This window comes from Streptomyces sp. CC0208 (assembly GCF_003443735.1).
GTDB classification, from domain to species: Bacteria; Actinomycetota; Actinomycetes; order Streptomycetales; family Streptomycetaceae; genus Streptomyces; species Streptomyces sviceus.
Map to the genome: position 1 here is coordinate 9244200 of NZ_CP031969.1, position 57671 is coordinate 9301870.

Annotated in this window: 36 protein-coding genes and 7 pseudogenes (2 of these 43 cut by a window edge); 28 read left to right on the forward strand and 15 right to left on the reverse strand. The window is 67.6% G+C overall.

Annotated elements, in window-relative coordinates; all coding sequences use genetic code 11:
- A pseudogene (locus tag D1369_RS42445) lies at nt 1-430 on the forward strand (IS3 family transposase) (it extends 814 nt beyond the left edge of the window).
- A 27-nt stretch (nt 431-457) separates the two neighbouring features.
- Here the strand turns inward: D1369_RS42445 and D1369_RS42450 are convergent.
- Nucleotides 458-568: pseudogene (locus tag D1369_RS42450) on the reverse strand (IS5/IS1182 family transposase); the annotation flags it as partial.
- Nucleotides 569-1208: 640 nt separating this feature from the next.
- Here D1369_RS42450 and D1369_RS42455 point away from each other — a divergent pair.
- The gene (locus D1369_RS42455) at nt 1209-2954 is read left to right on the forward strand and encodes a helix-turn-helix domain-containing protein (protein ID WP_237558086.1); all 1746 of its coding nucleotides are present in this window, start codon (nt 1209-1211) and stop codon (nt 2952-2954) included.
- Nucleotides 2955-2975: 21 nt separating this feature from the next.
- Here D1369_RS42455 and D1369_RS42460 read toward each other — a convergent pair whose 3' ends face one another.
- Nucleotides 2976-5102: a tetratricopeptide repeat protein gene (locus D1369_RS42460; protein WP_202477165.1), complete on the reverse strand. Its 2127-nt coding sequence runs from the start codon at nt 5100-5102 to the stop codon at nt 2976-2978.
- Between the two features lie 104 nt (nt 5103-5206).
- Between D1369_RS42460 and D1369_RS43360 the strand changes: the two genes are divergently transcribed.
- From D1369_RS43360 to D1369_RS42480, 5 genes are all read left to right on the forward strand, one after another.
- Entirely contained in the window at nt 5207-5629 is a 423-nt protein-coding gene (locus D1369_RS43360) for a hypothetical protein (RefSeq protein WP_007387241.1), read from the forward strand.
- A gap of 352 nt (nt 5630-5981) precedes the next feature.
- Nucleotides 5982-6533, forward strand: a complete 552-nt coding sequence (locus D1369_RS42470) for a hypothetical protein (protein ID WP_007387242.1) — start codon at nt 5982-5984, stop codon at nt 6531-6533.
- Nucleotides 6533-6904: a hypothetical protein gene (locus D1369_RS43365; RefSeq protein WP_007387243.1), complete on the forward strand. Its 372-nt coding sequence runs from the start codon at nt 6533-6535 to the stop codon at nt 6902-6904. The genes D1369_RS42470 and D1369_RS43365 overlap by 1 nt, the downstream gene beginning before the upstream one ends.
- A 110-nt stretch (nt 6905-7014) precedes the next feature.
- Nucleotides 7015-7314, forward strand: coding sequence for a transposase (locus D1369_RS44410; protein WP_237557728.1), 300 nt, complete (start codon nt 7015-7017; stop codon nt 7312-7314).
- 41 nt (nt 7315-7355) lie between these two features.
- The gene (locus tag D1369_RS42480) at nt 7356-8198 is read left to right on the forward strand and encodes an IS3 family transposase (RefSeq protein ID WP_240436161.1); all 843 of its coding nucleotides are present in this window, start codon (nt 7356-7358) and stop codon (nt 8196-8198) included.
- Between the two features lie 54 nt (nt 8199-8252).
- On the opposite strand, the gene D1369_RS42485 is transcribed toward D1369_RS42480, so the two are convergent.
- Entirely contained in the window at nt 8253-10652 is a 2400-nt protein-coding gene (locus D1369_RS42485) for a restriction endonuclease (protein WP_007387244.1), read from the reverse strand.
- A gap of 68 nt (nt 10653-10720) precedes the next feature.
- Here D1369_RS42485 and D1369_RS44415 point away from each other — a divergent pair.
- A pseudogene (locus D1369_RS44415) lies at nt 10721-10928 on the forward strand (transposase); the annotation flags it as partial.
- A gap of 104 nt (nt 10929-11032) precedes the next feature.
- Nucleotides 11033-12169, forward strand: a complete 1137-nt coding sequence (locus D1369_RS42490; RefSeq protein WP_158680201.1) for an SEC-C domain-containing protein — start codon at nt 11033-11035, stop codon at nt 12167-12169.
- 356 nt (nt 12170-12525) lie between these two features.
- Here the strand turns inward: D1369_RS42490 and D1369_RS42495 are convergent.
- Both D1369_RS42495 and D1369_RS43370 read right to left on the reverse strand, forming a co-directional pair.
- Nucleotides 12526-12753, reverse strand: a pseudogene (locus D1369_RS42495) (hypothetical protein); the annotation flags it as partial.
- A 97-nt stretch (nt 12754-12850) separates the two neighbouring features.
- Nucleotides 12851-13405 carry an ATP-binding protein gene (locus D1369_RS43370; protein ID WP_007387247.1) on the reverse strand — a complete coding sequence of 185 codons (555 nt, stop codon included), beginning with the start codon at nt 13403-13405 and terminating at the stop codon, nt 12851-12853.
- A 204-nt stretch (nt 13406-13609) separates the two neighbouring features.
- Between D1369_RS43370 and D1369_RS42500 the strand changes: the two genes are divergently transcribed.
- Both D1369_RS42500 and D1369_RS42505 read left to right on the forward strand, forming a co-directional pair.
- Nucleotides 13610-13846 (forward strand): DUF397 domain-containing protein, encoded by a 237-nt coding sequence (locus D1369_RS42500; protein ID WP_007387248.1) that lies wholly within the window; start codon nt 13610-13612, stop codon nt 13844-13846.
- Nucleotides 13847-13934: 88 nt separating this feature from the next.
- Nucleotides 13935-14849 carry a helix-turn-helix transcriptional regulator gene (locus D1369_RS42505; protein ID WP_007387249.1) on the forward strand — a complete coding sequence of 305 codons (915 nt, stop codon included), beginning with the start codon at nt 13935-13937 and terminating at the stop codon, nt 14847-14849.
- 42 nt (nt 14850-14891) lie between these two features.
- Here D1369_RS42505 and D1369_RS42510 read toward each other — a convergent pair whose 3' ends face one another.
- From D1369_RS42510 to D1369_RS44420, 3 genes are all read right to left on the reverse strand, one after another.
- Nucleotides 14892-15695, reverse strand: coding sequence for an SAM-dependent methyltransferase (locus tag D1369_RS42510; protein ID WP_007387250.1), 804 nt, complete (start codon nt 15693-15695; stop codon nt 14892-14894).
- A 100-nt stretch (nt 15696-15795) separates the two neighbouring features.
- On the reverse strand, nt 15796-16275 hold the full coding sequence (locus D1369_RS42515; protein WP_007387251.1) for a hypothetical protein: 480 nt from the start codon (nt 16273-16275) through the stop codon (nt 15796-15798).
- Nucleotides 16272-17309, reverse strand: a complete 1038-nt coding sequence (locus D1369_RS44420) for a helix-turn-helix transcriptional regulator (RefSeq protein ID WP_037902700.1) — start codon at nt 17307-17309, stop codon at nt 16272-16274. The genes D1369_RS42515 and D1369_RS44420 overlap by 4 nt, the downstream gene beginning before the upstream one ends.
- Nucleotides 17310-18496: 1187 nt before the next feature.
- On the opposite strand from D1369_RS44420, the gene D1369_RS42525 reads away from it, so the two are divergent.
- From D1369_RS42525 to D1369_RS42535, 3 genes are read left to right on the forward strand one after another with little or no spacing between them, the layout of a single operon-like run.
- Nucleotides 18497-19168 carry a helix-turn-helix domain-containing protein gene (locus D1369_RS42525; protein WP_007387254.1) on the forward strand — a complete coding sequence of 224 codons (672 nt, stop codon included), beginning with the start codon at nt 18497-18499 and terminating at the stop codon, nt 19166-19168.
- A 22-nt stretch (nt 19169-19190) separates the two neighbouring features.
- Nucleotides 19191-21287 (forward strand): hypothetical protein, encoded by a 2097-nt coding sequence (locus tag D1369_RS42530; RefSeq protein ID WP_007387255.1) that lies wholly within the window; start codon nt 19191-19193, stop codon nt 21285-21287.
- The gene (locus D1369_RS42535) at nt 21287-22006 is read left to right on the forward strand and encodes a hypothetical protein (protein WP_007387256.1); all 720 of its coding nucleotides are present in this window, start codon (nt 21287-21289) and stop codon (nt 22004-22006) included. The genes D1369_RS42530 and D1369_RS42535 overlap by 1 nt, the downstream gene beginning before the upstream one ends.
- 402 nt (nt 22007-22408) lie before the next feature.
- On the opposite strand, the gene D1369_RS42540 is transcribed toward D1369_RS42535, so the two are convergent.
- Together D1369_RS42540 and D1369_RS42545 are read right to left on the reverse strand one after the other, a co-directional pair.
- Nucleotides 22409-22993 (reverse strand): hypothetical protein, encoded by a 585-nt coding sequence (locus D1369_RS42540; protein WP_037902702.1) that lies wholly within the window; start codon nt 22991-22993, stop codon nt 22409-22411.
- A gap of 209 nt (nt 22994-23202) precedes the next feature.
- Nucleotides 23203-24234, reverse strand: a complete 1032-nt coding sequence (locus D1369_RS42545) for a hypothetical protein (RefSeq protein ID WP_037902703.1) — start codon at nt 24232-24234, stop codon at nt 23203-23205.
- Nucleotides 24235-24403: 169 nt separating this feature from the next.
- On the opposite strand from D1369_RS42545, the gene D1369_RS42550 reads away from it, so the two are divergent.
- The 3 genes from D1369_RS42550 (at nt 24404) to D1369_RS42560 (ending at nt 27218) form a co-directional block, all read left to right on the forward strand.
- Nucleotides 24404-24667, forward strand: coding sequence for a helix-turn-helix transcriptional regulator (locus D1369_RS42550; RefSeq protein WP_037902706.1), 264 nt, complete (start codon nt 24404-24406; stop codon nt 24665-24667).
- A 572-nt stretch (nt 24668-25239) separates the two neighbouring features.
- Nucleotides 25240-25716, forward strand: coding sequence for a hypothetical protein (locus D1369_RS42555; protein WP_007387260.1), 477 nt, complete (start codon nt 25240-25242; stop codon nt 25714-25716).
- Nucleotides 25713-27218, forward strand: coding sequence for a UvrD-helicase domain-containing protein (locus tag D1369_RS42560; RefSeq protein ID WP_007387261.1), 1506 nt, complete (start codon nt 25713-25715; stop codon nt 27216-27218). The genes D1369_RS42555 and D1369_RS42560 overlap by 4 nt, the downstream gene beginning before the upstream one ends.
- A 340-nt stretch (nt 27219-27558) precedes the next feature.
- Here the strand turns inward: D1369_RS42560 and D1369_RS43560 are convergent.
- Nucleotides 27559-27660 (reverse strand): annotated as a pseudogene (locus tag D1369_RS43560) (IS5/IS1182 family transposase); the annotation flags it as partial.
- Between the two features lie 540 nt (nt 27661-28200).
- Nucleotides 28201-28818: a hypothetical protein gene (locus D1369_RS42575; protein ID WP_007387262.1), complete on the reverse strand. Its 618-nt coding sequence runs from the start codon at nt 28816-28818 to the stop codon at nt 28201-28203.
- Here D1369_RS42575 and D1369_RS42580 point away from each other — a divergent pair.
- The 4 genes from D1369_RS42580 (at nt 28782) to D1369_RS42595 (ending at nt 40628) form a co-directional block, all read left to right on the forward strand.
- Nucleotides 28782-29108 (forward strand): 3'-5' exonuclease, encoded by a 327-nt coding sequence (locus D1369_RS42580; RefSeq protein WP_007387263.1) that lies wholly within the window; start codon nt 28782-28784, stop codon nt 29106-29108. The two genes, D1369_RS42575 and D1369_RS42580, sit on opposite strands and share 37 nt — an antisense overlap.
- A gap of 757 nt (nt 29109-29865) precedes the next feature.
- Nucleotides 29866-33600 carry a LamG domain-containing protein gene (locus tag D1369_RS42585; RefSeq protein ID WP_240436162.1) on the forward strand — a complete coding sequence of 1245 codons (3735 nt, stop codon included), beginning with the start codon at nt 29866-29868 and terminating at the stop codon, nt 33598-33600.
- 144 nt (nt 33601-33744) lie between these two features.
- A complete protein-coding gene (locus D1369_RS42590; RefSeq protein ID WP_082319528.1) occupies nt 33745-40371 on the forward strand; it encodes an RHS repeat-associated core domain-containing protein in 6627 nt (2208 codons plus the stop codon).
- Complete coding sequence (locus tag D1369_RS42595) at nt 40368-40628, forward strand: hypothetical protein (RefSeq protein WP_082319529.1); 261 nt, start codon at nt 40368-40370, stop codon at nt 40626-40628. Before D1369_RS42590 ends, D1369_RS42595 begins: the two co-directional genes overlap by 4 nt.
- Nucleotides 40629-40811: 183 nt before the next feature.
- Here D1369_RS42595 and D1369_RS42600 read toward each other — a convergent pair.
- Nucleotides 40812-41301: pseudogene (locus D1369_RS42600) on the reverse strand (transposase family protein); the annotation flags it as partial.
- A gap of 37 nt (nt 41302-41338) precedes the next feature.
- On the opposite strand from D1369_RS42600, the gene D1369_RS42605 reads away from it, so the two are divergent.
- On the forward strand, nt 41339-42109 hold the full coding sequence (locus D1369_RS42605; RefSeq protein WP_007387266.1) for an IS5/IS1182 family transposase: 771 nt from the start codon (nt 41339-41341) through the stop codon (nt 42107-42109).
- Between the two features lie 76 nt (nt 42110-42185).
- Here D1369_RS42605 and D1369_RS42610 read toward each other — a convergent pair.
- A pseudogene (locus D1369_RS42610) lies at nt 42186-42931 on the reverse strand (IS5 family transposase); the annotation flags it as partial.
- 157 nt (nt 42932-43088) lie between these two features.
- Between D1369_RS42610 and D1369_RS44680 the strand changes: the two are divergent.
- From D1369_RS44680 to D1369_RS42625, 3 genes are all read left to right on the forward strand, one after another.
- Nucleotides 43089-47774 (forward strand): RHS repeat-associated core domain-containing protein, encoded by a 4686-nt coding sequence (locus tag D1369_RS44680; RefSeq protein WP_007387267.1) that lies wholly within the window; start codon nt 43089-43091, stop codon nt 47772-47774.
- Nucleotides 47771-48436 (forward strand): histone-like nucleoid-structuring protein Lsr2, encoded by a 666-nt coding sequence (locus D1369_RS42620; protein WP_007387268.1) that lies wholly within the window; start codon nt 47771-47773, stop codon nt 48434-48436. The genes D1369_RS44680 and D1369_RS42620 overlap by 4 nt, the downstream gene beginning before the upstream one ends.
- Nucleotides 48437-48670: 234 nt before the next feature.
- Nucleotides 48671-49204, forward strand: coding sequence for an SMI1/KNR4 family protein (locus tag D1369_RS42625; RefSeq protein ID WP_007387269.1), 534 nt, complete (start codon nt 48671-48673; stop codon nt 49202-49204).
- A gap of 198 nt (nt 49205-49402) precedes the next feature.
- Here D1369_RS42625 and D1369_RS42630 read toward each other — a convergent pair whose 3' ends face one another.
- On the reverse strand, nt 49403-50935 hold the full coding sequence (locus D1369_RS42630) for an NUDIX domain-containing protein (protein ID WP_007387270.1): 1533 nt from the start codon (nt 50933-50935) through the stop codon (nt 49403-49405).
- 401 nt (nt 50936-51336) lie between these two features.
- On the opposite strand from D1369_RS42630, the gene D1369_RS42635 reads away from it, so the two are divergent.
- From D1369_RS42635 to D1369_RS42645, 3 genes are all read left to right on the forward strand, one after another.
- The gene (locus D1369_RS42635) at nt 51337-52536 is read left to right on the forward strand and encodes an exonuclease SbcCD subunit D (protein WP_007387271.1); all 1200 of its coding nucleotides are present in this window, start codon (nt 51337-51339) and stop codon (nt 52534-52536) included.
- 1 nt (nt 52537) lies between these two features.
- Nucleotides 52538-55546 carry an SMC family ATPase gene (locus D1369_RS44685; protein ID WP_007387272.1) on the forward strand — a complete coding sequence of 1003 codons (3009 nt, stop codon included), beginning with the start codon at nt 52538-52540 and terminating at the stop codon, nt 55544-55546.
- A gap of 75 nt (nt 55547-55621) precedes the next feature.
- Nucleotides 55622-57671: the 5' portion of a DEAD/DEAH box helicase gene (locus D1369_RS42645; RefSeq protein WP_037902709.1), read on the forward strand. The gene runs 200 nt beyond the window's last position; only the first 2050 of its 2250 coding nucleotides appear in the window; the start codon lies at nt 55622-55624; its stop codon lies beyond the right edge, outside the window.

A 57671-nucleotide genomic window follows, 5' to 3' on the forward strand; every position in this document is an offset into this window, starting at 1 on the left:
CCGCCGCCACCAGCAAGCGGGCCAAGCTCGTCCTCGACGCCCTCGACATGGCGTTGTGGCGCCGTGATCGCGCCGGAACTCCTGCCGGACCGGGACTGGTTCACCATTCGGATGCGGGCAGCCCATACACGTCGTTCGCGTTCACCGTGCACCTTCTCGAGGCGGCATCGACGCCTCGATCGGCACCGTCGGCGACGCCCTGGACAACGCGCTCATGGAGTCCCAGATTGGCCTCTACAAAACGGAACTGACCAAGACCCGCAGGCCCTGGCACGGCCTCGCCGACGTCGAACTCGCCACCGCGGAATGGGTCGACTGGTTCAACAACCAGCGTCTCCACACCGCGATTGGAGACATCCCGCCCCACGAGCACGAAACCAACTACTACGCTCATCACCAGCCCCAACCGGCGGCTGGAGTCAACGCATAGGGCCTCCACCGATCCCGGAGCGGTTCAGATCGCGTCGGCACCCTCGCGCCCCAGCAAGGTCACCAACTTCCCAAAGGCCCTCGGGCTCAGTCCGGTGACCGGGGTTATCCAGGACGGCTCCGACACGTGCACCCCCACCTCGTGGGATGCCTCACAGTAACTGAACTGTGGGGTGCGTGCGTTGGGTGAGATGCGTGGCCACAGCGATTGCGCTGCCTGCGGTTTCGTGGACCGGCTCGATGTGTCCGTGGGTAACCAGGGGCCCGGTGCGCGGTGTGGGTTGGCTCACCGATAGGGTGTGACGTGCGCCCCCTCCCTGGCTGAGCACCTTCGAAAATGCAGCCGAGGAAGGGAGCGCAGGAGATGGCGTCATCTCCGACGGGGCTGCCAGCCCCGAAGGAGGGTGACCAAGCACCAGCTGGAGGCCAGTCCAGCGGCTTCCGGTAGTCACCGGTCGCCAGGTGCGTGGAACCCTCGCCCCAAGGGCCTCGCGTCTCTTCGTCCTAGGCAGGGTGGGAAGATGCGGGGCCCTCTCCTTATGTGTCCAAGGGTCTGGGAGCCGAATCTGGTGGGATACGGCTTCTGGGCCCATGGGTGTTGAGCCCCCATAGTGAAGGCCCAAAGCCAAACTCTACAGCCCTTCGTCCGCTTGATTGCCAACACGGCTGTTCACGGGCCACCGCGCGCCTCAAGAATCTTGGAGCTGCGTTGTGAGGGAGTGTCACTAAACTGCACCTCATGGTGTGGGGAGGTCGAAATGGCACGAGGGCTCGCCGACATGTTCGACGGGGCAAGGCTGCGACAGGCACGGGCCGCAGCTGAGGACGGGCGAGGCATCAGCGCTGAGGGCTTGGCGCGGCGTATCGACGCTACAAAGTCTCAAGTGCTCGCATATGAAAACGGATTGGTCAGACCCGATCCGCGGCGCATCCGAGACCTGGCGCAGGCTTTGGGGATCGATCCGCTGCAACTGTCGGACACCAGCCGCTCCCAGGTGTGGACCTTGGCCGACCTGCGGCGCGCTCGCGGGCTGCGAGCTGCGGACGTCAGCAGAGCGTTGAGCCTGTCCTTGCGGACGTATCGACGTCTGGAGAACGAAGGTATCGTGCCGGCGCACAAGTTCAACCTCTTGAGCGAGCTGGCCGAACTGTTCGCGATCACTGCAGGCGAGGTAGAAGAGCACCTGTGCCGGGCTCCGCTTCTGGCACAGCGCTTGGACGAGGTGCGTGAGCCGCTGTCCTGCCTGTTGTCCTTCTACTTGCAGCCGAAAAACCTAGACAAGCCCGATCCGGGGGACGACGAGATAGTCGCGCTGGCCGGTCTCTATCGTCGGTCGCCTTTGACGATTGCTCGCATCGTGGGTCACGAGATCGCTCGGCTGAGAGGGATGCGGCGGCGCCAGGCGAAGTTCGACGCCGCAGCCAACTATGGTGCCACCGCCGAGGAACAGGCCAAGGGACAGGCGGCCGCCCAGGCCGAGGGGCGCAAGATTCGTGAAGTCATCGACGCTCTTCCGCAGAACTTGGACACCTTCTTCCGCTGCATGCTGCCCCTGGAGGCCTGGCGTGCCATCGCCCTCTTCCACGCGTTGCGGCCGCTGGGCGGCTGGCTCTCGACCGAACAACTCAATGCAACCAGCGAGCAACTGGCCATGATCCCCGCCCAACTGCTCGAGCGACGAACCACCGGAAAGGGTGCCGCAATGGCGGAATACCGCATCTCAGAGCAGGGCGCCAAACACTGCGCCGCTTACCGGCCTTGGTATGACGCGTGCTACCCCGCCGTACAGGCTTTCGTCCAGGTCAACGAACGAGCCTTGGCCGGTCACATGCAACAGTCCGACCTCCACGACCTCCTCGCCCAGTCGGAGGCCGTGCTGTTCAGCTTCGACGGACTGCTCTGCCGGTTGTTCGGCCGGAATCTGCAGACCGTTTCCGAACGCCTGCTGAGCGGGGCGCAGTCGCTGCAGCTGGTCCTACCGTTGCAAACCCCCACCGACCCGGTCGGCATGTTGCGCGCTCTGGTACGCCATGGCACACCTGGTCAGATCAACCAGTTAGACCAACTGCTGACGCAATTCGAGACAGAAGCCGCGCGACACGTCGCTCCGCTTCCGGGAGTGAGTCAGCTGCTGCGTGCCTTGGCGGACAGCCCTCGGCGCCTGGCTGTGGTCACCGACCACGCCACCGACGCGGTGAACATCTTCCTTGAGCGGCTGCCGACCGATATTCCACCCGGCCGGATCGCTGTCTTCGGCCGCCCCGATGATCCAGAGCTGATGAAACCCAACCCGCATGGGTTGGCGCAGGCGACAGCGGCCCTGAAGGCTCCGCACGCCCGTGTGCTGCTGATGGGGGAGTCGATCGCCGATGCGCTGGCCGCCCAGACGGCGGGTATCCCGTTCATTGGTATCGCCGCCACGACGCGCCAGGCTCGGATGCTGCGCGATGCCGGGGCCAGTCGCACTGTGGCAAGCGTGCGCACCATCACCGCCGTGGTCAGAGAGCAGCAGGCCGGAGCCTGACCCAGCCACACACGGCCACAGTCATTCCTCCTCGCCGGCAATCCCCCGGGTGAAAGCCGCAAGGGCATGTGTGTAGCGACGGGTCTGGGGATGGTCAGCGCCCAACAACTGCCGGGCGGAGTCGCAGACCTGCTGCAGCAGCTGCAGTGCCTCGGTGCTGCGTGACAGCGCCTGCAGCACCGTCGCCAGGAGATGAGCCGTCGCCAGCGTCTTGGGGTGACAAAACCCGTAGAGGCCGGTCCTGGAAGCCAGGACACGCCGGCATTCGTCGTGAGCCAGTTGCAACAGGCCCAGGTCATGCAAGACGCAGGCGTGGTTGTGGCGAGTGGTGGCGGTGCTGGGATGGTCCTCGCCGAACTGCTCTAGCCGGATCGTGAGCAGCGCATGGTATTCCTGCCGGGCTGCCTCCAAATCGCCCCGGTCGTGCAAGACGCGTGCCAGCTCGTGTCGCGCCGCGAGCGTGCTCGAGTCTCGCTGCCCTCCGTTGCGCAACCGCGCCTGGTAGACGCATCGCAGATGGTCTTCGGCCCCGTCCAGACGCCCCAGGTCGTGCAGGAGCCTTCCGAGCTCATGGCGGGCGATGAGTGTGTCGTGATGCTCCGCGCCGTAGATGCGATCCAGGGAGTTCCACACCTGCAGTCGCAATGGTTCGGCGTCGTGCAGTGCGCCCAGGTCATGCAGGATGGAGGCGAGGTTGTGCCGGGTAGTGACGGTCTCCACATGGTCCGGACCCAGTACCTCACAGCGAATGTCCAGCACCCGTTCGAAACCGCGCCGGGCCTGGACGAACAAGCCCTGGGTCTGGAGGTAGCGGGCGGCGAGTTCCGCAGCATCGGCGCATACCGTCCGCTGAGAGACGGACAGTTGAGGCAGACCTTCTCCGGCGTGTTGCAGCAGATCGAGTGCGTGCGGTGTCAAAGCCGCCCACGCGGACCAGGACTTTGGATCTTCCGGGGGAAGGCGTACCTCGTCCAGCCGCAGAGCTTGCTCTATCAGCGTGACAGCGGTGGAGGTTTCGGCCCGGGCGATGTCCCGAATCAGCGGATGCAGTCTCACGCAGGGCAGCCCTCCGTTTGTTGCGGATACATCTAGAGGATCCATTAACCCCAGTGCGGCGAGTTCGCGCAGTGTGCGCCACAGCGTTGTTCCGTCCAGATCGCCAAGGCCGGGCAGGACGGCCGACACTTGCGCCGGCCGCAGCAGCAGAGTGTATGGAATCGGCGCCTCACCGAAGGCTGCCAGCACCGTCAGCAGCCGTCCGGCGTGAGCAAAACCCATCTGATGCAGCAACTCGATCGACATCTGCCAGGCATGAGCGATCACGCGCGCCGGATTGAGGCTGCTGCCGCGGGTGTTGAGTACCTGGTGGTAGGTGGCGAAGTCCAAGGGCATGCCCGCATCCCTGAGGGCTTCCGGCATTGTGTTGACTTCCGCCAGATAGGAGCCGGCCATCGACAGCGCCAAAGGCAGGCCGCCCAGGCGTCTCCCCAGCGCCTTGGCCGCCTGCACCGTCCCGGCGTGACTATCAGCGTGATCCAGTAACACCTGCGCGGCATCGTCGGGTGGCAGGGGCCCCACCGGGTGCAGGACTGCGGCCCCGCCCCACCACCGCGCCACCCCGTAGCGGGTGGCCACCACGACCATCCCGTCAGCACAGGCATGCGGGCGCAGCCAACCGGTGCCCGCGGCCAGCCGGCCAGGGCCATCCAGGACGGTGAGATCTTCCGCGTTGTCCACGATCAGCAGCCAAGGCCGAGTTGAGGCATTCAGCCTCTCCCATAAAGCATCTGCAGCAGCCTCGCCCACGTCGTCCTCGTCCAGACCCGTGTGCCGCGCCACCACCCGCATCCCGGCTACGAAGGTTGCCGCGTGGCGGGCGTCCACCCACCACACCCGGCGAGGGCCGGTCCTCGAGAGCCGATGCACGAGCTCCAGGGCGATGGCCGTCTTGCCGCTGCCGCTGATTCCATGCAGCACGTGCATACGGCCATCGCTGCGTCCCGCGCACAGATGAAGGAGCTCCTCCACCAACTGATCCCGTCCCCGCAGTGGGTAGCGATGATCCCGTTCCGCCACTGGCGGTGCCACGGTCACCGCTGTCCGCTCACCCGCCGCCGCTGCGGACACCACCAACTGGGCGATGTCCATTCTCCCGGCCGCCACGGAGCCGAGCTGAGCGATCACCTGCGGCGCCGAGCCGGTGGTGGGGACGGGAATTACGGCTGCGGCCGGTGGGGAAAAGGGGGCGTCAGGTGAACCCCGCCGTCTACTCGCACCACACCACCCGCCACCGAGCCACCCTCCGCTGTCACCGACACATCGCCTCCCGCCACCAGACCGCCCACACCGGCCTGCTGCCCGGGCGTCTGGGGTGCTGTACCGGCAGATGCAACGAGCTCGCACAGATCGGCAACAACCTGCTCACGCTCATCCGGACGCAGAGTCTGCAAGAACACCTCCCAGCGCGTCTGCCATACACCCTGCCAGTAGAGGCGTTGCCGTTCGAGGTCTCCCTCGCCTGTCACACCGGCTTCCGTCTGATCCAGCCGGACCAGCTCAGCCTGGTGTTGCTCGGAGTCCCCCCTGCCCAGCATCCGGGCAGCCCGCTCTCGAACGCTTCTCCAGGCATCGGTGCCCGCGGCCTGCACGACCGCTACGCCACCTGCCGTCGCTAACGCCGCAAACGACTCAGCTAACACACGCCCCCCTTGCGATATGAATATCTCGTTCCGCATACACGTTCGTTGGCCATTGCTACCTCGCCGAGTGATGCTCCATCAAATACTTCCGCTAAATCTGCCCTGTCATCCCTCCCATTTCCACCCCAGGCAAGGGGGCAAAGCAGGCGGTGACCGTGCGGCGCAGCTACTCCGGTGATGAATACTCACGTGATCACGGAGTGTGACATCGGAAAGGTCACGGCCACCAGGTAGGACGTGTAGGGTCCGAGTCTGGCCAACGAAGGCCCTCTGCCTGACAGGCAGAATCTCCTCAACAGCCTGGTGCACAACCGAAGGAGGCCTGGCCTTGAGCCGCCGGCGGGCCGAGCAGCGCCGCGACGACGACCCTCGACGCACACATATGCGACTGCAGTACAAGAGTCTCGTTGTTCCACTGCAGTTCTACCTGTTCGTCAAGTGTGCAGCCCTGCACCTCGACCCCCGCAAAGTCGCCGACGAAGCCTGGATTCTCGCCTTCTCCGAACCTCACAGCCTCCGCAGCTACCGTGCCCTGCGCGAGAGGGCGGACAGCATCGTCCAAGAGCGCATCGACGCCGGCGTCGACCCGCGGGACGCCGACTACTCCCTAGTGCAAGCGTTCGACACCTACTTCAAGGGCAAGTACCTCGTGCTGCGCGAAGGCCTGCATGCGCTGGATCAACTACCCCTTGACGACCGTCGGGCATACCAGGCGAAGCTTCTCGATCTCCTCGCTAACGAAAACGTCGCAGCGGTCATGGGAGCAGCCGTTTTCGAGAACAGAGAACGCGAGAGGGAGAAACTCGCTAACTTGGCAGAAGCGAACCACGATCTCAGCGTGCTCGAGTCGTTCTTCGCCGACGTGAGGGGGAAGCGCTAATGACGATCAAGACCAATGATGATCTCGTCGTCCGGCTCTACCGATCCTACGTAAGGCTCAGGGACGACATCCGCGCCGATGACGATCTCGACCGACGCTTCGAACACGCACTAGACGCCGTTGAAACTCAACTCGCCACACACCACCCCCATCGCACATGGCGCCCCCGTCATCGTCGTTCCCGCCTCGCTGGCAGCGTCCGCTCCGCTCCACGCGGCCGTACCGCCATCACGGCGGCTGCGGTCACCCTTTGCACCACGCTCGGCGGCGCGCTGCAAGGCGCAGTAGGAGCGGTGATCTCCCTGAGTGCCAGCCTGTTTTTAGCTTGTACGGTGGCCCTGATCCAGCACGGCCCTGCCCGTCACGACTGACCGTCCGGTAACCAAGAGCACAGAGCAACGCTGTAGACGGGCCTTGACCCTTGATCCTGGACACACGAGACACTGGATCCTGAGGATCTGAGAACGGACATCTCGTGGTTATGAAGAACTATCCGCCCCAGTTCAAGGCGGACGCGGTCGCGCTGTACCAGTCGCGGCCCCAGGCGACGATCAGGCAGGTCGCTGCCGATCTGGGAATCAACCCCGAGACCCTGCGGAACTGGGTCCGGGCAGTCGGCGCGAGGCGACCGCGGGGACGCCGGGCGGAGGTGCCGACCGAGCCGCCGACACCGTTGGAGGCGGAGAACGCCGCTCTGCGCAAGAAGGTCCGCGAGCTGGAGGAGGAACGCGAGATCCTGCGCAAGGCGGCGAAGTATTTCGCCGGGGAGACGCGCTGGTGAACCGCTTCTAGTTCGTCGCCGACCACCACCGCCGCTACGGCGTGAAGCGGCTGTGCACCATCCTCAACATCGCCCGCTCCAGCTTCTACTACTGGCGTCGGACGGCCGCGGACCGGGCTGCCCGGCAGGCGGCCGACGCTCGCCTCGCCGCCCGGATACGGGCCGGGCACCGCGAGTCCGACGGCACCTACGGCGTCCCCAGGATCACCGCCGAACTCCGCGACGACGGCGAGCGGATCAACCACAAGCGGATCACGCGGGTGATGCGCAGCATCGGCCTGGCAGGTGTGAGGCTGCGTCGCAGGCACCGCACCACTGTTGCGGACCCGGCCGCGCGAAGGCCCCGCCTCATCGGCCGTGACTTCACGGCAAGCGAGCCGAACACGAAGTACGTCGGTGATATCACCTATCTCCCGCTGGACAGCGGAAAGTTCCTGTACTTGGCCACCGTCATCGACCTCGCCTCACGCCGCCTGGGCGATCGCGGACCACATGCGCACCGACCTCGTCACTGCGCCCTGGCTGCCGCCGAACGGACCCGCGGCAGCCTCGCCGGGGCGATCATGCACACCGACCACGGGGCCCAGTACACCAGCCGGGCCTTCGCCGACGCCTGCCGCCAGGCCGGCGTCCGCCAGTCCATGAGCGCGATCGGTTCCAGCGCGGACAACACGCTTGCCGAGTCCTTCAACGCGACGTTCAAGCGCGAGACGCTTCAGGGCCGCAAGACCTGGTCCAGCGAACGCGAGGCCCGCCTCGACGCGTTTCGCTGGCTCAACCGCTACAACACCCGACGCCGTCACTCCCGCCTCGGGCAACGCAGCCCGACCGTCTACGAGACAGCATTGGGCGCAACATCAACTACGCTGGCCCAAGCCGCATAGCCCGTGTCCAAGATTCCGGGTGAAGGCCCCACCACGCTTGCGTCCGTGATGATGTTAAGACCATTCCGGCCTCGATGATGCGCCCAGGGAGCGGAACAAGGCTGCCACGGCGGCAGAGGCGTCAGCAGGCGGCGCGGCCACAGGTGTATGACGGGGCAGGGTCGGGGCCCGTCTGGGCAAGGACGGGGTCTGTTCCTCCTCGGTGTCGAGTAGCGGTGCCAGACGCTCGCGGGTGTCGGTGAAGTTCCATCCGACGACGTCCTCGATCGAGTCGATCTGCTCGACTACCTCATCCGGGTCGTAGTCCTCGAGGTGCTGTGCCAGGTATGCGTCGACGCCGGCAGGCGAGTACGTGTCGACGGTCGGTCTCAGACCAAGGCTGGCCAGGGAGTTGGCATAGCGGACCAGTGTCTCGGCCAGATCTGCTTCGTAGCCGGTGTTCTGGTGACGGGCGATCCCTGGTTCGTGCCTGGTCCAGGCGTGATCAATGACGGTACGGATCTGAGAGATCGGCCCGAAGAGCGGATGGCTCGTCGGCCACGGGGGGCTGGCGCTCTCGATGGCTGCAGCGAGATCCGTGACCAGTTCCGCCAGCGGCTCAATGGATGTCATGCTCTGACCGTCCACGAGCAGCGTGACACGGGAGAGGGCGCCAGCGAACCAGTCGGCCGGTAGTGCTGCCTCCGCAGCCTGATGGCGGTCACCGTGAAAGCGCACGATCAGCGTCAGGGTTTCGACGAGCGAGGTCAGCTCCCGGACGCTCCCGTGGGCGAGATCTGCCGCGTCGCAAGGGCAGTCGTCCCACAGTTCACGCAGCCGGGCCAGCAGTTCCCGGGCACACGTGTCGAGAACACTGCGGAACAGATCTTCGCCGCTGGAGAACAGCCGCAGGTTGCTCTCCAGCTCGGTAGCCTCACCTCGCCTGCACACAGGAAGAAGATCATCGACTGTCACTGCATTCTTGATGATGGCGGTCATCGCGCCGGGGCTTACGGACAAATACCGGATGAGGAAGTCCCGTTGGCTGGGGTCGGCCAAGGCCAGAATCTGGCTTCCTGCATGGAACCCCTTCGTGATCCACGATCCGTTGAGCCGCTCGACGGCGGCATCGACGTGAGAGTCTGACGAGGGGATGCCTCCCAGCCGCTGGACAACCTCCTGCCACTGCACCAATTGCGAGTCCATCAGCGACAGGGTCAGCAGCAACTGTTGATCGACCGGCGGAAGCGCCCGGAAACTCGCCCCCCAGATCTCGTGAGGGTTCTCCAGAGCCTCCTCCAGGTCGTCGATCAGCTCCCGAGCACTCCTTGCCCTATTGCGCCGAACGACGATCTCGATGAGACGAGGGGAGTAGTTTTGGTGGTCGGCCACCTGTTGCCACCAAGACCCGGTGGACAGGTCCTGGCGTGTCTGCGGATCGGTCATGGCGAGGTTGACATGGTTGAACAGCATCCGGCCGCGGACGTCGTGGGGGAGGCGTTCCACCGTGACGTGGCAGTGCGCGAGCCGTTCGACCGCGCGTCGGGAGGCATCGCTGAGCCGCACCGTTTCCTGCAGCACCTGCACCCGACTCGTCATGATCAAAACCTTGGATGTGGTGCTGCCGGTCTGCCGCTCCACTATCGACTCGACGAACTCGGACATGTCCGTGTCATGGTGACGTGAACCGTGGTCCTGATGGTGTGTCTGCCCCCAAGCGTCGTCGAAAAAGAACACCGTGGGAGTGTCGTCCTCGAGCCACGCCCACCACTGATCGACGGTCCGCGGGTCAACGACCACCCGAAAGCCGCGGTGCCACCACAACAGCAACAGGTACTCGGCGATCGTCGTCTTGCCCGCTCCGGGCGCCCCGCTCAGCAGCACACAACCGTGCTCGTCGAGCGTCAACTCGGCGACCTCGCACGTGTCGTGATGCACGAAGCGGAGGTAGTTGCGCTCGATGCGCTGCATCCTGGACTCGCCGCGCAGGAAGACCCCGTCCTGCATCATGGCGCGTACCGCCTGCGTCGAGGAGATCCACAGTTTGAAATGACGCCGCTCGACCTCGGGGTGCCGGGCGAGCACGGCATTGAGCCATCCCCGCCCGTACACCTCCACCGTGTTGGCAACCCCGGCCAGGGCCTCCTGCGTCTCCCTCTCGGCGCCTGGGGTCAGTTCAGCAGACGTGACGAAGAGGTATCGGACAGGTGCGAAACCCATGCCTGCCGCCTTGCCCGCCTCCTTCCTGGCAGCCCGGAGAACTGAGCCCTTGTCCGCAGAGGGTGTGTGCTTGCATTGCGCCACCACCCAGCCCTTGTCCGTGGCCGCTTTCAGATCGATGCCCCCGTCTGCACCCACCCGGTAGGTGGAGTAGATCAAGCGATCTTGAGCGGAGAGCAAGTCACGGACGAACACTTCAAAGTCGTAGGGGGACAAGCTCGCAAAGTCATAGTCCGGAGCAATGATCCCGCTCACCTCTCAAAATCTGCAGCGCATTGACGGGGCGAACCGCCCGTACAAGGTCGTACCACACAGACCGTAGGAACGATCACGGGGCAGTGCTCAATGGGCTCCTGTTCCGGGTCCGCATCCACATCCCGTAGCGGTACCTGCCGGAGCGGTTCTAAAGCTGGAAGGCAAGGCACGAGCGCCATCGCCGGTGGTCTGCGCACGGCACCGGCGGCCGGATATTCCAGGCCGTTCCGGCCGGCGCGAGGGCGGATCGACTGGAGCATGCCCAGCGTGGACTCCATGCGGACCGCCAAGGCATTCTGGCCGATGGCCAACATCCTGCCCCTGCAGCGCACCAGTAGTCTGGGCGCACAACGCCCAGCGGACGACAGCAGGGGAGATGCGTGAGCTTCGAGGAACAAGTCGTTCGGGCCCTGGGCCGGGAACGAGCCGACCGTGTCCAGGGGGCAGCCCGGCAGCTGATGACGCTGGCCGACGACGACGCCCAAAGCACACAGTCGGTGGTGCACATCAACGTGCCGCTGCACGCACACAACGCCCACGACGCGACAGCCGAACTCGCCAATCTGCTCAACGCGACCGCACCGGAGGAGACCTGGACGTTCGTCACCGTCTCCCATCCCGACGGCACGTGGTCGGGTAAAGCAAGCCCGTTCATGAAGGACACCACCGCGCTCGACTCACGGGACTGGATAGCCCACTTCGCCCTGTCCGACCTGCATATGAGAATGGCAGCCTGGCGGCTGACCCAGCTGTGGCGCGCGGCCGAACTGGCCGAACAGACCGTGGAAGCCCTGGGCCGCTGGCGGCTGCTCGTCGCGGCCGCATGCTCCCGCTCCCTGCTGGAGGGCGCGGCCGCCCTCACCCACGAAACAACCCTCCTGCACAAGGCGTGGGACACGTTCAAGAAGGCCGGCCCGCCCACCACCGACTCCCTCACCCGATTCAGCGCCGACCTGAACAACCGCCTGGCCAAACTCCAGTACGCCTCACGCGTCGGACAAAGCGCCGGCCAGACGCCCGTGCTCCAGAGCACCAACGTGATGACCTACAGCAACAAACTGGCCAAGAACACCACCACCGTCGACGTGCTCTACCTGTATGGATGGCTGTGCGACGCAGTCCACCCCAGCTTCGGTTCCGCCACAACCCACACCGTGCTGCGAGCCTCGGACCGGCCCAAAACCCATGCCATCGAGCACTACGCACGCCACCCCCTGAAGCCACTCGCCGCCTCCGGCTACGCCATGCAGCCCACCGTTGCCCACGCCGCCGCCGACCCTCTCGTTCTGGCCGCCGATGTGGTGTACAGCAGCCTTTCGCTCGTGCAGTGGACCATGGGCGACCTCGGCCTGACGGCAGAGATCCACGGCCTCAACCGTCTCTCCTACGCCGGCGACAGCGACCAGCCACCCCAGCGCAGTGACGCATGCCCGTGCGGCAGCGGCCGCAAGTACAAACGATGCGTGCACCGGTGGGGTCAACCAAGTACCCCGCCGCCACCGGCCGTTGAGCCCTGAGAAGCCAGGTCGCAGAGCCCTTCTCGGCCTGCCGGTCACGGGTTCGCAGCGTGAGACTCACCGGGCCGGCTGCGGGCGACAGCGGCTGCCAGCCCCCGGACCGGGCCGTCGAGCTGTGGTGGTGGCGTGTCCCAGAAGAACGCGCCAACCGTCTCCGCGCCGCCCTTTTCGGGTGTCAAGTGGTAGCGCCGAGTCCAACCAGTTCGGTGACGTCGGGCCGGGGACCGTTCGTCCACCCTTCTGCCACGGCCGCGGTGACGGCGGACGAGGTGTCTCGTGCGCAGGCTTTCTGGCTGGTGCGAGAACGATCTCGTCCGCACTCAGGAGCTGGGCCGCGCGCACAAGCAGGGATGCTGTCAACCATCCCGTGACGGCACGCGCGCTGCCAACTCTGCGGCGAAATGGCGGGCCTGCGCAGCCCAGTTATGTTCTATCGCGCTGAAGTGGTGCAGCACATCAAGCAGTTCGTGCGCCTCCGACAGCGTGAACAAGGCCAGACGCGGCTCGGTCAGCTCCGGCATGGAGCAGTCGGCGTCGAGGAGATCGTCGTCCATGTACAGCCAACGCGGAGCGGAGGCCACGGTTACGGGCCTGCCGCTCTACTGCCCCATCCCGCCGCATGAGGTGTTGGCCATGGGTGAGCCGAAACTCCTGAGCATCGGCTCACCTGGGTAAAGCCCGTTATGCCGCTGGCAGCGCCACGCGCGCCCACACGGATTTTCCCTGGGCTTGGGGGGCTGTGGTCCAGCCCCAGGTGTTGCTGAGGGCGTCCACGATGGGCAGTCCGCGGTGGTGTTCGGCCCATGGCTGAGGGGCGGTGAGCCTGGGGCTGAGTTGGCTGGGGTCGCGTACGACACACAGCAGAGTGCGCGGACGCAGAGTAAAAGCCAGCCATACCCCCGCTTGTTCACCATCGGTCGTGGCTGCGTCGGGCCGGCCGTGGCGGACGGCGTTGGCGACGAGCTCGGAGGCGATCTGGACTGCGTCATCGCAGATGCTGTGCAGGTTCCAGCGGCGCACGGTCTGCCGGGTGAACTGCCGCGCAATGTAGCAGCAGTGGTGGGAGGCGACGGGAATACGACGGGCGGCGAAGGGCGTGCTGCCCAGGCCCGAACGGACGGCGAGGTTGGGCGTGGAGGCCAGCGGTTCGCCGAGGAACAGCAGTTGCCGTCTTCGGCTGTTGCGCGCGGCAGATGTGGACTGTGGCTGGAATGTGCCCTCGTGTGGTGGCGTCATCGTCCGTCCCCCGGAACTGGTGCCGTGCTTGATGGCACGACGTGCCGTCGTACCCGTCACTATTCCGGCCCGTTCCTCGTTCCTGCAAGCGCGGCTCTGCAATTGCAGAGCCCGGATATTCGTACAGACAGTCGGCCCGGCTGTCGGCCGCGACGGACAAGTGCTGGCCGGTGTCGGGTATGACTCGGACGGGCACGGTGAGATATGCAGCGGGTGGAAAACGGTGTCAGTGCAGGTGCGATCGAGGGGGCGCGCTGGCGTAAGAGCCGTCGCAGCGGAGGGAACGGCAACTGCGTGGAAGTAGCCCGTCTTTCCGGCGGTCAGGTGGCGATGCGCAATTCCCGGTTCCCCGACGGTCCTGCCCTTGTCTATACGCGCGAGGAGATCGAGGCCTTCCTCGGTGGAGTCAAGGACGGCGAGTTCGACTTCACTCTCTCGTGACCGACAGTAGAGATATGGCCACTCACTGACAGGGTCGGGCTCCGGCTGCCATACTCAGGGCTCTCAACAGTCCCATAGGAGTGCCCGTATGGCAGCCGAAGGTCAGGCGCCGTCGATCCTCGGATTCCCGCACCGCCCGGAGTGGGGGCCGGCAGCACATCGCAAGGCCCTCGCCGGGCACTTGCGCCGCTGCCGAGACCACGCCGGGATCGCGCCCCGACAGGCTGCCCGGTGCATCCATACCTCCGAAGCGACGATCAGCCGCATGGAAAACGGCCGGACCGCATTCAAACTTGCTGAGGTCGAACGGCTCCTGGACACCTACCGGGTGAGCGATCCGCTCGAGCACGCCAGGATTGCCGACCTGGTCCAGGAAGCTGCCAAACCGGAGGTGTGGCAGCCCTATGCCAATGCGGCACCCCCGGACCTGCGCCCGCTGCTGGCCATGGAACCGGCCGCCCGCCGCATCATCTCCTACGAACCTCAACTGGTGCCCGGCTGGCTGCAGACCGAGGAGTACGCCGAGACTGTGATCCGGGCCGCCCATCCCACAAAGCCGACCAGGGAAATCGCCGAACGCGCGGCCCTGCGGCTGCAGCGCATCGAGATGCTGCGCCGCGCCGAGTCACCGCCGGTCCTGCTGGCCGTGATGGACTCCGAGGTGTTCCGCCGCCCGGTTGGCACACCAGGGGTGATGTACCGGCAGATCAAGCATCTGCTCACGCTGCTGGAAGAACTGCCCTACCAGCTCCATCTCCAGATCGCACCGCTGAGCGTGGGCGCCGCCGGGGCCATCGGGCACCCGGTCGTACACCTGCGGTTCTTCACCCCGGAATATCTGCCCGACCTGGTCTACCTCGAGCAGTACGAAACAGCTGTCTACCGGGAGAAGCCCTCGGAGTCCGAGCGCTACCAGGCCATCCTGAACAACCTGTGCGGCGTGGCCAACCCGGCCGAGCAGACACCGGCGCTGCTAGAACAGGCACTGGCTTCCTGGCGCTGACACCCCGCGCACGGCAGGGCGGCCCCGCGTTCGGTGCGGGGCTCAGTGCCTGACGAAGCCCACCCCGCCGTACTCCTCCCATTCCCAGCTGAGCTGGGCGGGCACGTCGTCCGTGCGGGAGCGCCATGTGGAGACCTCCACCAGGCCCGGTTCGATCATCTCCAGAGGTGCGCAGAAGTCGGCCACGTCCTTCTTCTCCCGCACCCGGCCCCAGTGGCCCTGGGTCTGTTCGTCCATGAAATGGCTGACGAAGTCGCGGACCTGGGCGGATTCGCTGACGAGCTGGCAGACCACCATCATGCTGCCTGGCGGCAGCCGGTCGGCGACCCGGGCAATGAGCTCCGTCGGCCGGTCGCGGTCCGGGATGCAGTGCAGCACCGACACGAACAGCGCCGCCACCGGCTGGGTGGGGTCAATGAGTCGGCGCACCGGTTCGCTGGAGAAGATCTTGTCGGTTTCCCGCATGTCCGCCTGGAGTACGGCGGTGTTCTTATTGCTCGCCAGCAGTACGCCGCCGATCGTGCGGACGATGGGATCGCTGTCGATGTAGACCACGCGGCTGGCAGGGTCCACTCGCTGGGCGATCTCGTGGACGTTGTCCTGTGTGGGCAGCCCCGAGCCGTGGTCGATGAACTGCCGGACGCCGTACTCAGTCGCGAGGACCTGCACCACACGGCGCAGGAACTCCCGGTTGTTCAGGGCCAGTTCCCGCATGCTGGGCACGTGTTGGAGCAGCTCTTCGCAGGCCGCGCGGTCCGCGGGGTAGTTGTCCTGCCCTCCCAGGAGGCTGTCGTACATGCGGGCCACACTCGGAATCGTGACATCCACCCCGTACGGCAAGCTCACGCGCGTTCCCCTCCTGCCCCCACACGCCTTCAGGGCGTGCTCCCTTAACGCCGGAGTGTAGGGATAGATCGCGGCAGCACGCTGGGCAACGGCCGGAAACTCACTCCTGCGGTGAGCGCGACGGCAGAGTGGGAAGGTCGCCCGGGCGTACCCCGAGCACCTCGGCGATGCGCTCGGGGCTCAGCCGCATCTGCTCGTGCAGAAAATGCGCATCGTGCTGCAGCGTCTGGACAACCTGGCTGGCCGGGACGGTGGTTGGGCCGCGCCCCAGGGCGTGGTCGACGTGGTCGTGCAGAATGCGCCAGGCTACGGCGGCGGGGCCGGCGCCGCCCAGGATCGCGGTCCAGGACACCGCCAGCTCGGTGAACGCCGCGAGGACGGCCGTCTCCGCCGCGGCGTTGCGGCCGATGCGCAGCGCCGCGTACTGCAGGTACGGCTCGTAGTGACGTTCACGGAAGGCCGTATAGGCCGCCAGTGCGGTGCGCTGCGCGCGATCCTGTGATGAGCGAATGCGGGCGGGCGGCCCTGCGCTGACCACTGCCGCCCCCGGGCAGCGGTCACTAGGACGGGGCCCGCTCACGGCTCCTCCTCCGGCACGACGATGTGGGCTCTGCCTTCCGGCAGGCGGGGGTCGTCGCACATCAGGAACGTGTAGTGCACTGCTTCCCACAACGGCTTGAAATCGAGTGGACGGCCCCCGAGCGTGCACACGAAGGAGGCCAGCACCTCCCATTCCGGCACGTCGATGCCCGCCAGCACACGGCGCGCCTGCAGCGCGCTCACCGTCTTCGCACTGAGGCGCTCAATCCGTTCCGCGGGAGGGGACTTGGCCGCTAGGTACAGCCCGCGCAACGCAGCGTGCAACTGCGCGATGGCGGCAGCAACAGGCTGGCGCCCGTGCGCCGTCATGCCGTGGGCCGCCTCGAACAGCACGCGCAGCTCGGCCGGGTCAGCACCGAAGAGGACCGCCAGCGAGCACGTCAGGTCCCAGGTAGGCAGCCGGTCTCCCGACAGGACGCGAGAGATGAACGACGGCGAGAGCATCGTGGAATCGGCGACCTCCCGGATCGTCAGCCCGCTGGCCGCCCGCAGTTGCTCCAGCGCCGACGCCAGCTGGCTGGCGGGGGAGACCACTTCAGAGCCCAAGTCATCGACGGCTTCATCCGGCCCGTCGGCGGACCGGGCAGGCTGCAAGCCACGCCACCGAGCGGGGGCGGCCCGTTTCTCGTTGGCGTGGAGATCCATCATCCGGGCCACCCGCTCGGGTCCCCACCGCGCTCGCGCCGTCTCCGGAGCCACGTGTGCGGCCTTGGCTACCGATTCCCATTTCTCACCCCGGTGGCGGGCGTCCTGCACCGCAGCCGCGGTATAGATATCCAGCTCCCGGCGGATTGCTTCGGCTCTCTCCAGAAGGGTGCCAAGCTCCTCCTGGCGCATCTCGCTGTCCAGCAACTGCTGTGCCAGCCTGCGGACCTCGGCCGCCACCGCTGCGCCCACCGGTCCCTGCACGTCGACCACCGGGGCCTTGCGCGCCTGCCGGTTGCGCTGGGCCCGCCGACGGCAGGCGGTGCTGCAATAGCGACGGCGCCGCCCGGCTCCGACGTTCTGCACCATCGGGCCCTCACAAACCGGACATCGCTCCGGCTGTGACGGATCAGTAGGCACCTTCGAATCCCTCTCCTTTATCCCCACGGGCGGCCAGCACCCGCCGACACTCTCAAATACCGGGTTCCGGGCGGCCGGCGGCGGCTTACGCAGGCCGGCCACCCGGAGCGGCCGGATCAGTCCCGTCGTGCCCAGAGGAATTCGATCCGGGAGGTGCGCGCCGCCCCCGCCGCGACAGCGGCGAACGCCACGCACGCGGCAGCGGGCCATTGCCCCGCGGACGGCAGGACAAAGGACAAAGCCAGCACTACGACAGGGCCCAAGCCGACCGTGACAGCCAGGGCACGCAAGCGTGCGTAATGCCGGCCGGCATTGCTAGCGTCCGGAGGTGTCCCGGACACCACGGTGCCCTGGACGACATTGGGGTCAGTCATCTTTCTCCTTTGGGGAATTGACGGCTGGTCAAAATGCGGAGGGTCCTGGTCTGTTGGTGCCATCCTTTGGGCCAGGGCCCCCACCTTGCCGTGACCTTAGCGTGCTCATGGATCGCAGGGCCAATAGAGTGAGGCCTTAACGGAAGATCCAGCCGCATCGGTGTGCGAAACAACCTTGGAAAGCGCGGATCTGCTCGAATTAGCGTCGACAGAACCGAAAGGCAGCCATGCGTGATCAAATTTGATCGCTTCTGCCTGCAAGGTTTCTGATACACCGTTTGTGGGCGCGTGAAAAATCAGATAGGGCGCACCCCGGCGCGTCCGCAGGCGCGCGAACGACCCATTGCCTCCGACGACCCGCTGCAGCGCCCCTCGGGCGGGGGAGAACTCAGGCGGAGAGTCGACCGGCGCGCCGTGGGGCCGACCACGCGCGGTCAGCCACGACAGCACCCCCGCCCGGTGTCCGTTGGCGGGCGAGTGGCTGGGCAGGCCTCCCACCCGCATCCCGCCGGTCTCCCCGCCGGCGCGCAGTGTTTGCCGCAGGGGCGGCGGGCACGAGAGTGCTGCTGCGGAGCGAGGATGTTTGCGTTGCCCGAGCCAGGCATCGTGTCCGTGCCGGCTGACGCCGACAAACCAGCCCCGGGCTCCCCGAAGTGCCGCCACCACGGCGCGGCCACAGGGCCCGCACGCCGTAACGACCGCTGCAGAGCATAGGAACGAAGCGGATGCCCTCACGCGCGTTCGGTAGCACCACGGGGCGGTTTGACGTCGCTTCCCTCGCTGAGTAACGTTCATGCCGAATCAGATATCGAATCAGGGTTGGAGGGTGAGGGGGTGCTGCTGACGACCGGACAGGCTGCGGAAGAGCTCGGTTGCGCGATCACCACCTTCCGGCGGCTCATCTCTGCCGAATTGTTGCCGGGCCTGTCCCGCCGCGGTGTGCGCGTCATGGTCCCGCTCGAAGTCGTCCAGGCACTCCAGGCGCGCCGACAGGCGCCACTGGGCCTGTTGCCCGCCGAGGAAATCGCCGTTTTGCGGGTCGGCACGGCCCGGCCCACCGATGAGCCGGAGCGCTCCTGGCTCGGTTTCGCCGCCTCCCTTCCGCCAGGTGACCTCCTGAAGGCGTTGCGCGGCTGGTGGCGGTGCGACGCGGCAAGCGCCGCAGCCGGGGGAGTGCTTCCGGTCACTGTGTCCGGCTACGTGGTAGCGGTGTTGACCGGGCTCGATCGGTGGGAGAAGAACCCCGAAGGCCGACATGCCTTCCCCGACGCCCGCCTGGCCGGCTACGTCACCGACCTGGCCACCCCGCACACCTCGATCACCTCCGGCCTCGACAGCGACCGCCGCCTCGCCGAGCTGCTGCTGGGCACCCGACTTCCTTCCCACTCGGGCGGTGCCATCGCCTACGTCACCACCCACACCACCGTTGGCTGAACGCCCGGACAAGGAACACCCGATGGACGCACAGAGCTACAGCACCACGCTTGCCGATCTGCGCACCCTGCGGGACCAGATCAAGAAGACCCGGGCCGCGCTGGCGAAGCAGGAAGCGGACCGGGACAAACTGATCATCCAGCTGGCCGCCTACGAGAAGGCCAAGGCAGAGCGGATCGCCCCCGCGGCCGGACTGGGCGTCACCGACGTCGTCACCCTCGTCCCCGCCCTGGCCCCCGACAGCCTTGCGGTGGACAATGCCCCGCAGCCGCAGCGGTTTGAGCCGTCCGCGGTCCAGGCCACTGCTGAATCCGCACCGCCCCCGCCGCAGCACGCAACAGCCCCCGCGATGGCCACTGCTTCTGCCCGTTCTGCTCCGCCACCGGCCCCAGCCGAAGCCGCAGTATCCGAACCGCCTGCAGCCCACCAGGCGCCGCGAAGTCTGCCTTCTATCCCCGCGGGCACGAGCGGTGATGCCTGGTTCTCCCATGCCTCCGGTCTGGCCTCCACCCGGCCCAACTTCATCCAGCAGGCACGCTCGACCGTCTTCCTGGACACCGGCACCGGCGTCCTGGTGCACCGCGACCAGACCCACTACCTCGACCTCGCCAGCCGGTCTGCCGCAGACATCCTCACGGCCGTCTTCCACGCCATCCCTGAAGGCGTGGAACGGATCTACATCACCGCCGGCGACCCCTGGCACCGAGAATCGGCACGCTACCCCTACCTGCGCGACGCCGTCGCCGCCTGGCTCAGCGCCCCGATCCCGGGCTGGCGCACCGACACCGGCCGTGGCCGCGACCGCATGGCCGGGCACTTCGTCCACGCCCGCCATCCCGTCGGCCGCTACCAGCGGGAACACGGCGACAGCCATGTGGAAATCCGCTCCGTGGGGGAGTGGTTCGACCTTGACGGCGACACCCCGCACACCGTCCGCGATGCTTTCGTCCTGCTGTGGCAGGCGCTGCGCCGACACTGGAGCGACGCGGTCCTTATGGGCTCCCCCTCGCAGACCGGCCGCGACCTGTGGACCCGCACCATTCCCACCCGCGGCCAGCACGCCGACGGGTTCCCCGTGCTGTCGGAGGAACTGCGCGGCCTGCTGCACGCCACCGCAGGACAGGGCCGCAATGAACTGATCATCCCGCCCCGGGTGCCCGAGCAACTGCCCGGGCTCGTGGAGTACGACCGCACCTTCGCCTATGCCAAGCACACCTGGAAGTCCCCGGTCGGCACACCCCGCCGCATCACCGCCGCCACGTTCGCTTCCTGGTCGCAGAAGGAGCAGATGCGGGCCCTGTACGGGTGCGGGCACTGGCAGGTCCGCGTGACGGTTCCCGCCAACTGGAACCACGTCGGCCTGCTGCCCGCTCCCGCCCCCGGCGACCGCGCCTGGCACTACCCGGCTGAAGGTGACACCACCTTCACCACATGGGCCGGCGGCCCCGAACTGCACACCGCACTGACCAACCCGATCCAGCCATGGAAGATCGAAATCCTCGACGGCATCCTGTGGGAGGACGGCAAACCACTGGACGACTGGGCGAAGAAGCTCAAGGAGACCTGGACCAACCTCTCCGCCCAGGCCCACTTCCAGGGCAACCCCGAGCAGGCCCGCGCCGCGCACCTCGCCTCCCGCGCGGTGCGCTCCATCCTGCTGTACGGCATCGGCTCGTTCGCCCAGCGGCCCCGCATGGTCACCGGCACCACCCCTCGCACCCTGGAGCGCGATGTGCCGTCGGACGCGGAAATCATCGGCTTCAACGACGAGCTGATCACCTGGCAGAAGCCCACCGGCTTCGCCCGTGACCCCAACGCCCACCCCGAATGGGCCGCCGCGATCTGGTCCGCAGCACGCGCCGCCCTGCTCACCCAGCGCCACCGCGACGACGACACCTACGCCGGCGCCCTGCACACCCCGCCCGGCACCGTGATCGCCTTCCGCACCGATGCCCTCTACCTCACCCAGCCCCACAACTGGCCCCACCATCACCAACCCGGCGACTACCTCCTGCGCGGCCACCTCGACGGCCCGCTGACAGCGCCCACCACGGAGGAAGAACTCCTCACTCTGCGGGATACCGGACGTGCCGCCCTCATCACCGGCCAGGAGGCCTGATGCCGCCCCGCCCTCGCCGACGCCGTGCGCCCCAGGGTCACCTGAACGAGGCCGCCCAGCTCGCCGACCGCCTCCAACAGGCCGGCTACACCAAACGCGACATCGCCCGCATCATCGACCGCGACCCCTCCCTGGTCTCGCAGTTCTACACAAAGAACAAGGGCGCAGCCTTCGTCACCGCCCTCCGCGAAGTCCTCACCGCCATCGAGGCCGGCGGCATCACCGACCTGCCCGACCTCGCCGCCATCGCCGCCCGCCACACCCACCGGCGCACCACCGCCTCCGGCACCCGCGCCCGAGTGCGTGCCAAGGCCCTCCTGATCACCCCCACTGGCACCGGCACCGGCCGCGCCGGCGCCCAGGCCATCGCCTCCGGCTCCACCCGCCTGCGCCCCCTGATCGCCGAAGCCGCCCGCCACGGGCTGCGCCTGGCCTTCACCGTCCGCCTCGCCAAAACCGGCTACCTGCACCCCTCCGGCAGCCGCACCGACTCACCCGGCATCCGCCGCGACGTCATCCAACGCGCCGACCACACCGAGGAACGCTCCTACGGCTCCGCCCAGACCGGCGGCTTCGACGCCGCCGACTTCGCCCGCCGCGTGGACGCCGCCGGCGGCGACGTCACTGCTGCCGTCCACCAATGGCTCGTGGAGACCGGCCGCATCCACCCGGACGCCCAGATCCTCCACCTCGAAATCCGCACCTGGCGCCCACGCTGACAAGGCCGCCAGCCAGCTGCCCCGCACGGCCCGCGTACACGTTTTCGGCGTCGGATTCCTCTCCTTGGTGACAGCGCACCCAAGTCTTGGAAGGCCAACGCCGTGACAGCGCAGTGGAGTTGGATGACAGTGGGCTCCGGGTCGGCGGCCGCCTTGGGCTCTACCGCACGGACCTGCGGTAATGAGCAGTGCCGCGCTGGCGACACTTTGCTCCTGAAGCCGCCGCACGGCTTGTTCGCGAGGACAGACCGTAAACGGGCTTCACACCCCCAGTGGAACCGGCCTGGCCCTGCCCTGCCCCTCCAGCCGAGGAGGGGCAGCGGCGGGCCTGGCACGGGTGAGGAGCTTCAGCTGAACCCACAGTATGTGGCGGCCCGACGAGGAAGCGGATCCGCGACGCTGTCAGACGGACTGCTCGCCGGAGTCGGCCGATGCGGCTGTGTCGGGGGTGGTGTAGTAGACAGACTTGCCCTGCTTGGTGCGCTGGGCCTGGTTCTTGGCCACGAGCCCTTCGAGGGTGGTGCGCACGACGGTGGTCTTGACGGTGCGCTCAGGATGCAGCTGTTCTAGCGCGGTGGTGATCTCGGCAGCGGAGCGCGGTTCGCTCTGGCCTGTCAGGTGTTCGCGCACGAGGTCGACGAGCGTGGGCGATGCGGACGAGGCGGCCGATGCCTTGGCGGCGGTCTTCTTGCCACTTCGCTTCCTGGGCGCGGCGCTCTGCTTGGCCGTGCCCGGTGTACCTGTTGTCTTCTTGCGCGCAGCAGGAACCGACGCGGCGGCCTCAACCGCGGGCGCGGCAGCCGGCGCAGGGCCACCGAGGGCCTGCTGGAGGTTCACCAGGACAGTGTGGTCGCGCTGTACAGAGGCCAACCGCGCCTGAAGTGCTTCGATTTCACTGCTGAGGTGTTCTTGCTCCTTCAGATTACGCTCGAGGTCACTGGCCACCTGCGCGCTGTACTGCGAAGTCAACTCGGTAGTTTCGGACATGGTGCTCACACCTTTCCGGGGCGCTACGGGCCAGCGAGCACCCTGCTCGTGGCGTATGCGAAAGCCAACACGCATGTGCTCTGCGCCTGGTGCCCTGCAACCCAGGAGCAGCCATCACCGCACAGTTGTGTTTGCAGAGATAGTACGGAAGACCTCTGCATCCTTCCCCGCCGCATGTCCGAGAGCCAGCAAGTCGAGCATGACGGCGCTCAATGCGCATTGGTGTCTGCCCGGCCGAAGAGGGCCCGGTGAGGGTGAGCTGGCTGCCAGTACACCTCGTCGGTGTCCCGCTGATGGTGCCAGGCTGACAGGATGCCATCGGCCACCAGCCGGTCGAGCAGCACTTCGGTCTGCTGGGGAGAGTGCCCGCACAGGCGGGCCACGACGGCCATGTCTGCTGTGGCGCCGGCTGTAGTGGTGTGGGCAGCCAGGACCAGGGCGGTCAGACGGTCCGCGGGGTGTGCCGCTGCCGCCACGGTGAACGGGGCGGGCTTGAGGGCCCAGTGGGCGGCGCGTCGGCGGGCGCTGCGCCCCGGCGCCTGGTCCAGCACGGCGTCATCGAGCAGCCGTGCCTGCAGAAAGGCGGCCCGGGGGTCGGACAGCTCGAGCCAGCCGTCCTGCGCCAGTTCCTGCCACACCTCGATGCGCCGGTGCAGCCGCATGCTGCGCAGCAGGCCGGCTGGCAGCCGCACGCAGCCGTGCGTGCTGGCCCGCAGTGCGCACTGCAGGGCCAGCAGCCGGGCGGCGGGAGACGTGACGCAGCCGAGTGCGGAGGCGAGGTAGGTGAGCATCTCCCGTACCCGTTGCGGCTCATCTGTGTGCCCCTGTGGCCGGGCGGGGGCTGATGCGGCCGGTCGCCGAGGACTGAGCAGAGTTTCCGGCACCACGGCGGTGTGGCTGGTCGCTGCCGCGCAGGCCGCGCAGGCGTCGGTCAGCCGCCAGGTGCGGCCGCTGCGGTCACGGGTCAGAGCCAGCAGCACCGGCCCGGCACAGCCGCGATGACGCGGATGCCACGCACAGCCCTGCAGCCGGCACTGGCAGCTGCGCAGATACACCGGCAGCGCGTCCGCACGGGCGTGGCAGGCCAGATGCGCCAGGGCAGCCGACCGTGCGGAGGAAGCCAGGAGGGGAGAGGCGCCGGCGGTACACAAGGGGCAGACCAGTGCCGGGCCGCCCGCCTGCGGACGCAGCTCCACAGTCCAGATGCGCCGCACCGCGGCATGCGCGCCGGCAAGCCTCATCGGCTGGTTGCCCTCCCGTCTGTCCGTGCCATGGCGGGGGTGCACAGGCCCCCGAGACGGACGCACCGTAGTGCAGATTCCCGCACCGCGGGTTCCCGTCCACCCACCCCCGACGAAAGTGCAGAAACCCGCACTGACGGGGCAGGGGTCTGCACCGTCGGATGGTCAGGTGACGATCTTGCCGCCCGACCCCGACCTCACCGCACTGCGCGTCGTACTCGCGCGACTGCGGGCCGAACGCGGCTGGACCTTCGACGAACTCGCCGACCACAGCGGCCTGGCCCGGCGCACCCTCATCGACCTCGAACACGGCCGCACCACCGGCAGCGTCACCACCTGGCACACCCTCGCCCACACCTTCGACGTGCCCATCGAGCACTTCCTGAGCGCCCTGTGCGACGACCACACCCCGCCCGGCACGACCACTGCCTGAGCCCTTGCTCCGTCCCGGTGCGCACCACATCACGAATCACCCGATCAGGGAATCAGGCCTAGAACAGTCATCCGCGGTAACGCTCAAGCGTACGAGCTCGCTGGGCTGACGGTGGGACATCCCTCCGACACGCTGCCTCCACCTGCGTCCCGCCTGGCACGGTCCGCGCTATGCGCCCCGCACCCACCCCCGACTGCCGTCACCAGGACGGCAGCCCTCGCGTCCCCCGCTCCCCGGCCGCCCGATGGCCAGAGCGGCGGACCCAACCATCCCGCCCTCCAACTGCCGTGCTGCTATCTCGCCCAGCGGCAGTTCGCCGAGCTGAGCCGCGCTGCCCAAGCCCATCACGGCTCCTCGCCGTGCAGTACCGCCAACACCCTGTGTCCGACGCCCTGACGGACGTCTGCGATCCCGACCGCCCTTCTTGCAGCGAACGGCTGCGCTGGCGCACCCCACTCTGCCTGGCACACGTCGGCGCCGCCTTGCCCGCCCGAGAATTCCTCGACCCGCCCCCGCGCGTGGCACCTGTCCCCGCCCGCCGCCGACCCCACCCGCACTGAGGGGGATGACCAGTGCCGCACCACGCCCTGGAGATCACCCTGACCCGCCCCCTCTCGGCAAACGCTCTGCGCCACGCCGGGCGCCACCTGCCGCTCGCCGCCAACCACGACACCACCCGCCTCATGACCCTCGTCGAAGCCAAGAACCCGCACCAGGCCGCCCACCGACTGCGCCACCGGGTCGGCGCTCGACTGCCCATCGACGTGATCACCACGCATTACCCGGATGCCGACCACACCGTGCTGCTCAACGTCGCCTTCTCGCCCGCCGCCCATGACGCTCTCACCGCCGACGCCCGGCGCACCCGTCAGACACCCGAGCGCTTCCTCGAACGGGCTCTGTGCCGGGCCCTGGCCGAACACGCCGACCAGGAAATCGACCGTCTCGACCAGGCCGTACGCGAGCTACTGACCCGCACCACCCCCGCCTACCTGCTGTCCGCCGTGGGGCACGTACTCACCCAGCTCCCCGAGAGGCCCACCTCATGAACCCGACCGACGAACAGACGGCAGCCGCCGACGGCTTCCGCGCCGGGGACCACATCGCGCTGCAGGCCGGCGCTGGCACCGGGAAGACCACCACCCTCACCTTCCTGGCCCGCACAACCGACCGCCGCGGCTGCTACATTGCCTACAACCGGGCCATCGCCCAGGACGCTCGCGCCCGTTTCCCCAGCACCGTCCGGTGCAAGACCGCCCACGCGCTCGCCTACGCGGCCCTCGGCCACCGCTACACACGCCGCCTGAACGCACCCCGCCGCCCGGCCTGGCAGACCGGACAGGCCCTCGGCATCACCAAAGCCCTCCGCGTCGGCGACCGCGAGATCACCCCAAAAGCCCTCTCCAACGCCACCCTGCGCACCGTCACCCGCTTCTGCTACACCGCCGACGAAGCCATCACCCGCCACCACGTGCCCCACCTACGTGGCCTGGAGGACCCCGACCTCCACGCCCAACTCGCCGCCCACATCGTGCCGTTCGCCCGCAAAGCCTGGGCCGACCTGCAACACCCCGACGATGGCGCCGTCCGCTTCGACCACGACCACTACCTCAAGATCTGGGCCCTCACCCAGCCCCGCATCAATGCCGATTTTCTGCTGCTGGACGAGGCCCAGGACACCAACCCCGTTGTCGAACAGATCTTCCTCGCCCAGCGCGAGCACGCCCAGCTGGTCATGGTCGGCGACTCCGCCCAGGCCATCTACCACTGGCGCGGAGCCAAAGACATCATGACCGGCTTCGATGGCACCCAGCTCGCCCTGTCCCAGTCCTTCCGCTTCGGCCCCGACCTCGCCTTGGAAGCCAACCGCTGGCTGCGTCTGGCCGACGCCCCGATCCGCCTGACCGGCACCCCCGCCGTGCCCACCGAACTCGGGCCCGTCACCCAGCCCGACGCCGTGCTGTGCCGCACCAACGTCGGCGCCATGGCCCAGGTCATGACCCTCATGGCCGCCGGCCACCGAGTCGCCCTCGCCGGGGGAGGAGACAGCCTGCAAGCCCTGGCCCTCGCAGCACGCGAGCTGAAGGAGGGGCGCCGAACCCACCACCCCGAACTGATCCTGTTTCCCTGCTGGGGCGACCTGCAGGACTATGCCGCCCACGACCCGGCCGGAAGAGACCTCCAGCCCCTGGTCAACCTCGTCGACACTCACGGCACCGACGCCATCCTTACCGCTGTCGCCCGCCTCGCCCCCGAACTGCACGCCCAGGTCACCGTCTCCACCGCCCACAAAGCCAAAGGACGCGAATGGCCCCGCGTCCTCATCGCAGACGACTTCGCCCGCCCCAAGGACGACCCCACCGGTGATCACCCGGCCCCTCCGGCACCGCCCGACCCCATTGACGACGCCGAAGCACGCCTGGCCTACGTAGCCGTCACCCGCACCCGCCAATGCCTCGATCTGGGCGGTCTGTCCTGGATTCACGACCACCCCGATGGCTCCCCACCCGGCCCGAACCCGACCCTGGAAGGGGCGCGGCTACGTTTCTGATGGCGTCCAACCCAAGAAACTTCCGGCAGCAGCTTGCGACATGCGACTTGGCCCGCTGACATTCCTGCTGGTAGGCGGGGTGTTCGGCGTATGACTGGCCAAGGACTCGCAGCGCGTATGCCAGGCCGGCCGAGCGGGAGTCCGAGGGGTCCATGGCTTTGTAGTCATTCGCCAGTTGCTCGATCAGGTCGAGCATGGGGAGGTGGCTGTCGAGAAGAGCTTCGCCGCCCAGGGTGTCGGCCACGTAGGCGTAGGCGTGGTTGTCGCCCATGATGCGTGCGACGAGAAACTCCACAAGATCGTCCATGTGGCCATCCTCGCGGGCAAGGTGGTTGGGCGGTCAAGCGGCTGTCCAGATGAGGATGGCGGCGAGGTGGAGTGCGGCCTGGTAGGCGATGGCGAGCTTGTCCGTTCGCATGGCCCTGCCGCGCCATTGCTTGAGGCAACGTGTTGGCTGGGCAGTGGGACTGGAGTGCTGCAGACTTCCGGTCCTGGGCACCGAGCGGGTCGCTTGTGCTTGAGATGCCGCCGCCCTTCGGCGGTTGGCCCGCAACCGGCATGCGCCTGCTCGGGGCCCGCGCGCCGGGGTGAACAACAAGAAGGACCCGGTGGAGACAAAAGCTGCACACCGCGGTCTGCAAGGGCCAGATTACGCTCGCGGCCGCGCAGCAGGCCATCGTCACCGACTGGACCACTGCCCTGACAACCCTTCACCTCGACTGAAGAAGCTGCTGCAGGGCAGTGCGTGCCGTACGCCGGAATGTCCTTGACGCTCTGTGCGGGGCGCCGGTACGGGGAGGACCCCGGCTGGACGGGGGAGACCAGCCTGGGTCGTGGGTGGTGGCGTGCGGAGGGCGGTCGCCGTCTCCACGGGGACCGTGGTCGCGAGCGGCGGTTCGGGCGGCCCTCGTGCGGGCCTGAACTGCACGATCGGTCATGGGCGCGTAGCGCAACAAGGGTTCCATCCGGCCCTGGAGCCGGCCTAGACGTGCAGCCAGATCCGCAGCGGACCGACCGGCTCGAAGCCATGGCGGACAGCGACCTCCAGGTCATCGGCGTGCTCGTAGCCGACCACCGGCAGGGTGGGGAACAGCCAGTGCACCGAGTCAAGTACGACCGGCCAGGCTGCATCAGGGCCGCCGTCCAGAGCGAAGACATTGGAGACTCCGACCACATGATCGCTGCGGCTCGCCACCGCTCCCGCAATCACCCGACCGTCTGGGGACTGTCCGGCGAGCACGAAGGTGGCCGGGTCGTCTAGCAGTTCGGGCCGGAAGAGGCCCGCGTTGCCTCCCCCGTCGTCCCAGGCGAGCGCCCAGGCGCGCAGCGTGTCCGGATCACACGCCACGTCCCAGGCAAGGTCCGATGCGGCGGCGGGCGCACGCGCCGGGCGGTGGATCCACTGTGCTTCGAACAGCACCTGGAAGCCGGCCTCCGTCAGGTCAAGGTCAGCGAAGCTGTCCTTGACGGAGGCGCCGGGCGCGGTGGTGTCGATCCGGGCTGCCAGCACGGCCGAGTCGGCACCCGGCACCAGCGTCACTGCGTCGGGGTAATACAACGGAGGTGATCGGGAAGGTCCTCCTGACCACCTACCACTCAGCCAAGGGCCGGGAGTTCGACACCGTGATCCTGCCCGGGCTGCTCAACGGGATCATTCCGCGCAACGTTCCAGAGCGGGGCAGATGGCGTCCGGCCACCGCAAAGGAACTCGCCGAGCAACAGCGCACGTTCTATGTTGCCCTGACCCGCGCCGAAAGAACCCTGCACCTGATCTACGGCCCGGGTTACCACACCAGGAGCGGATACTGGCGTTCGGACGGACCGTCCGACTTCCTGATCGAGATGTACCAACGCCTGCCGTCAACGGGCTCGTCGGAGCAACAGACCTGAGGGGGATGGGGCCGTGTGGCGGGGACTTCCTTCGCGGAGGGCTTCTTGCGCTCGGCCAACCCCGGCGGTGTCGGTGCTACATCGTGTGACCTTAGGACGGTGCGCTGTTTGGACGCGTGCCGGCGCGGCAGGTGTCCTCGGCCGGCTTCGTGGCTTTGGGACCGCGTCCAGCATGGTGGACGCCGGTTTCGGCTCCGCTATCAGAGTGCAGTGCGGGGCAGGCAGATGCCAGGAGGCGCAGTTGGCCAAGATCGCGGCCGGGGCAGGCAGGATGTTTGCCAACGCTGTCATCAGCTCGAGCCGCATGTAGCTGTTGATCCCCACCAGTACCGCTCACGAACAAGACATCTGCGTCAAATGCCGTTCGCCGGGCTACGGGTCGCACACCCCGTTTCGGTGCGGCATGTCAGCAGTTCTGGAGGGCCTGCCCAGGGCCTGCTGCGGGGGCTGGGCAGGTTGAAATCGCGAACCATGGGGGCGTCTCTTCGCCGAGAGGCTCTGCTGTGTACGCGGCTTCCTGCATATTTTGGGTGGTCAGTTTCTGGCGGTTGCGGGTGAGTTGACTGTCCAGGGAGCTGAGTGTCGACGTCTGGAGTTGGGTATGTGGGGCTCATTGTTGCGCCCCCTCCGTCAGCTGTCATCAACTCCCAGCTGGCAGATTCAAGATAGAACGATGTGACGCACGACACCATTGACCCCGCTCGTCACATGATCTTCACTGCTTCTTCTAAAGAAAAATTAAAGAAACGGGTGGGGTGTGCTGACGCAAAAACGGGGGCGTCGTTGGTGTCGTGCGGCGCGGAGTGGTGCACTGGCGATCGCGTTGCTGGGGGGAGCGGTTCCGCTGGTCGGAGCCGTGGCGGCGCCTGCATTTGCCGATGACGGGTCAGCGTCTACGGCAGCTGACGGGGCTTCAGAGTCGCAGGCAAGCGCTCTCGCGGCGCAGAGCGGTGAGCGGGTCGTTGTGGACGCGGCGACGACCGAGTCATCCCAGGTCTTCGCCAACCCCGACGGCACGTTCACGCAGGAGATGAACGCGGCTCCGGTCCGCGCCCGCAAGGACGACGGCACGTGGGCCCCGATCGACACCAGCCTCGTGCGTGAGGTCGATGGCAGCGTGCGGTCGAAGAACACGACGGCCAGTCTCACCTTCTCTGGCGGCGGCAGCGCGGATGGTCTGGTTGAGCTGGCCGACGAGGGGCACACGCTGCGCCTGGGCTGGCCGACCGCGCTGCCCGAGCCCCGACTGGACGGCAGTACCGCCACCTACGCCAACGTTTTGCCGGACGTCGATCTGAAGCTGACTGCGCTGAGTTCGGGCTACACGTCCGTGCTTGTGGTCAAGACAGCCGTGGCGGCGAAGAACCCGGCGCTCGCGACGATCAGCATGACTGTCTCGGGCAGCGGCCTGGACATCGCGCCGACGGCCGACGGTGGCTTCGTGGCGCGTGACGGTGACGGCAGTCCGGTCTTCGAGAGCCCGGCGGGACGGATGTGGGACTCGGCCGGCGACGCCTCGGCCAGTGCCGCGTCCGGCGTGGCGACGCAAATGGTCCGCACTGCCGCGTCGGCCGGGACGGACGCCGCGGGGGAGCCGGATACCGTTCCGCTGCCCGCCGCCGGGGGAGAGCCCGCCTCTTCGGAGGGGCCCGGCAGCGGGGATGCGGCGGCCGAGGTGCCGCTGAAGATCACCGGTTCCACTTTGGAGATCACGCCCGATCCGGCGCTGTTGCACGGCGAGGACACGGTTTTCCCGCTCTATATCGATCCGCCGACTAAGGGGATTGCGCTGGGGGACTGGACGGCTCTGGCCTCCAACGGCACCAAGTACTGGGAGTTCGACGGGGACAAGGGCGTGGGTCGCTGTTCCAACTACGCCGGCTACCTCTGCGCCAACACTCCGTATACGCAGCGCATGTACTTTGAGTACCCGTTGTCGTCGATCCACGGCAAGAAGGTTCTGGACGCTGTGCTGGAGGTCTACCAGCTGTGGACGTTCAGCTGTGAGCCGCACACGTACGACCTGAGCCACGTGGACAGGGGTATTTCTTCCAGCACCACCTGGTCGGGGAGGCCCGTCGCGGACGACCTGATGGGTGATCAGAACGTGGCCTACGGGCGGGGCACCCTGTGCAGCCCGTCGCAGCCAGCGAACTGGGTGCGGTTCAGCGACAATGTGAAAGGTGAGTCGAATGAGAACCTGACGACCACTCTCGCCTCGCACGCGGCGAACAAGGCCGCACAGATCACGTTCTCGCTGACGGCGCACGACGAGTCGGATGCGGGCGCCTGGGCGCGGTTCCGTAACGACGCCAAGCTGTCGGTGACGTACGTGTCCTATCCGTCTACGCCGACCTCCTCCGGTGTCCAGCAAGGCAACACCGGGCGGGCCTGCAACGCTTCCAACCTGCCGTTCGCCACGAGTGATTCGTCGCCGAAGATGCTGGCCACGGTGCAGTCGGCGGACGGAAGCCAGTCCCAACTGCGCGCGGCGTTCGAGGTGTGGAAGGCCGACGGTTCCAGCCGCGTCTGGTCCGCGGCGTCGCCGGACGGCGCCTGGGTGGCCGACAACGCCGCCCGCACCGCGTCCACCAGCGCGTTGCCGCAACAGAGCGATTATCGGATGCGGGTCAAGACACAGGCGTACTACATGACGGACCGGGGCGTCTCCGGTGTGCTGGACTCGTTGTGGTCGTCCTGGTGTTACTTCCGGGTCGACACGCAGAAGCCGCCGTCTCCGGTGGTGACCAGCGCGGACTACGGTCCGGCCGAGACCACCGCGGCTGCGGGCGGGGTGGGGATGCCCGGCAGGTTCACCTTCACGCCCGGGGACGACGACCTGACCAAGGCCGGCATCCAGTCGGACGTCACCAGCTACAAGTGGAAACTGAACAGCGGCCCGATCTCGTCCCCGATTCCCGTTGCCAAGGGCGCGTCCACCATTCAGACGATCCCGCCGAACCAGGCCGGTGAGAACACCCTGCAGGTGTGGGGTTTTGACGCGGCCCAGAACAGTTCCCTGACCGGCTACTACAGCTTCCTGGTGAAGGGCGCCGAACAGCCGTCCGGGATCTGGCACCTGGACAACACGCTCACCGACTCCACCACTGCCACCCAGCACCCGCTGACTTCCTCGGGAGCCGCCTGGGACACGCTCGCCCGCAGCGGTGCCGGGGCGGCGAAGCTGAACGGCGCGAGCGCCTACCTCGCCACCTCCGGCCCGGTGCTGGACACCACCAAATCCTTCACGGTCTCCGCCTGGGCACGGCTGACGAAGCAGGACGTCAACTACACCGTCCTGTCCCAGGCGGGCACGAACGCCGCTGGGTTCCAGCTGTATTACTCGACCGCCTACAACGCCTGGATCTTCAACCGGCACCAGACAGATGTCGCCAGCCCCGCGATTACCCGCTCGATCGGCGCCAGGCCGCCGGTCCTGAACGCCTGGACCCATTTGGCTGGCGTTTATGACGCGGCGGCGAACACCGTCCAGCTCTACGTCAACGGCGTCCCGCAGGGCAGTCCGGTGCCGTTTCCGGTGGCCCCGTGGAAGGCGTCGGGCGGCCTGCAGGTTGGACGGCTGCTGGCATCGGGGGCCAGCAAGGACAACTTCGCCGGAACAATCGACGAGGTGAAGGTCTGGTCTCGTGCGCTCGCGGACACCGAGGTCACCCACGAGGCCTGGCTGGAGGACGAGGACCTCTCCGACGGCACCTCCGGCGACCCGGTCCCCGCACTCGTCGCCAAATGGGACGCCACCGACGTCGCGAACGCGACCGGCACCACGGTGAAGGACACCAGCGGCTTCAGCCGCAACCTCACCCTCAACGGCGCTGCGCTCACCCAGATCAGCCACGGCGATCCGGACATTGGCGAAGAAGTCACCACCACCCAGACGCTGACCCTCAACGGCACCAGCGCCTTTGCCAGCGCCGCCGGCCCGGTCGTCGACGACACCGGCTCCTTCACTGCCACCGCGTGGGTGACACTCAACCCGGCCAAGCTCGCCGACACCAGCAAGGCGTACGCGGTGCAGGTGTTCGGCCAGTCCGGGACGAGTCAGTCCGCCTGGGGCGTGTGGTATGAGCAGCCGGCCGGCAGCACCCAGGGGCGGTGGACCTTCGGCCGCCCCGACAAGGACGGCACCGGGGCTGCCTGGACCACGAGCGGGTCCGACGCCCGCACCACGGCCCAGCTGGGCGTCCCGGTCATGCTGACAGTTGTCTACGACGCCCAGGCGGCAGCCGATGGTGACGACACCTCCAAGCTCGGCGGTCTCAAGCTCTACGTCGACAGTGCCCAGATGGGAGCCGAGGAGGGTGTGCCCTACACCGCCCCCTGGCAGGGCAGCGGGGCGTTCGAGATCGGCCGGGCGAAGATCAACGGCGCTCCCGCACGCTACTTCCCCGGAACGATCGACACCGTCCGTGTCTGGGCCGGAGCCACCTCCACCGACACCATCGCCAACCGGTTCAACACCGAACAGCAGTAGCAGCAGGACGGAACAGGGCCGGCCCCACAGCCTTCCCTGTCTCGTCCTGCTCGGCCTTCCCGTATACCACCGTACTGAGCTCCTTGGGTGCCGGGGCCGTCGCCTGGATGCTTCCTGACCAATTCCGAGAACGGGGACTTCATCATGTCTTCACCGCCTTTCCGTAGACGGCTGCCAGGGGCGGTCGCACGTCGTTGGCTCGGCCGTGGCGTACTCGTTGCCTCGCTCTGCCTCCTGCCGCAAGTCGTGGTCCCCCCGGGCTACGACTTCGCCGCCCAGGCCCAACCCTCGCCGGCCCGCAAGAAGCTGGAGGACCGGCCTGAGGCGAAGATCGACAAGGTCGGCGTGCTCAAGCCCGGCACGTCCAAGGCGCCGAAGGACAAGGCCGCACCGGCGGCCCGCGAGACCCGCGAACGGCTGAAGAAGGCCTCCTGGCCGGAGGCCGGGAAGGCGAGTGCCGACGTCCCGGCGACCGGCGGGGCTGCTGTCACCGTCGGCGGTCTCGGCGTGAAGCTGGCCCAGCAGCCCGTCACCGCGGTGGCCAAGGCACCGAAGAGCAAGACGGCGGCGAAAGGCACCGGCCCGGCCGAGAAGGTGGCGCTCCGTCTCCACTCCCAGGCAGCCGCGAAGAAGGCGGGCATCAACGGTGTCCTGCTCACCGTGGACCCGGTCGGCGCCGCATCCGGGAAATCCGTCGGAGACACCGACAACCTCCGTATCTCCCTCGACTACTCCTCCTTCTCCGACGTCTATGGCGGCAACTTTGGCCCCCGACTGCGCCTGGTGACGCTCCCGACGTGTGCGCTGACCACCCCGCAGAAGAAGTCCTGCCGTATCCAGCGGCCCGTGGCGGGCGCGGGCAACGACGCGGGATCCCAGACCCTGACGGGCACCCTCTCCGCCCACACCCTGAACGCTGGTACTCCGATGCTGATGGCGGCGGCCGCCGACAGCTCGGGCGGTGGAAGCGACTACAGCGCCACCTCGCTGTCGCCGACCGCGACCTGGGAAGCCGGCGGCAGCACCGGTGACTTCACCTGGAACTACCCGCTGCGAGTCCCTCCGGCGACGGCTGGCCCGGCCCCGAACCTGTCCATCTCCTACAACTCCGCCTCCGTGGACGGCCGGACGGCCGGGGAGAACAACCAGACCTCGGTGATCGGCGAGGGCTTCTCGATCACTGAGTCCTACATCGAGCGCAAGTACGGCTCGTGCAAGGACGACGGCCAGTCCGGCAAGGGCGACCAGTGCTGGAAGTACGCCAACGCCACCCTGGTCCTCAACGGCAAGGCCGTCGAGCTCGTCAACGCCTGCACCGACAAGACGGCCTGCGACAGCGCTGCCCTGTCCCAGGCGTCCGGCGGCACCTGGAAGGTGAAGAACGAGGACGGCACCCGCGTCGAGCATCTGGCCGGCGCCACCGGCAACGGCGACGACAACACCGAGTACTGGAAGGTCACGGACGCCTCTGGCATCCAGTACTTCTTCGGCAAGCACCGCCTGCCCGGCTGGAGCGACAAGGGCACCGCCGACACCGCCGACGACGACCCGGTCACCAACTCCGTATGGACCGTCCCGGTCTTCGGCGATGACTCCGGCGAGCCCTGCTACAAGTCCACCGGCTTCGCCGACTCCTTCTGCAACCAGGCCTGGCGCTGGAACCTCGACTACGTCGTCGACCCCCACGGCAACGCCTCCGCCTACTGGTACGGCAAGGAGACGAACTACTACTCCAAGAACGCCGACACCAGCGTCAACGGCACCGGCTACACCCGCGGCGGCTACCTCAACCGCATCGACTACGGCCTGCGCAGCGACCTCATCTACGCCAAGCCCGCCGCCCAGCAGGTCCGCTTCACCTACGACGAGCGCTGCGTCGTCTCCGGCGGATGCTCCAGCCTCACCAAGGACACCAAGGCCAACTGGCCCGACGTGCCCTTCGACATGATCTGCGCGTCGAACACGAAGTGCACCACCCAGATCGGCCCCGCCTTCTTCACCCGCAAACGCCTCACCGACATCACCACCTCGGTATGGACCGGCACCGGCACCACCCAGCGGGACGTGGACACCTGGCACCTGGACCAGAACTTCCCCGACACCGGTGACGCCTCCTCACCGAGCCTGTGGCTGAAGTCCATCCAGAACACCGGCAAGGCCAACACCACCGCAGCCGCCATGCCGCCGGTCGTCTTCGGCGGCATCCAGATGTCCAACCACGTCGAGGGCAGCACCCCCGACACCCTGCGCTACATCAAATGGCGCGTGCGCAAGATCACGTCCGAGACCGGCTCCACCATCACCGTCAACTACTCCGGCCCGGACTGCATCTGGGGCACCAGCATGCCGGCGGCCATCGATAAGAACACCCGCCGCTGCTTCCCGGTCAAGTGGTCCCAGTCCGGGGCGACCCCGGTCACCGACTGGTTCCACAAGTACGTGGTCACATCCGTCTTCCAGGACGACCCCTACGGCCACGGCGACACCAACGAGAAGTACTACGACTACCAGGACGGCGCCGGCTGGGCCTACGCCGACGACGAGGGCCTGACCAAGGCATCCAACCGCACCTGGTCCCAGTGGCGCGGCTACCGCAAGGTCGTAGAAACCTCCGGCGACTCCGACGGCCCGCGCTCCAAAAAGTCCACGCTCTACATGCGCGGCCTGAACGGCGAGAAGGAACTCGACGACACCGCCCGGGTGGAGAAGGTCACCGACTCCACCGGAACCGCCATCGACGACTCCCGCCAATACGCGGGCTTCGTCCGCGAAACCATCGTCTACAACGGCACCGAGGAACTCAGCGGCACCATCAACACCCCCTGGTCACACAACACCGGCAGCCACACCTACAGCTGGGGCACCACCGACTCCTGGATCATCCAGGCAGGCGAAACGGCCACCCGCACCAAGACCTCCACCGGCACCCGCACGGTCACCCAGAAGACCACGTACGACCCCACGTACGGCATGCCGATCACCGTCGAGGACAGCGGCGACGCCGCCAAGACCGGCGACGAATCGTGCGTGAAGACCAGCTACGCCCGCAACACCACGGCCTGGCTGGTGAACACGGTCTCGCGCTCCGAGACTTACGCAGTCCCGTGTACGACCGCCCCGGCCGTCCCCGACGACGTCGTCTCTGACATCACCACCGCCTACGACAACCAGGCGGTCGGAGTGGCGCCCACTCTGGGCGAGATCACCGCCTCCTACCGGGTCGCAAGCTACGACGCTGACAAGAAGCCCGTCTACCAGCAGGCCTCCGGATCCACCTACGACAAGCTGGGCCGCCCGCTCACCGCGACCAACGCCCTCAACCGCACAGTCAAGACCACCTACGTCCCCGACGACACCGGCTACGGCCCGCTGACGTCCAAGACCACCATCGACCCCAAGCTCTACACCTCCACCACCGAAGTCGACCCGGCCTGGGGCACTGCGACCAAGACCACCGACGCCAACGGCAACATCACCGAGTGGGCCTTCGACGCGCTCGGCCGCCTGGTCTCGGTCTGGAAGCCGGACCGCTCCCGCGTTCTCCAGGACGCCGCCAGCATCGTCTACGCCTACAGCATCAACAACGACAAAGAGACTTGGGTCCGCACCGACGCCCTCAAGGCCGACGGCAAGACCTACAACAGCTCCTACGAGATCTTCGACGGACTGCTGCGCTCCCGCCAAAAGCAGGTCCCCGCACCCAATGGCGGACGGGTGATCTCCGAAACCCTCTACGACGACCGCGGCCTGGCCTACATCACCAACAGCCAGGTCCACGACAACAACGCCCCCTCGGGCACCCTGGCCAACACTTTCCAGGGCTCCGTGCCCGCCTCCATCGAGACGGTCTACGACGCTGCCGGCCGTGCCACCGACTCGATCTTCCGGGTCTACAACGAGGAGAAGTGGCGCACCAAGACCGACGACCAGGGCGACCGCACCGCCGTCACCGCCACCGCGGGCGGCACCGGCACCCTGACGGTCAAGGACGCACGCGGCCGGATCACCGAACGCCGCGAGTACGGCGGCCCCGCCCCGACCGGCAGCGACTACACCCGCACCCTTTACGAGTACACCCCCGGCGGTCAGCTCAAGAAGATGACCGGACCAGACGGGGCGGCCTGGACCTACGGCTACGATCTGCGCGGCCGCAAGATCACCTCCACCGACCCTGACAAGGGACAGATCGATACCACCTACAACGACGCCGACCAGCCGCTCACGGCCACGTCCACCCTGAACGGTGTCTCCCACACCCTGATAACCGACTACGACGAACTCGGCCGCAAGGTTGGTACCTGGGACGGAGTGAAGGACAACGCCCACCAGTTGACCAAGTTCACCTACGACTCCCTGACCAAGGGACAGCCGACTGCGGCAATCCGCTACGTAGGCGGGACTACCGGGAAGATCTACTCCCAGGTCGTCACCGGCTACGACATGCTCGGCCGTCCCAAGGGCACCAAGACCGTCATCGCCGCTGCCGACCCCCTGGCCCAGGCCCTCACGGCCGTTGGCACCTCTCCGACGTTCACCACGTCAACCACCTACAACATCGACGGCACCGTCCAGTCCACTTCCATGCCCGCGGCGGCCGGCCTGCCCGCCGAAACCGTCACCAACAGCTACAACGACCTCGGGCTGCTCACCGGCACCGACGGCATGACCGACTACGTCCAGAACATCGGCTACTCCCCGTACGGCGAGATCGAGGAGACCCGCCTGGGCACCTCCACCGGCGCCAAGCAACTCCAGATCCTCAACCGCTACGAGGATGGCACCCGGCGCTTGTCCAACACGCACACTGTTGACCAGACCAACACCGGCTACACCAGCGACGTCGACTACATTTACGACGCCACCGGCAACGTCAAGTCGGTCGCTGACAAGGTCAACGGCACGGACACCCAGTGCTTCTCCTACGACGGCTACCGCCGCCTGACCGATGCCTGGACCCCTTCCTCCAACGACTGCGCCACCGCCCCCTCGGCAACGGCCCTCGGCGGCCCGGCCCCGTACTGGACCAGCTGGACCTACAAGGTCGGCGGACTGCGCGACACCCAGACCGAGCACAAGATCACCGCTAACACCACCACCGCGTACGGCTACCCGGCCGTCAACGCCAACGGCGCTGGCCAGCCCCACACCCTGACCTCAGTCACGGTCAACGGTGGCACGGCCAAGGACTACAAGTACGACGAGCAGGGCAACACCACCAAGCGCTACGGCACCACCGGCAGCGCGCAGGGCCTCGTCTGGGACATCGAAGGGGAACTGAGTAGCCTCACCGAAGGCACCAAGACCACCGACTACCTCTATGACGCCAGTGGCGAACTCCTGATCCGCCGTGGCCCCGTCAAGACCGTGCTCTACCTGGGCGGCCAGGAGCTCCACTACGACACGGCTGCCAAGAAGTTCACCGCTCAGCGCTACTACCCGGCCGGCGACGCCACCATCGTTCGCACCGAGACTGGCCTGTCCTGGATGGTCGACGACCACCACGGCACCGCCTCGATGACGGTTGACGCCACCACCCAGGCCATCACCCGCCGGTACACCAGCCCCTTCGGTGAGGCACGCGGCGCGACACCGTCGGGCTGGCCCGACGACAAGGGATTCCTCGGTAAACCCGCCGACGCCGACACCGGCCTCACTCACCTCGGCGCCCGCGAATATGACCCCGCCACCGGCCGCTTCCTCTCATTGGATCCCGTCCTCGCCCCCGAGGACCACGAGTCCCTCAACGGCTACGCCTACGCCGACAACACCCCGGTCACCAAGTCCGACCCCACCGGCCTGAAGCCGATCACGGACTGCGAACGCGGATGCAACGACGGCAAGGGCGGCAGATACTACGACTCCATGACAATGGGCCCACACGGGACCTGGGTCTACCACTCAACGAAGACCTACACGCAGACGTTTCAATACGAGAAGGCAGGCGGCGGTACCGGAAGCGGCAGCATGACTGTCACCATCCGCACCGACGGAGGCATTAAGTCGGCGCACATCGAGTTCAAGATGGGCCCCGATCCGAAGCCTGAGGCAAGAGACGGATCGCAGTGCAGGTCCTGCTACGCCATGGGAACCAATCCCTACTACGATCCGAATGCTCCCGACGACTTCCCTGACAGACCCAAGATGGCGACCTGGCAGAAGGTTGTGGTGGGCGTCGTCTCGGCTGTGGCACTGGCTGTTGTCGCCGCTCCCGTAGCTGTCGCTATGGGTGAAGGATGCCTGGCCACGGCTCCAGTGTGTGCCGCGGAAATTGCGGAAGTGATGACCGGCGGTGCTTCAGGGGGAAGCGCGGTAGTAGGCGGAGGGGCCGCAGTCGGCGTCGGTGCGTACAGCGCGGCACGCACTACACGCCTGGGCGGCACGTACTACACCCCCGCAACAGGCCTCAAAGCTCTCATCAACCCAGCCGGGGGCAAGACAAACTGCCGGGCGTGCGTCATTTCACTTGATCAACTCATGGCCAACGGGGCACGGTCGAGCGCCATTCCTAACTTGGAACGCGGTTCCGAGAAGGTGATTGAAGATTTCTACGGAGTAAGGTTTCGAGCCAGGAGCTTCTCCAACATCGTGGCTGACATGCAGAAGGCGGGCCCTGGAGCCCGAGGCATCGTGTGGGGACTGGACGCCGATGGAGGCCACGTGTTCAATGTGATCAACTCCGGTGGAAGGGTGACGTTTCTAGATGGGCAATCCGGCAACGCCAGCCATGCGGCCGGATGGGACAGCTATAAATTCATGAGGACAGACGAATGATCTCAGAAGAGCAGGCTCGCTTGATTGCAGAAGAATTTCTGCAAGAAAGTAAGAGGCCTACTGAGCCCGAGTTGGCTATCAACTGGAATAGGGCGCGAGTGAAGGAAGGAATCCTTATCGCCCCTTATAATTCCGCAGAATTCTTGAGCACCGGCGAGAATCAATTGCTGGATTGTTGGCCAATCTTGGTGGATCTAGCCTCAGGGCAAGCCCGATTCGGCGAGCTGGAAGAGCGTCCCTTCTGGAAGGGGGCGTAGCCGGGTATTTTCCGTGGGCCCGCATCAGGCGGGCCCACGGAAATAAACCCGGTGTGTCAATTGGGGCTGAGGTCCCTCGCCTGATCTCTGGGCTGTGCGCTTATAAACGGGCTGGTGACATTGATCGCTGAGCGAACAGACTGTGATGAACTCCGAGAAGCCCTCACTGAACCTCTTTCATCCTCAATAGTCGCAGGTCAAGAGTGTGTGGATGGCTTGTACGACGGTGCTAATACGCCGGGTTGAACATCTGGCTCGCCGTAACAGTCGCCAGGACTTCAGCTGTGCGAAGGCGCGTTCGCCGGGAGCCCGCAGCCGGGCGTGGTCGCGGTTGAACTGCTGGTAGTGCTCGGGCTGTTCGTGGTGGTGGTAGTAGGGGGTGCGGACGGTGGCGCCGGCACCCTGGTAGGCCCGGTCGGCGAGGACGAGGATCTGGCGGGTCAGGCAGGCTTGGACGATGCCGTGGGCGCGGGCCGCGGTGAGGTCGTGGGTACGTCCTGGTGTCGCGCGCGAGAACCACAGCGGGGTTCCGCCGGGCCGCGATGACCTGGATGTTCATGCCATGCTGCTTGTGTTTCTGCGAGTAGTGTGGCTCGTCCGCCTTGAAGCGGTCGGTCGGGATGAGCATCCCGTCGACGATGACGAAGTCCCCCTCGCCCAGCCCGACTAAAGCGCGTTGCAGAAGGCCGTGATCTGGGCATTTTCCTTGTATGCGTGGGGTGTTGAGGGCTGATCCGTTGTGGGTGGAGACGTTCACGGGGCTGCGGATGACGCAGTTCGAGCGGTTGCTGAAGGCGGTGCGGGAGCGTGGTGGCGATGGGCCGCGGATCGGCCGGCCGTGGTGTCTGCCGCTTTCCGAGCGGGTGCTGGTGGTAGCGGTCTACTACCGGACGAACCTCACCATGCGGCATCTCGCGCCACTGTTCGGCATCTCGCCGGCCACCGTGTGCCGTGTCATCCAGCGGCTTGGCCCCCTCCTCGCGATCGCGCCGACCTCGCGTCCGGCCGATGCCGCGGACCGGTTGTGGATCGTCGACGGCACCCTGGTCCCGGTGCGCGACCGCAAGGTCGGCGCCTTGAGCCGCAACTACCGGTTCTCCGCGAACGTGCAGGCCATCATCGACGCCGACACCCGCCTGGTCGTGGCCACCGCCCGCCCCGCCCCGGGCAACAAGGCCGACGCCCATGTCTGGCGCAACTCCGGCCTGCCGGAGCAGTGCCAGGGAGCCACGGTGCTCGGCGACGGCGCCTACATCAACACTGGCCTGGTCGTCCCGCACCGCAAACGACCCGGCCGGGCGCTGCTGGCCGGCGAACAAGCCGACAACGCCGAGCATCGCCGGGTCCGTGCACGGGTCGAGCATGCGATCGGCCGCCTGAAGAACTACAAGATCCTTCGTGACTGCCGACAGCACGGCGATGGCCTGCATCACGCCGTACAAGCGGTCGCGCACATGCACAACCTCGCCCTGTCCGCGTGATCAGCACAGCCGTAGACGGGACCTGACCTGCAAACTCACGGCCTTCTGTAACGCGCTTTAGGTTCTGTCTCTTTGGTCAGTGGCGGGTCCAGATGAGGATGCCCGTGAGGTGGAGTGCGGCCTGGTAGGCGATGGCGAGTTTGTCGGTTCGTGTGGCCAGGCCGCGCCACTGCTTGAGGCGGTTGATGCACCGTTCGACGGTGTTGCGCTGCTTGTATGTCTCGCGGTCGAAGCCGGGCGGTCGGCCGCCGAGTCGGCCTCGCCGCAGGCGGTGGCCGACTTGGTCGGAGGGCTGCGGGATGACTGCACGGATGCCTCGGCGTCGCAGGTGGCTGCGGATGGCGCGGGTGGAGTGCGCGCGGTCGGCCAGAACGGCCAGGGGTCGGGTCCGGGGCCTGCCGGAGCCGGTGCGGGGCAACGCGGATGCGGGACCTCACCGTTTCGAAGGCGGGTGCATCGCCTGCCTGGCCTGCGGTGACGGTGAAGGCGAGGGGTCATGCCCGGCCGTCTGCGGCCAGGTGGACTTTGGTGCTCAGTCCGCCGCGTGAGCGTCCGAGTGGGTGATCGGCGGGCTCGCCGGGTGGGCTGCCCCTTTTTGAGGGCTCCGGCGGCGTGCTGGTGGGCCCGGACGACCGTGGAGTCCACCGACACTGTCCAGTCGATGTCGTCGTCGGCGTCCGCTGCCGCCAGGACGGCAGTGAGGATCATCTCCCAGGTGCCGTCGACGGCCCATCTGATCAGCCGCTTGTGCGCGGTCTTGAACGAGCCGAGCTCGTCGGGAAGGTCCCGCCAGGGCGAGTTGGTGCGGTACTTCCAGGCGAGCAGCCACACCACCCTAGACGGCCCCTACGCACCAGACGGCTTCGTGCCGTGTGGAGGGGATGATCCGCAGGTGGGCCCTCCGGTTAGGGTGGCGGGGGTGCGTGCTTCGGGTTGGTGCGCGTGAAGTGGCCGTGGTTTTGAGGGGGGTTCACGGGGGATGGGCTACGTCCTGCCTGGCTGGATGGACGAGATCCTGGACTTCATCGGGATCAACTGGCCGAACGTCGACGAGGACGACTACCGTGAAATGGCGGATGCCATGCGGGAGTTCGCGGACCAGTTCGAGGGGCACGGTGCGGAGGCGCATGCGGCGGTCAGCCGCATTCTGGCCTCCAGTGAGGGTGCTGCGGTCGATGCGCTGCAGGAGCACTGGGACTTGGTGAAGTCCGGGCATCTGGAGAAGGTGCCCGATATCGCCCGGCTGTTCTCGGATGCCTGTGATGTGGTAGCGGACATCATCTTCGGGATGAAGACCAAGGCCGAGATCGAACTCGGTGCCATGGCGGCCTCGATCGGTGTCAGCCTGGGTCTTGCGGTCGTGACCGGCGGCCTGTCGGCGATCGTCGGGGCGGCGGAGACGGCCGCGATGCGCCAGCTGATCAAGCGGATCATCGACGAGGCGGCCGACCAGATCGTCGACGAACTCCTCGCCCGGGTCACCGAGCCGATCACCGGCCGGCTGGAGCAAATGGTCGAGGACACGGTCCTGGACCTGACCGACAACCTCATCAAGCTCCCGCCTGCCACCGGCGGCGCCGGTGCGGGGGAGGGGGGTCACGGCGGCATCCACACCGGCATGACCCTCGCCTCGGCAGGCGGACCCTCCGGAGGCGGCGGGGGAGGGGGTGGTGGCCGGGTCTTCATCGACCATGAGGAGTACGAGAACGGGGCGGGCAAGCTGTCCCGCCACGGCGAGGCCATGAGCACCGACTCGCTCGGTTCGCTGGGCCGGGCCAAGGGCGCCTTCGGCCGCACGAGGGGCCGTGATCCGTTCACCCAGGCGTTCGACTCCGTGCTGCATGGTGCGCTCAACGGTGCGGAGAAGGCGCTGAAGAAGGTCGGCAAGCACCTTACGGAGGACGTGCCTGGTGGGTTGCGTGCCACCTCGCGCACCCATCGCCAAAACGACAGCGACATCTCCGACCGGCTCAAGACGCTGACCAAGGGGGAGTCGGACACCCCCAGGGTGCCCGGCGCCCGCAGCGGCGGGCGGGGTGGCAAGGGCCCAGATCCGCTGAACAGCGCCCGCGATGATGCGCGCCACCACGGTGTGGAGCCGGACAAGCGCATCTGCCGTACCGACCCGGTCGATGTGGCCAGCGGCCAGATGCTGCTGGAACAAAAGGACCTGGATCTTCCCGGGGTGCTGCCGCTGGTCCTCAAGCGCACGCACCTGTCCGACTACACCTTCGGGGTGTGGTTCGGCCGCTCGTGGGCCTCGACGCTGGACGAACGCATCGAGGTCGACATCCGCAACCAGGCGATGTGGGCGCGCGAGGACGGCACCGTCCTCATCTACGACCGGCTGCCCGGCCCGCAGACGCCAGAGGTGATGCCGCTGGAAGGTCCGCGTATCCCGCTGCGGCGCATCTCCGAGGTGGGCGCCCAGAATCTGGAGTTCGCGGCCACTGATCCGCGCACCGGTTGGACGCGCTACTTCTCCAAGCCGGGCGGCAAGGGCTGGCAGCTGTGGCTGACCACCATCGAGGACCGTAACGGCAACCAGATCGACATCCACCGCGACGCCACCGGCCGCCCCCTCGACATCACCCACAGCGGCGGCTACGACATCAGCATCTCCGCCGACCGTGGCCGCGTCACCGCCCTCGCCCTCCGCGGCCAGAACGACGGCGAACCAGCCCTGCCCGTCATCGAGTTCGGCTACGACGAAGACGGCGATCTCACCGAGGTCATCAACTCCTCCGGAATCCCGCTGCGCTTCACCTACGACACCCTGGGCCGCATCACGTCGTGGACCGACCGCAACGACTCCACCTACCGCTACATCTACGACGCGGCCGGCCGCGTGGTGCAGACGGTGGGGCCGTCCGGGATGCTCTCGTCCACGTTCGCCTACGACACCACCAACCGGATCACCCGGTATACCGACTCGATGGGTGCCACGACCGTCTACCAGCTGGACGAGCGGCAGCAGATCGTCGCGGAGACCGACCCGCTGGGCCACACCACCGCCTACGTGTTCGATGCGCGGGACCGGATCCTGGAGCAGACCGACGCGCTGGGCCACACCGTGCGCTTCGAACGCGACGAGCGCGGCAACCTGGTCGGCTTCGTCGCGCCCGACGGGCTCCGCACCACCGCGGTCTTCAACGACCTGGACCTTCCGGTGACCATCACCGAACGCGGAGGCCGCCAGCGGCACTTCGCCTACGACGCGCGCGGCAACCGCACCGCCGTCATCGACATCGACAGAGCCCGTACCGACTACGAGGTCGACGAACGCGGTCACGTCACCGCGGTACGCAACGCAGCCGGCGAGGTCACCCGGATACGCAACGACGCGGCAGGCCTGCCGGTGGAGATCACCGCCCCCGACGGGGCCCGCGTGACCCTCGTCCGTGACCGCTTCGGCCGGGTCACCGAGGTGACGGACGCCCTCGGCGGCACGATGCGCATGACCTGGACGATCGAGGGCCGGCCCCTGTGGCGGGAACTGCCCGACGGCACCCGCGAGGAGTGGACCTGGGACGGCGAGGGCAACCTGCTTGCCCACACCGACCGGGCCGGGCACACCACCACCCACGCGGTCACCCACTTCGACCGGCGCACCGCCACCCGCACCGCCGACGGCGCCGCCTACCAGTTCACCCACGACAGCGAACTGCGCCTGGCCACCGTGGTGAACGCCCAGGGGCAGCAGTGGCGCTACCAGTACGACGCTGCCGGCCGCCTGACAGCGGAGACGGACTTCGACGGCCGCACCCTGACCTACGAACACGACGCCCTGGGGCGTCTGACCCGCCGCACCAACGCCGCCGGACAGTCCCTGGCCTACGAGCGTGACCTGTTGGGGCGGATCGTGCGCATGCAGCACGACGATGGCACCACCTCCACCTTCACCTACGACATCGCCGGTCGCCTGGTGGAGGTCACCAACCCCCACGCCCAGATCCACCTCGAACGGGACCTGGCCGGGCGTGTCGTGACCGAGAGTGTCAACGGCCGCGCCCTGGCCCGCGCCTACGACGTGCTGGGACGGCGCACCCACCGGCGCACCCCGTCCGGCGCCACCAGCACCCTCACCTACGACGAGCGCGGCCTCGCGGCCTACACGGTGGGGGAGCAGACCTTCCGCTTCGAACGCGACGTGCTCGGCCGGGAAGTCTCCCGCACCCTCGACGACCAGCTCACCTTCAGCCAGACGTGGGATCCCGTCGGCCGCATCGTGAACCAGGCCTTCACCAGTGCGCACGACACCCTCTTCGAGCGCTCCTTCGCCTACACCCCGAACGGCACCCCGCACACCATCGAGGACAGCCGCACCGGCCGGCGCACCTACACGCTGGACGCAGCCAGCCGGATCACTGCCGTCACCGCCGAGGGCTGGAGCGAGCAGTACGCCTACAACACAGCGGGCGACCAGATGCACGCCGCGCTGCCGCCGGGCACTCCAGGCCAGGACACCGCCGGCGAACGCACCTACTCCGGTAGCCGTGTCACCCAGGCCGGCCGCACCCACTACACCTACGACGTCCAGGGCCGCCTCGCCCAAAAACGCGTCACCACGCTCAGCGGCAAACAGCTGACCTGGACGTTCACCTGGGATGCCGAAGACCGCCTCACCCAGGTCCAGGCCCCCGGCGACGTGGCCTGGCGCTACTTCTACGACGCGCTGGGCCGCCGCACCGCCAAGCACCGGCTGCGCGCGGACGGCCGCATCGAGGATGTGACGACCTACTGCTGGGACGGCGGACAGCTCGCCGAGCAGCACACCAACGGTGTCACCCTCATCTGGGACTACACCGGCCTGCACCCCCTGGCGCAACGCGAAGCCAAAACCCAGGAACAGGGCGAGAGCGACCGACGGTTCTTCGCCATCGTCACCGACCTTGCCGGGGCCCCCACCGACCTCATCGCCCCCGACGGCACCATCGCCTGGCACAGCCGCAGCACCGCCTGGGGCTCCACCCAGTCCCACCGCGACGCCACCGCATACACGCCGCTGCGCTACCCCGGCCAGTACTTCGATCCCGAAACCGGCCTGCACTACAACCTCAACCGCTACTACGACCCCGAACTCGGCCGCTACACCACACCCGACCCCCTGGGCCTCGCACCGGCCGTCAACCACTACACCTACGTCCCCAACCCCTTCACCCTCGCCGACCCGCTCGGCCTGGCCGGCTGCACAGCCGATCCGACCTGGGGCGGACGGGTCACCTTCACCCGCGACGAGCACGGACGCCCCTACGAGATGAACGCGGTCATCACCAGGGACATGCTCGACGAGGGCACCCACGCGAGGAACTCACTGGAGCCGCCCGGCTTCCTCGGCGGCGACTACAACCAGGCCCGCGGCCACATGCTGGCCCGGATGCTCGGCGGATCCGGCGACACCCTCGACAACCTCTTCACCATCACGCAAAACCCCACCAACAGCCCCGACATGCGCGACCACGAACAGGACATCTACAACGCCGTCCAGCACAACGGCGAAGTCATCACCTACAACGTCTACCTCGAATACAGCGACGACCTGCCGGACTCGGTCCCGAAGTACATTCAGCTCGAAGCCCACGGCACCAAGGGCTTCGCCCTGGACCAGCTACTGGACAACCCCGCCCACGAGCAGCAACAGCGACACCGACGAGGACTCCTGTGAGCACCATCGACGACCTCACCCGGCTCTGCCCCCCACCCGCGGCCCCACCCGCGGTCGACTGGACGGCCGCAGAACGTGCTCTCGGCCGCCCGCTGCCCCGGGACTACAAAGAGCTCTCCGCCGCTTATGGGCCGGGCAGCTTCTGCAACTTCCTGCACGTCTACCACCCGTCCGGCAGCCTCACCGGACCCCTGGCCGCCAGCGTCCAGGAACAACTCCAGCGAGACCGCGACCAAGGCACCTTCCCCGTGCCCTACGACCCGCGGCACCTCCTCGTCGCGGGAGTCACCGACAACGGCAACTACCTCTTCTGGATCACCGAACCCGAGTCCGATCCCGACCACTGGCGTATCGCCATCAACGAAGCCCGCGGCCACGACTGGTACACCTACGACGGCACCCTCACCGACCTCCTCACCGCCTTCCTCAGCGGCGAACTCCACATCCCCCTCTTCCCCACGGACGTTCTCCACCAGGGCATCACCTTCACGCCCTCCCGCCGTGACGACGCAGCACCGTCAGCGCCCCCTACGAGCCGGTCGGTCGACACCAACACCATCCGCGCGTGGGCCCGCGCCAACGGCTACGACGTCCCCGACCGCGGCCGCATCCCCGCAGCCATCCGCGACGCCTGGCAGCGCGCCACACAAGGCGAGCAGTAGCGTTCGGCCGTTCGGCAACTCAGGGTGTCCGGCGTGGTGCGCCGCAGGCTTGCAAGCACACTCGCACCGCTTCGCAACAAGCCGGCCTCACCGGCGGGCCCTCGACTTCACAGATGGGCCGCCGAACGTCCTGCACCGGGAGCTTCAGCAGGCCGGGAGTAACTCAACCTCAGGGCAGCCGGAGACGGGTACAAGGGACGCTGCATTTCCGGAACATCCACGGAGGAAAGCGTCATGAACGCCGCACTCGCCCGCCTCACCCAGCTGATCACCCCGCCCTCCCAGCCCCGGAGCCCGGACTGGGACGCGGTCCAGGAGCAGCTCGGCGTCGCCCTCCCCACCGACTACAAGGAACTCATCCGCGCCTACGGCGGCAGCAACTGGGACGACTACCTCTACCTTCTCGAACCAGGCTGTCCCAACGACAACTACGACCTGATCGAGTGGGAAGACCAGCAGACCGAAGCCCTGGAAGGACTTTGGGAGTTCGAGAAGAAGCCCGACGAACTCGCGGACGTCGGCAGCCGGGTCATCCCCTGGGCCACCACCGACAATGGCGAATGCCTCTACTGGCTCGCAAAACCAGGCCAGCACCCCGACGAGTGGACCGTCATGGTGAATGAGGCCCGCGGCGACCGCTGGGAGCACTACCCCATGACCTGCACCGAATTCCTCCTCGCCGCCCTCACCGGCGAGGTGCAATCCGACGTGCTCTCCTCCCGCTTCCCGCTCACCACACACGAATACCGGCAGCTGACAGCCGTCTGAACAGCCCCCGCGATGCTGTGACCACACGGCGCCCGAGCCGAGCAAGGTTCCGGGCGCCGCGCCGAGGGCCAAAGGACATTTGGAGCCTGACGTACCAGGTCCCGCCCTCTGCTCCGTGGGCCCCCATACCCGGCTGTTCTCGCGGGCCTAGGAGGTGTCCGTCCAGGTGATGATGCGTCCCACCGCCTGCTCGGAGAGCTATTGCACGTCCTCGGGTGTGTGTGCGTGGTCGGAGGCGTGCTCATCCCATCCCGTTTCGGAGTAGGGGCGGCCGGCGCGGATTCCCTCGATGGCAACCCGGGTGTAGGGGACGAGGTTGTCGGGAAGCGCGGTCGGGTCCCAGAACTTCCACTGCGTGCACTTGTCCGGCTCGCGCAGGTCTGGCTCGCCGGTCCAGGTCCTGGCGCGGAAGAACAGGCCCATGCGGGGCTGGTCCCCGGCCCGGTCGATGTGGTGGACGACGTGGACGAGTTCGACGTCCTGGGCCTGGATCTGCAGGCCGGCCTCCTCTTGTGCCTCCCTGATCAGACAGGTGATGGCGCTCTCCTGCTCGCAGTGGCCGGCCAGGGCGTGCCAGGTGGAGGGCGCGAACGCGGAGTCGGGGTGGCGCAGCCCGAGCAGCACTGTTCCATCGGGTCGCTCCAGGTAGAGGTGGACGCCGACGACGTTGAGGACCGTGCCGTGCGGGGAGGCCGGGCGGAGCTTTTCTTCCGATGCGGCCCCGCCCTGCGGCGCGGTGCAGGATGCGCCGACCGGGTGGCTGGCGGCGTGACGTCGTACGAGGTCGCTGGTGGTGGGTGCGATGCGCAGGCGGTGGAGGTCGTCGGGGGCGAACCAGGCCAGCATCACCCCTTCCGTCAGGTGGAGATCACGAGGGTCGCCGTTCCAGCGGCCGGCGTAGATGGCGATGGGCACGGTCGTGCCGGCGTCGCTCTTTGCTTCCTCGGTGCCGAACGGGGTCAGGTCAGTGAGGTGGAGGCCGGCTTCCTCGTGCAGCTCACGCCGCACGGTGTGTTCCAGGGTGGCGTCCTGGGGTTCTCGGCCGCCGCCCAGCAGTGACCACATGCCCGGTTCCCAGATCTGGCCGGGGAAGTAGTCGCGCAGGTGGAGCAGGTACTCGCCGCGGTCGTTGTAGATGAGGGCGGAGGCGTTGGCGGTCACCGGTTCGGCGGCGGGTGGGAGATTGAGCAGTTTCTCGCGCAGTGAGGGGGAAGTCACCCTGTCCATGGGACGCCACTCGACGCCGGCCACCTCTTCTTCCTGCAGCACCACCGGCACTTCTGCCGCGGTGAGCAGACGGAAGAGAAAGCGGAGGTCGAAGTGCGGGTGGCCGGGTTCGCCGTTGCCCGGGTGGGCGTCGATGTCGTGGATGTCGATGTGGAACGGCACGGTCTCGTAGCCGGGCCACGGTGCCACGGCTTGGGGTGGGATCCCGGTCTTCTCGTGCAGCTCCCGCAGAGCCGCGTCTGCCAGGGACTCGTCTTCGGGCTCGGCGTGTCCTCTGGGAGCGAGTACCTTCCCGCTCGCACGGTGCAGCCCGTGCAGGACGCGGCCGAGGGGGTCGATGACAATCGCGCCGCACGTGACGTGTCCGGTGAGGGTGGAGCGGCTGGCGATGTCGTTTGGCCGGTCGAGGGCCTTCAGGAGGCCGCCGAGCTGTGGACGCTCGTGAGGGTGGCGGGCGAGATAGGTCTCGACGGTGGTGCGGGTGTCGTCGTGCGGCAGCGGCATGGGTGTACCTCAGAAGGGCGCGGAGCGGGACGAGTCGAGGCGGTCGGTGTGGTCGTTCGTGTCAGCGCAGCCGCATCACCTTCACGGGAACTTCCTCGATCGCGGTGGTGCGTTCGGTGAGCAGGTTGCCGAACAGGCGTCTGGCCCGCATGTGCTCGATCCAGCTCAACACCAGCCCCAACCGGCAGCCGGGGCCAATGCATAGAGCCTCCACCGATCCCGGAGCGCTTCAGCCCACTACATGGCATCACCCTGACACGAACATGCTTCCCTGGCGCGATACTTCGCCGGCCGGGACAAAAATGCGCAACCTCACGTGGCACGTCACGGTTTTCGTTGCGACGCCCGTTTATCAGGAAAACCGCCCGTAACCACTCTCCCTGTAGTTACCGTCTGTGCTCATGCGGTTTCTGCACACTTCGGACTGGCACCTGGGCCGCCGGTTCCACACAGAAGACCTGATCCCCGCCCAGCGTGCCTTCCTCGACCACTTGGTCGGCACCGCCCGAACCGAGGACGTCGACGCGATCCTCGTCGCAGGCGACATCTACGACCGGGCCATCCCCAGCCTGGACGCCGTACGCCTGTTCAACCGCGCCCTGCACCAGCTCGCCGACCTCGACGTGCCGATCATCATGATCAGCGGAAACCACGACTCCGCACACCGACTCGGCGTCGGATCCGGCCTCCTCGCCCGTGCCGGGATCCACTTGAGGACTGACCCGGATACCTGCGACATCCCGGTCCTCCTCGAAGACGCCGACGGCCCCGTCGCCGTGTACGGCATTCCCTACCTTGAGCCGTCGATGGTCCGCGACCGTCTGGAAGCCGAAGCCGTCTCCCACCGCGCAGTACTGACCGCAGCCCTGGACCGCATCCACGCCGACCTCACCAACAACCAGCCGGCCGGCACCCGGTCCGTGGTCCTCGCGCACGCCTTCGTCACCTCCGGCACCGGACAGCCCGAGGAACGCGATGAGAGCGAGGAGTCCACCAGCGAACGCGAAATCGCCGTGGGCGGTGTCGCCCACGTGGGCGCCGACGTCTTCGCCGGGATCGACTACGTGGCTCTAGGCCACCTCCACGGCCCCCAGCGCGTCACCGACCGCATCCACTACAGCGGCTCCCCGCTGGCCTACTCCTTCTCCGAAGCCCGCCACACCAAGTCGGTCACCCTGGTCGACCTCACCCCCAACGCCGTGCCCGCCCTCGCCCGCCAGCCCTGCCCCGTGCCGCTCCGCCTGGAACGCGTGAGTGGCTTCATGGAAGACCTCCTGACCAACCCCGACCACGAGCCGCTGAAGGATGCCTGGCTCGAGGTCACCCTCACCGACACGGCCCTGCCCTTCGAGGCCATGGCCCGCCTGCGCCGCCGCTTCCCCCACACCGCCAGCCTCAAGCACAAGCCCGCCCTCATCCCCGCCCAGGCCACGAACACCCCCACCTACAGCCAGCGCATCCGCGGCCGCGGCGACCTCGACATCGCCGGCGACTTCATCAACAGCATGCGCGGCACCGACCCCACCCCCGACGAACAGAACCTGCTGCAGCAGGCCGTCGAAGCCTCCCGCCTGAACGAGCAGCAGAAGGAAACCGTCTGACATGCGCCTGCACACCCTGCGCCTGCAGGCATTCGGACCCTTCGCCGGCACCCACACCATCGACTTCGACGCACTGTCCGCCGACGGCCTGTTCCTCCTGCACGGCGACACCGGAGCGGGCAAGAGCACCATCTTCGCGGCCATCTGTTTCGCTCTCTACGGCAAACCACCGGGCGACCGCGACCTGCTGCTGCGCAGCCACCACGCTCCCGCCGGCCTCCTAACCGAAGTCACCCTCGAGGTCACTCTTGCAGGGCGCCGCCTGCGCATCGACCGGATCCCTGCCCAGATGCGCCCCAAACGATCCGGAGAAGGCGAGACCTCCCAGAAAGCAGAAACCCGGCTCAGTGAATGGGCCGTCGACGCCGACGGCCAGGGACGCTGGGAACCTTCCAGTAAGTCCCACCAGGAGGCAGCCGTCGAGGTCACCGACCTGCTGGGCATGAGCCGGGATCAGTTCTGCCAGGTCGTCCTGCTGCCGCAGAATGAATTCACCAAGTTCCTCCACGCCGACGCCCACGGCCGACGAGAACTCCTCGGCAAACTCTTCCGCACCGGCCGCTTCTCCTTCATCGAGCGCTGGCTGAACGACCACAGCCGCACCACCGAGAAGAACCGCGACGCCGCCCGAGCCGACGTGCTGCGCCTGGCCGAACGCATCCACCAGGCCGCCGGACCCGACCTGACAACCGAGTACACGGCGCCCACCCCCGACGATCCGCACACGCTCACCGAACCCGCCCGCGCCTGGGCCCAGGATCTCCTCCACGTCAGTCACACCGACCACGCCAGGACACTCCAAGCAGCCACAACGGCCAAGGAGAACCTGGTCAGACAGCAGACCTTCGAAGCCGCGGCCCGCGAACTCCACCAGCAGCAAACCATCTACATCAGCGCCCGGCAGCAACTCGACCTGCTCCAGGAACAGACACCGCACCAGGACACACTCATCCAGCGCCGCGACCAAGCCCGCCGCGCCCAACGGGCAGCACCGCTGCTGCACGCCGCGGACACCGCCGCAGACGACCACACCCGTGCCCAGAGCGTTGAACGCACCGCTCGCGAGCACCTGTTGCCCGAACACAAGGACCTTGACGCCAGCCGGCTGGAAGCCGCCGAGCATCGTCTTCGTGCCGAAGCTGCCGTCCTGACCGCCCTCATCCCCGAAGAAGACACCGTCCACCGGCTGACCGCCGAGCTGAAGCGCACCGACGCCGAACGGCAGGACTTCGCCACCCAGCAACGCACAGCCCAGGACTGGCTCGAAGCCGAGCCCGCCCGGCGCGGAACCCTCGAAGCCCGGCGAGAAGCCGCCCGCCAGGCCGAAGAAGAAAGCCGCCGCCACCAGACCGCCCTGGACGGCCTCAAAACCCGCCTCGAAGCCGCCAAGCGCCGCGACACCCATCTCGCCAAGGTCACCAAGGCCGAACAGCAGCTGGCCGATGCAGAAGCGGTCACCGGCCAGACCGGCCAGGACTACCTCACCATCCGCCGTCAGCGCACCGAAGGCATGGCCGCCGAACTCGCGGCCACCCTCACCGACGGCACCCCCTGCCTAGTCTGCGGATCCTGTACCCACCCGGCGCCCGCCGCTCCCCAGGACGGACAGCCCACACGCCAGGACGAGCAGGACGCCGAAGCCCTCCACGAGCAGGCCAAAGCCACCCAGGAAGCCGCCGCGGCCGTACTGCACGAGCTCCGCGAACAGGCTGCCACCGCCACCGGTGAAGCCGGCGACACCCCCCTGACCGACCTCCAGACCCAGCACACCACGCTCACCACAGAGTTGACCGACGCCCTGGACCGCGCTGCAGACCAGGGCACCATCCAAGAAGAACTCCACACACTCGACGGCGAGCACACAGCCCAGACCCAGCAACACAGCACCGCCACGGCCGGCCTGTCCGCCCGCAACACCCACTACGACACCCTCACCCAGCAGCTCACCGAACTGACGGCCAAACTCACCGCAGCCCGCGCCACCTATCCCACCGTCGCCGCCCACGCCGACGACCTCACCCGCACCGCCGACCGCCTCAAAGAGACCGCCGAGGCCTCCCGCAGCCTCGCCACCGCCGTCCAGACCCTCACCCACCGCACCGACCAGGCCACCCAGGCCGCCAAAGACCAGGGCTTCGACACCCTGGCACTCGCCCAACAGGCACTGCTCAGCGACGAAGACCTGCGCACCATCGAAGAAGAGATCACTCAGTGGCGCGAGGCCTGTGCCGCGCACACCGCAGTCCTGGACAACCCGGCACTGCAGCAGGCCGCCGCGCAGCCTTCCGCCGACCTCGACGCCGCCACGGCTGCAAGGGCCGCCGCGGATGACCAGCACGCCGAGGCCGCAGCCGCCACCAATGCCGCCCACACCCGCAGCCAGGCCCTCACCGCCCTTACCACCGACCTCGGCACCGCCATCCAGCGCCTGCAACCACTCGAGCAGGTCCACCTCACCGCCCGCCACCTGGCCGAACTCGTCACCGGCAACTCACCCAGCGCCCGGGTGCGCATGCAGCTGGAGGCCTACGTCCTGGCAGCCCGCCTCGAAGAAGTCGTCACCGCCGCCAACACCCGCCTGCACATCATGTCCGAAGGCCGCTACACCCTCTCCCACTCTGACCACCAAGCCGCCCGCGGCGCCCGCTCCGGCCTCGGCCTGGAGATCACCGACTCCTGGACCGGCCGCCCCCGCAAGACCGACACCCTCTCCGGTGGCGAATCCTTCTTCGCCTCCCTGTCCCTCGCCCTCGGCCTGGCCGACGTCGTCACCCACGAAGCCGGCGGCAACCCCCTGGACACCCTCTTCATCGATGAAGGCTTCGGCACTCTCGACGAAGACACCCTCCACAAGGTCCTCGACGTCCTGGACTCCCTGCGTGCCCACGACCGCACCGTCGGCGTCATCAGCCACGTCCCCGAACTGCGCCGCCGCATCACTCACCGCCTGCACGTCCGTAAAAGCCCCGCCGGATCCACCCTCGCCCACCTGACCGAAGCAGCCGAATAGCCTGTCACCTTGACAGGGCGGGGCGCCTTGCCCCGCCCCAATGTCCAGCCGACCCCCACGGAGCAGCACACCTTCATGGCTTCCGAAATCGAGCTGCGGCCCCACCAGAAGGAAGCCGTTGCCGCCGCGACCGCCACGCTCCGCGATCACGCCCGCGCAAGCGTGATCGCGGCCTGCGGCACCGGCAAGACCCTCATCGCCGCCCGTACCACCGCCCGCATTGCCCCCCGTGGCCGTGTACTGGTGCTGCTGCCGACCCTGGACCTGCTATCGCAGACGATCCGTTCCTGGCGTCTGGCCGGCCGCAAAGGCACAACCATCGCCATCTGCTCCGCCCGCCAGGCCCTCGACCATGAACCGCTCGGCGCCGACACCCCCCTCACCACCGACCCCGGCGAGCTCACCGCCCTCGCCACCCCACCGCGCCCCGGCCCGGTTACCGCGTACGCCACCTACGCCTCCCTGCCCGCCGTCCTCGCCGCCCACCACGCCCACCACCTCCCTCCCTGGGACCTCGTGGTCGTCGACGAAGCCCACCGCACCGCCGGCCGCCTAGGTAAAGCCTGGGCAGCCGTCCACCACAACGACCAGCTCCCCGCCGCCCGCCGCCTCTACCTGACCGCCACCCCTCGCATCTGGGACCCGGACGAAGCCCGTGACGGGGAGACTGAAGCGTTCGCCTCCATGGACGACGAAAAGATCTTCGGCCCCGCCGCTTACCGGCTGACCCTCTCCGACGCCATCGACCTCGGCCTGCTCGCCGACTACCAGATCCTCGTCCCCGTCGTCACTGACGCAGACCTGCGCGACTGGCTAGCCACCGGCCCGGGAGCCGGCGTCGACGGACTACGCCTGGCCGGCCGCCAAGTCGCCGCCCTGCGCGCCATCCACGACCACCGGCTGCTCCGTATCCTCACCTTCCACCACCGCGTCGCCGACGCCCGCGCGTTTGCCACCACCCTGGCCGACACCGCCGCCTCCCTCCCCGCTGAGCTGCGGCCCGCCGATCTGTGGGCGGACTGGATCAGCGGCAACCACGCTCCTCAGGTCCGCCGCCGCCTGCTGTTGGAGTTCGCCTCCCACACCGCCCCCCACACCCCCGCTGTGCTCTCCAATGCCCGCGTGCTGGGGGAGGGCATCGACGTCCCCGCCATCGACGCTGTCGTCTTTGCCGACCCCAAGAATAGTCCCGTTGACACAGTCCAGGCCGTCGGCCGCGCCCTGCGTCAACCGCCCGGTGCCGGAAAGAAGGCCACCCTCGTCGTCCCCGTCTACCTCACCCCCGGTGAAGACCCCGACGACCTCCTCGGCGCCGACGCCTACACCCCGCTGTGGCACACCATCCAGGCCCTGCGCGCCCACGACGACCGCCTCGAAGCACGACTGGCCGACCCCCGCACCCATCGTCCCACCGTGCTCCCCGAAGACCCCGAGGCCTGGCTGCGCTTCGATCGCCCCACTCAGGCCGAAGAAGTCGCCCTCGCTCTCTCCCTACGGGTCCTGGCTCCCAAGAGCGCCGAATGGCGCCGCGGCCTCAAAGCCGCACGCCACTACCACCGCACCCACCACCACCTCGACGTCCCCCAGACCTACGAGGACACCACCGGCTACCCCCTGGGCCGCTGGCTCACCTGGCAACGCCACCTCCACACCACCGGAACCCTCGACACAGCCCGCACCCAAGCCCTCGAACGCCTCGGCATCATCTGGGACCCCCGACAGCAGGCCTTCGACCGAGGCCTCGCCCACGCCATCGCTTACGCGGCCGACCACGGTCACCTCGCTGCTCCGGTCGACTGCGTGCATGACGACTTTCCTCTAGGTCGCTGGCTCGCCACCCAACGCACTCGTGCCGAGACGCTTACCGCAGAACGCGCCGCCGCCCTCGGCGATCTGGATCAGTGGTGGAACCCGCCCTGGCCGATCACCTGGCAACGTGCCTATCACGCTGCTCGTCGGCAAGCGGAAGAGCACCCGGCGGCTTCACCGGCGGGGGAGTGGCTCATGGCTCAGTCTGCCAGGGGCGACGAACTGCACCACCAGCAGCGCCGTCTCCTCAAGGACCTGGGGCTCGGCCTGCAGGATGCGCCCGTTCCTGACAGCGAGGACAGCCGGCTTCCGGCAC

Coding starts and splice junctions, on each gene's coding strand:
- D1369_RS42630 (WP_007387270.1), bottom strand. CDS start 50,935: ATGCCGCTGCCGCACGACGACACCCGCACCACCGTCGAGACCTATCTC.
- D1369_RS42455 (WP_237558086.1), top strand. CDS start 1,209: ATGTTCGACGGGGCAAGGCTGCGACAGGCACGGGCCGCAGCTGAGGAC.
- D1369_RS44685 (WP_007387272.1), top strand. CDS start 52,538: ATGCGCCTGCACACCCTGCGCCTGCAGGCATTCGGACCCTTCGCCGGC.
- D1369_RS43370 (WP_007387247.1), bottom strand. CDS start 13,405: ATGACGCCACCACACGAGGGCACATTCCAGCCACAGTCCACATCTGCC.
- D1369_RS42560 (WP_007387261.1), top strand. CDS start 25,713: ATGAACCCGACCGACGAACAGACGGCAGCCGCCGACGGCTTCCGCGCC.
- D1369_RS44420 (WP_037902700.1), bottom strand. CDS start 17,309: ATGGTGCAGAACGTCGGAGCCGGGCGGCGCCGTCGCTATTGCAGCACC.
- D1369_RS42530 (WP_007387255.1), top strand. CDS start 19,191: ATGGACGCACAGAGCTACAGCACCACGCTTGCCGATCTGCGCACCCTG.
- D1369_RS42500 (WP_007387248.1), top strand. CDS start 13,610: ATGCAGCGGGTGGAAAACGGTGTCAGTGCAGGTGCGATCGAGGGGGCG.
- D1369_RS42535 (WP_007387256.1), top strand. CDS start 21,287: ATGCCGCCCCGCCCTCGCCGACGCCGTGCGCCCCAGGGTCACCTGAAC.
- D1369_RS42635 (WP_007387271.1), top strand. CDS start 51,337: ATGCGGTTTCTGCACACTTCGGACTGGCACCTGGGCCGCCGGTTCCAC.
- D1369_RS42625 (WP_007387269.1), top strand. CDS start 48,671: ATGAACGCCGCACTCGCCCGCCTCACCCAGCTGATCACCCCGCCCTCC.
- D1369_RS42460 (WP_202477165.1), bottom strand. CDS start 5,102: ATGGACATCGCCCAGTTGGTGGTGTCCGCAGCGGCGGCGGGTGAGCGG.
- D1369_RS42605 (WP_007387266.1), top strand. CDS start 41,339: ATGCGTGGGGTGTTGAGGGCTGATCCGTTGTGGGTGGAGACGTTCACG.
- D1369_RS42590 (WP_082319528.1), top strand. CDS start 33,745: ATGTCTTCACCGCCTTTCCGTAGACGGCTGCCAGGGGCGGTCGCACGT.
- D1369_RS42505 (WP_007387249.1), top strand. CDS start 13,935: ATGGCAGCCGAAGGTCAGGCGCCGTCGATCCTCGGATTCCCGCACCGC.
- D1369_RS44680 (WP_007387267.1), top strand. CDS start 43,089: ATGGGCTACGTCCTGCCTGGCTGGATGGACGAGATCCTGGACTTCATC.
- D1369_RS42545 (WP_037902703.1), bottom strand. CDS start 24,234: ATGAGGCTTGCCGGCGCGCATGCCGCGGTGCGGCGCATCTGGACTGTG.
- D1369_RS43365 (WP_007387243.1), top strand. CDS start 6,533: ATGACGATCAAGACCAATGATGATCTCGTCGTCCGGCTCTACCGATCC.
- D1369_RS42595 (WP_082319529.1), top strand. CDS start 40,368: ATGATCTCAGAAGAGCAGGCTCGCTTGATTGCAGAAGAATTTCTGCAA.
- D1369_RS42540 (WP_037902702.1), bottom strand. CDS start 22,993: ATGTCCGAAACTACCGAGTTGACTTCGCAGTACAGCGCGCAGGTGGCC.
- D1369_RS44410 (WP_237557728.1), top strand. CDS start 7,015: ATGAAGAACTATCCGCCCCAGTTCAAGGCGGACGCGGTCGCGCTGTAC.